This window comes from Spiroplasma endosymbiont of Nephrotoma flavescens, from assembly GCF_964030835.1.
In the GTDB taxonomy this organism is placed as follows: Bacteria; Bacillota_I; Bacilli_A; order Mycoplasmatales; family Nriv7; genus Nriv7.
Genome location: NZ_OZ034982.1, coordinates 288,357 through 346,027, shown reverse-complemented (window position 1 = coordinate 346,027; position 57,671 = coordinate 288,357). Strand labels below are relative to the sequence as shown.

The following is a 57,671-nucleotide window of genomic DNA, read 5'->3' as shown; positions in this document are numbered from 1 at the left end:
GTTCTTCTTTATTTAATTCCGTTAAAAAGTCATATTCACTAATAATATTTAAGGACTTTATTGAAAAATAATTATTTTGATGACCTCACTTTAATAAGTTAAACTGCTCATTAGCATCATTAGCATCCGGTAAAGATATTTGAATAACAAAACTAGAAATGACTAATATTAATAAAAAAAGTAAAGCCATTTTTCATAATGGTTTAATTAAGAAAAATAATGGTAATTGCGAACTAATAAATAATATTAAAAATATTATCATTAATACTAGTAACCCACTAAACTTAATTTTAAATAACGAAATAATCATTAAAAGTAAAATAACAATTAATTTAACTCGGGGATCTCAGTTATGAATTAAAGAATTTTTTGGATAATAATTAATGCTATTAATCATTAGTAATGACATTTCCCTTCCAAAAACTTTTCTTCGTTATTATAGTTATATGATAATTGATAAATTTCCTTATTTTTAAGTTTAGTATCCATAACTCCATAGGCACTTTTAATATCCTTAGTAAAAATAAAAGGGCAAGTATTCCCAGAATTAATTTTTTGTCATTTTCCATCTTTTAAAGCTCATAAGTCACTAACAAAACGACCATAATGTTTATTGGATTTAGAACTAACATCATTAAAATAAAACTGATTTGGTGTTGTCATTATATTTTTATCAAAAATAATATTTTGTAATGTCTTATAATTTTCACTACAATTATTGATTCGTGCCTTAAAAATATTATTTTTATCATAAATAGCAACAATCCCACACTGATGAGATGCTAAACTGTGATAAAAAGTAAAATAATCTTCACTAGTTAATAATCCTTGCTTAAACGCATAGTCATAACTATTATTTAACGATTTATCATTAGTTAAAATATTCTTAACATTTTGCGATCATTTTATAAATTGATGATTATTAAGCATTATTAACGATATGATTACAAAAATACTTACTGAAAATGTTACTGTTAAAAAAGCACTAATAACATTAATATTATCTTTAATGTTAACTGATAAATAGTTTTGCGACATTAAACGCATATTAACATTAAATAACTTATTTAAAGGATTAAACAGTCATAATGACACTAAGAAATTAGTAACAAATCCCATTAATGCCATCGGTAATGCTGATATTAAACCGACAACGGCATATGTTAAATCAAAAAATAACAAATCGCTAAGAAAATATCAGAACATAATTAAAAAACTTAATGTTCCAACAATAACACCAAAACTATAACGATTATTAATTTGTTTTTTCAAAATTTTAATAACTAAAATATCAAAAGGAAATATTAATCAATATACTAAATTTCAAGCACTAAAACCATATAATAACATTATTGACAAATTAAAAATAGTAACAATAAAAATACTATCTCGTAAAGAAAAATAAAGGGTATACAAGCACAGCAAAAATGATACTAATTCTACACCCGCAATATTACCTAATAAAAATTTTATACAAATAACCATTGCTGTTAAAAATGATAATAAAACCAGTTTTTTAACACAATAACTATCTTCTTCAATGCTAACTACTGTTGATTTAAAAATATTTAATTTCATCATTGCCTCCTGACTATAAACAAAAACCACCACTAGGTGATGATGGTTTAAGATTAAAAAATAAATTTTAAAAGTAGTTAAATTAAAATCATTTTTTAATAACCCATCCCCAGGAGAATTAAATAATTTTTTCTAAGGTAGGTCTCCTGACTTAATTTCAACCACTAATTATGCCTTCTCAAAAATAACTTTTCAATGACTTATATAATTAATGTCAATATTACAGTTGCTGGGACAGTTTTAGAATCACACTAAATTCCCTTTTAATAATTACATTAATGCAATTAACCTTATAAAAAATATTTTTATTTATTTATAAAGTAATCTTACAATAAAAATAACTAACTCACATTTATTTTTAAAATATTTTTTAAAAATAATCAGAAATGCCAAATTGTAAAGTTAAGTGCAACTAAATTATTTTTCTAACCAAATATTCGATTGGCGAAAGATAATTTAGTATTTTTCTTGGTCTTTGGTTTAAAGACAATATAAATTTATGAACTGCATTTTTATTAGTGTTTGAAAAATTAAATTTTTTAGGAAATTTTTCTCTAATTAAACCATTAGTATTTTCATTAGTACCTCTTTGTCAAGGTGAATATGCATCAGCAAAATAAATTTTCACATTTAAATTTTTTTCAAGTTGTTGTCAATTAGCAAATTCTTTACCCCTATCAAATGTTATAGTCTTAACAAGATTATTTGGAAGAATTGATAAATAATGACTAATATTTTTGTTAATAACTTTAGTAGTTCTATTTTCAACTAATATTGCTAAAGTAAATCTTGATGTTCTTTCAACTAAAGTTATTAAACATGATTTACTTTTACCTCGTGATGATACTACAGTATCACCTTCTCAATGGCCAAGAGTTATGCGATTATTAATATTTCGTTCTTTAATGGATTTACCATTAAATTTACCCCGATTTTCTTGAGATTTTCGTTTCTTACCTTTTCTTCTTAAATTTTTACTAGTAACCTTTTCAAGTAATCCAGAATAAATTCAATTGTAAATTGTTTTAAAACTAATAATTCATTCTTGATGAAAATTTTTAATTCTGCCATAAATTTGTTCAGGCGATCAACCTAATAATAATTTTTGTTGTACATATTTTACTAATTCTCTATTTTTAAATTTATGAAAATAAACATGTAATTGTTTTCTATTTTCTGCTTTATTTTGTGCAATTAATGAAAAATAATGATTATTATCTTTATTTCTATTAACTTCTCGATTAATAGTACTAATATTTCGATTAAGATTTTTAGCTATTTCACTAATTTTTACTTTAAATTTCAATTGATTCTCAATATAAATTCTTTCATCTATGCCAAGATGTTTGTATCCCATATAAAAACTCCTTAAATTTACTTTTTCTAAAATAAACTTAGCATCATGAAATTTTTATATGAAATCTTTTGCAATTTTATTTACTTGCACTTACAAGTATAATTCAGCGAATATAAAAAAATACTATAAAGAATTTCTTCATAGTATTAATTATCTTCATAATTAAGCAGCAACTGCTACAGCATCAGTAATAACATCAGTGGATGTTATTGTTGAATTAGAATTAAAAATAAAGTCATATACTTCTTCATAATGTTTAATCGGAATAATTTTTAATTCATTTAACACCTCGTTAGGAATATCATCTAAATCTTTCATATTTTTATCAGGTATTAAAATTGTACTAATCCCACTGCGATGAGCAGAAATTGATTTTTCTTTTAAACCACCAATCGGTAAAACATTCCCTCGTAAAGTTATTTCCCCAGTCATTCCAACATCACTAGATACAGGTCTTTTAGTTAAAGCAGAAATTATTGCTGTTGTTATTGTAATCCCCGCTGAAGGTCCATCTTTAGGTACTGCCCCTTCAGGAACATGAATATGAATATCATTATTACTAAAAAACTTGGAATCAATATTAAACTTCTTACTATTAGCTTTTAAATAATCCAAAGCAATATTTGCTGATTCCTTCATAACATCACCTAAAGTTCCTGTTAAAACTAACTGTCCTTTACCTGAAAAGAAATTTACTTCCATTGAAAGAATATCGCCACCAAAAGCAGTATATGCTAAACCAGTAGCAACACCAATTTGGGCTGTTCCTTCTTTTTCAGTATATTCAAACTTATGTTTACCTAGATATTGCTTAACCTTTTCAATATTCACTAATTCATCACTTAAATGTTTAGCTAAATAACGAACAATAAACTTTCTCGCAATTTGATGCAAATATCGCTCTAACTGTCGTACACCAGCTTCACGAGTATAATATTTAATAATTTCTTTAATTGCACCATCTTCAAATTTTAATAACTGCTCATTTAAACCATTACCTTGCAATACTTTAGCAATTAAATGATTTTTAGCAATTTCCATTTTTTCAATTTCTGTGTAAGATGATAATTGAATAATTTCCATTCGGTCTAATAATGGTTCGGGAATATCTTCCATATAGTTAGCCGTAGCAATAAACATTACTTTTGATAAATCATAATTTTCTTCTAAGTAATGATCAGAAAACTCAAAATTTTGTTCTGGGTCTAATACTTCCAACATCGCACTAGCAGGGTCACCACGATAATCATTAGCCATCTTATCAATTTCATCAAGCAAAAATAAAGGATTAATACTTTTAGCTCGTTTCATTGATTGGATTATTCTTCCTGGCATTGAACCAATATATGTTTTTCGATGACCACGAATTTCTGATTCATCACGAACACCACCTAATGATAACTTCACAAAACTTCTTCCTGTTGCTTCAGCAATTGACTTAGCAAGTGAAGTTTTTCCTACTCCGGGAGGACCTACTAAACAAATAATTTGCCCTTTTAATGATTTAGTCATTTGTTTAACAGCTAAATGTTCAATAATTCGTTCTTTAACTTTTTCCAAACCATAATGATATTTATCTAAAGTTTGTAAAGCAAATGGTAAATCCTCAATTTCTTCCTTTTCTTTATGTCAAGGAATCGCCATTACCCAATCAATGTATGTTCTAATAATATTAGCTTCACTTGATGCTTGTGGCATCATTTCATAACGATTAATTTCTTCCTTAACACGAACTTTAATATTCTCAGGAAATGGTTCTTTTTGAAGACGATCTAAATATTTCTTCATCTCATTACTATCGTCATCAATTTCACCTAATTCTTCTTTAATTGCTTCAAGTTTTTCTCGTAAATAAAATTTCTTTTGCTGTTCATCAATTCTAACTTTAATTCTTTCAGAAATATTTTGATCAATTTCACCAGTTTGCTTGCGACTATTAACATTATCAACTAAAAGATTCAAGCGTTGTTCAACATTCAACTCTTCTAAAATAGCTTGTTTTTTATCTAACGGTAAAAAAGGTAAAAACTGTGCTAATGTATCAATTACTTCTCCAGGACTACTATTAATATTTACCTTAATCTCTTGTAAGACATCTTCAGGAAGACCTTCTTGCATTTCCAATAATCCTGTTAAATTATTAGTAATTTTTTGAACTAATTCTTCAACACTACCTTCATGATTTGATTCTAAAACCTCAATATCACTTTCATAATAAGTACCATTATCTTTTAAATTCAGTAATTTAACCCGATTAAGTGACTTAAAATTAACCGTAAACGAACCTTCTTCTCAAACTTTTTTTATTTTTAAATTAGCAATAACTCCAACATCAAATATTTCATCAATTGTTGGTTCATCATCTAAAGGTTTTTTTTGTGATACTAAAATAACTTGATTATCAAAATTATCCTTAGCCACTTCAATAGTCTTTAATGATTTATTACGACCAATTTCTAAAACCTGCTCAAATCCGGGATAAATATAACTACCTCGTGTAACCAAAACCGGAATATTTTCCAAAGACTTTATTTGTTCTTTATCTATCATTATGATACCTCCATAAAACAGATTTACTTAATTATATAATAAAAATTTAGCACTTGCAATATTAAAGTGCTAAATCTATTTTATCCATTATTCTCATAAAGAAAATTTAATATCCTACGATGTTTTAAACCTTCTTCAACAATACTAGTATCCATAATTTTTTCTTTAGCTTCTTCTGGTGTCATCTTATAAAACTTAGCCAACTCAATAATTTCTTGTTCTACCTCATCATTACTAACTTGAATATTTTCTTGCTTCATAATTTCTTGTATAATTAAATAATTACTAATTTTTGCTTTAGCCTCGCCTCGGAACTCTTTTTTAATATCTAATTCAGTTAATTTAGTTAACTTTAAATATTGTTTTAAATCAATATTTTGTTCTTTTAACTTCTCCTCAAACTGACCTTGAAGATTTAATACTTCTTTATCAATAATTGATTGAGGAATATGAATCGTTGCTGTTTTAGAAATTTCTAATAATAAATTATTAATAAACTCATCTTTAATTTTTTCTTCATTTTGCTTAATCAAATTTTCTTTAATATAATCTTTTAATTGTGCTAAATCTTCAATACCATCAATATTAGCATCTTTTGCCAAATCATCATTAATTTCTGGAACAATCTTATTTTTAACTTCTTTAATCTTAACTTTAAAAGTTACTTCTTTTCCTGCTAAATCTGGTTGTAAATAATCTTTAGGAAACGATACAAGTAAATCCTTTTCTTCACCAGCCATCAATCCAATCATTTGTTCTTCAAAACCAGGAATAAACTTTTTTGAACCAATTTCTAAACTAAAATTTTCAGCTTTTCCACCAGCAAAAGGTTCGCCATCTTTAAACCCTTCAAAATCAAAAATAACAACATCACCATTAGTAATCTTATCTTCTTTAATTTCTAAAATAACTGATTTTTCTTGTAACTGACTAAGTGCTTGATTAATATCCTCATCATTAACAATATTTGCCATTTTCTCAATTTTTATATTTGTATATTTTTCAACTTTAACTTCCGGTTTTAAATCAAATTCAAAAGAAATAATATATTTTGCCATTGACAAAGTATCAATATTTCAACTTGGCTGATTAAAAGGTTGCAATGGATCATTTCGTAATAAAGCAAATTGTCACGCTTTATCAGCTGCAATATTATGAGCTTTATTTAAAATTTCTGCTTCACTTAAATATTTTTCTACCATCGCTTCTGGTACTTTGCCTTTACGAAAACCTGGTATTTGTAAACGGGCTTTCAACTTCTTTGTTACCTTTTCAATAATATCTTGTCATTCTTCTGATTCAAATTCAATAATATACTTTCCTTTATTTTCTTCAATATTTTTTTTACTTGTAAATTTCATCAAATATCCTCCCATATTTCAACTATTTAATTATACCCTTGATTAATTACTAAATGCAATTAAACTTTAGCAAATATCTCAACAATAAAATGTTAAAAAATTTGTTCTTTCTTAATTTGTAATAAAAATCTTTGGGTAAGAACAACATCAGTCTTTAAATTTTGACAAATCTGTTCTAACTTACATTCATCATCACCTTGCATAATTTGTGCTTTATAAATAATAGCACTAACTACCGCAGAAAGATCCGCCATTAATGGCAAATTAGGATACTGACTATATCAATAATTTTCTCATAAGTATCAACAAACCTGTTCTAAACTAGGATTATCATTATAAACAAAATTACTTAAAATAGTTTTAACTTTTTTAGTACATTCATCAAGATGAAATTCAGAAATCAATATCGGATTAACAAAATACTGACCATGTGTTTTTTGAACAATAAACACCCCATCAATATCTTGTCTCTTTAAAGCTATTAACAAATGCGTTTTATTTTCATTTTTAAACAAAGAATTTTTTAAATAATCTCGTAATGTTGATAATATTTTCCTAGCATTTTGCTGTTCTAAAAAATTAAATGCTACTAAATGAATTTCCTCATCAAAAGGATTATTAATAATTTCTTTAATTGTCTCTAAATCTCATTGCTTAATATTTGGTTTTTCTTTTGTTAACTGTTGAATTTCATCATAAAATTTAATAATTTGTTGTTCATATTTTTTTGGTATATAAGGTAAATCTAATTCAATTTTTAACTTAACTTTTGCTTGCTCATAGTTTTCATTAGCAATTAACTGTTCAATTTCCTTAATAAAAAAACTATAATATTTATTATTCATTAAAATTATTCACCAACATTTTTATTTTAAATGGCGCCCATGAAGAGACTTGAACTCTTGACCCTGCGCTTAGAAGGCGCATGCTCTATCCAACTGAGCTACATGGGCATATTTTATACTACATAAAAAATAATAACATTATTAGCTTTAAACTGCAATTATTTTAAATAAAATTAATAGTCAATAAATCCTTTAAATATGCTGAATTATACTTGTAAGTGCAAGTAAATAAAATTGCAAAAGATTTCATATAAAAATTTCATGATGCTAAGTTTATTTTAGAAAAAGTAAATTTAAGGAGTTTTTATATGGGATACAAACATCTTGGCATAGATGAAAGAATTTATATTGAGAATCAATTGAAATTTAAAGTAAAAATTAGTGAAATAGCTAAAAATCTTAATCGAAGTATTAGTACTATTAATCGAGAAGTTAATAGAAATAAAGATAATAATCATTATTTTTCATTAATTGCACAAAATAAAGCAGAAAATAGAAAACAATTACATGTTTATTTTCATAAATTTAAAAATAGAGAATTAGTAAAATATGTACAACAAAAATTATTATTAGGTTGATCGCCTGAACAAATTTATGGCAGAATTAAAAATTTTCATCAAGAATGAATTATTAGTTTTAAAACAATTTACAATTGAATTTATTCTGGATTACTTGAAAAGGTTACTAGTAAAAATTTAAGAAGAAAAGGTAAGAAACGAAAATCTCAAGAAAATCGGGGTAAATTTAATGGTAAATCCATTAAAGAACGAAATGTTAATAATCGCATAACTCTTGGCCATTGAGAAGGTGATACTGTAGTATCATCACGAGGTAAAAGTAAATCATGTTTAATAACTTTAGTTGAAAGAACATCAAGATTTACTTTAGCAATATTAGTTGAAAATAGAACTACTAAAGTATGCCAAATTGTAAAGTTAAGTGCAACTAAATTATTTTTCTAACCAAATATTCGATTGGCGAAAGATAATTTAGTATTTTTCTTGGTCTTTGGTTTAAAGACAATATAAATTTATGAACTGCATTTTTAGTAGTGTTTGAAAAATTAAATTTTTTAGGAAATTTTTCTCTAATTAAACCATTAGTATTTTCATTAGTACCTCTTTGTCAAGGTGAATATGCATCAGCAAAATAAATTTTCACATTTAAATTTTTTTCAAGTTGTTGTCAATTAGCAAATTCTTTACCCCTATCAAATGTTATAGTCTTAACAAGATTATTTGGAAGAATTGATAAATAATGACTAATATTTTTGTTAATAACTTTAGTAGTTCTATTTTCAACTAATATTGCTAAAGTAAATCTTGATGTTCTTTCAACTAAAGTTATTAAACATGATTTACTTTTACCTCGTGATGATACTACAGTATCACCTTCTCAATGGCCAAGAGTTATGCGATTATTAACATTTCGTTCTTTAATGGATTTACCATTAAATTTACCCCGATTTTCTTGAGATTTTCGTTTCTTACCTTTTCTTCTTAAATTTTTACTAGTAACCTTTTCAAGTAATCCAGAATAAATTCAATTGTAAATTGTTTTAAAACTAATAATTCATTCTTGATGAAAATTTTTAATTCTGCCATAAATTTGTTCAGGCGATCAACCTAATAATAATTTTTGTTGTACATATTTTACTAATTCTCTATTTTTAAATTTATGAAAATAAACATGTAATTGTTTTCTATTTTCTGCTTTATTTTGTGCAATTAATGAAAAATAATGATTATTATCTTTATTTCTATTAACTTCTCGATTAATAGTACTAATACTTCGATTAAGATTTTTAGCTATTTCACTAATTTTTACTTTAAATTTCAATTGTGATTCTCAATATAAATTCTTTCATCTATGCCAAGATGTTTGTATCCCATATAAAAACTCCTTAAATTTACTTTTTCTAAAATAAACTTAGCATCATGAAATTTTTATATGAAATCTTTTGCAATTTTATTTACTTGCACTTACAAGTATAATTCAGCTATTAACAAAAATATTAGTCATTATTTATCAATTCTTCCAAATAATCTTGTTAAGACTATAACATTTGATAGGGGTAAAGAATTTGCTAATTGACAACAACTTGAAAAAAATTTAAATGTAAAAATTTATTTTGCTGATGCATATTCACCTTGACAAAGAGGTACTAATGAAAATACTAATGGTTTAATTAGAGAAAAATTTCCTAAAAAATTTAATTTTTCAAACACTACTAAAAATGCAGTTCATAAATTTATATTGTCTTTAAACCAAAGACCAAGAAAAATACTAAATTATCTTTCGCCAATCGAATATTTGGTTAGAAAAATAATTTAGTTGCACTTAACTTTACAATTTGGCATTATGAATGTTTAATTTATATTGAGTTAACAACTGTGCCTTTCTTTCTGGAGAAATCGCTCATAAAACTGAATATAATGCCCCATATTCATTAATCGTAGCAATTATTTTATTATCAGTTATTTTATTATTTTTACAAGATATTAAAAAATTAAAACTTATTAATAAAACTATTACTAACATCAAAAAACTACGCAACTGTTTCATATTTATCTCCCCTATTCATTTTCAAAAGTGAAATTTTTAAAGTAAAAAGCAAAAATACTTATACATTTTTATATAAGCATTTTACTATTATTTAAATATTTTTCAAAGTTATTAAAGGAATTAATTCCTAATCCCAAGAAGTAAACTTTTGTAAATATTCTCTAATTGCTTGTTTCATATAAGAGGTCTTATGTTGCTCAAAATGTTTCTTCTTAAAAGCACTATCTCAGCCACCATACATCGCGTTACCACCAATTAAACCATAAGTACTATATCAACAAGTTAATTCTTCTTGAATATTATCAAGGTATTTTTCATTTTTTAATAACCTATCTGGTTGTTGCCCACAATTAGCATAATATTTTGTAATTTCGTTATTTTTTCTAGTAAAACGAACGGCTGGTGCTACTTGCCCAAAAAGTTGTTAGACATCATTATCCTCTAAATAATAGTTACGATAAATATTATCCTTAGCATTAGTAAAATTAGAATTAAAATCATTAATATCATCACCTAATACCATCATAATGCGAATATTAACAGCAATTCCTTCTTTAATATGCAATTTATTACTGTTTAAGTAATGATAACGATCTTCTTTTTCTTTAATAATATTTTGTTTACTATCTTTGACACCTGACATTCATCAATGAAAATCTTGTAATAATTCTTTTGGATAATTTTCTTTAATTAAATTATTTCTTGTTGTTTCTTTATGAGTATCTTGCAAACGATTAGAAACAAACATTACTAATCCCCCATTTTTATAAACATGTTGAACAAAATCTAAAACCCCTGGGAAAATTGTTGCTTGTTGCGAATTAACCCACTTATCTCATTCAAGAGGATGAAATGGTTTGTTATTTAACAGATTGTATGCTGATGATGGCGTATTATCAATAAATGTTTCATCTAAATCAACAGCTACAACAGGAATAAACTCATTTTCTTGGGTTTGATTAATTGTTAGTTTATTATGTTCTCATTTCACAAGATTATTATTCAATTTACCCTTAGTTAATGCCTTATCAACTTGCTTTTGTTTTGCGATAACTTGACTATATAAGTCTTTTTTTAAGCGATATTGTGTTAATAATTGTGCTTTTCTTTCAGCAGAAATTGCTCATAATACCGACTGTAATGCTCCATATTCATTAAAAATAGTAGTCAAATTGTCTTTACTAGTATGATTACAAGATACTAAAAAGTTAGCACTTATTGTTAATGGGGCAATTGTTAATAACATATTTTTTAATACTTTTTTCATATTTAATACTCCTATATCTAGTTTATAAATTTAATCATTGCATTTTATTTTCAATAAATAATATCCTCCTTCTATTTTATTAAAAATAAAAATGCTTATATTTTTATATAAGCATTTTAGCATCAAATTAGTAATAAATTTTTCGATTTAACGAATAAAATTTCTAAATTAATTATCTTTTAAATAAGCAATTAATTCCTTTGTTGTTGTTTTATTTTTAATAATAACATTTAATTCAGCAAATGAAACTGCTTTCATTTTTGTTATTGTTTCAAACTGTTGATATAACTTTTTAATAGTTAACTCACCTAATCCTTTAACTTTTTTTAACGAATTAACAAATAAAGAATTAGTTCGTTGTTGACGATGAAATGAAACTGTATAATTATGGACCTCTTCTTGAACTTTAGTTAATCAATGAAATAAAGCACTCTTTTTAGCAATATCCAACCGATAACCTTTATTATCTAATAAACAATCAGTTTTGTGATGACTATTCTTAACAAGACCGACAACCGGTAAACTAATATTTAAATTTTCTAATTGCAACTGCACACTATCAATTTGTAATTTACCACCATCAACAATAATTAACTCTGGCATTGGTTCTTTATTCATTAATTTTTTTCAATAACGACGATAAACTAAATTTTGTAAATAATGATAATCTCCTTGTTGTTCAATTTGAATTTTATAACGACGAAACAGTTTTTTAATTGCTTGACCATTTTGATAAACAATAACCCCACCAATAACATTATCATGTCCTAAATTGGCAATATCCATAATTTCGATATATTGTGGTGTCGCAATTTTTAAAAGCTTTCCTAATTGTTCAACAATCTCATAATAACGATACTTAATTTGATAGGAATCAACAAGTTGTTGCTTTAATAATTCTTGAGCATTCTTAGTAGCTAAAGAAATAATTTCTTGCATTTTTTTAGTAAGCTTAGTAATAATTTTAATATTTAATGCTTCTGCCAAATCATCTAAAACAATATTTGCAACATATAATTCTTGGGGAACAGTATTGTTAGTATATAACTGTTGCAAATAATTTCTCATTGCATCAGTTAAATCATCATTAAATAAAGTAAAAATTTGTTCATCTTTGGAAAGCAATTGTCCATTACGATAAAATAATGCTGTTATTGACAATTTATGATCTTTAATAGCATAACCAATAAAATCACGATTACGAAAATCAGGAAATTGAACAAACTGATGAGAAATAAATAATTGTAACTTATCTAAAACATTTTTTAATCTTTGTGCTTCTTCATATTGTAAATTAATCGCTGCTTGTTGCATTCGCTCAGCAATCTTATTTTTAATATCTTGATTTTTTCCTTGAAAAAAATCATTAATTTTCTTTTTCATCAAGGCATAATATTCCTCAGGAACCTTTTTAAAACAAGCACCTGAACATAATTGCAGATGATAATATAAGCACGGCGTTCCTAAACTTTCTTTACATCTTCGCAAAGGAAATAATTGTTGCAATATCTTTAAAACTTCTCTAGCTCCCGTACCATCAGGAAAAGGACCATAATACTTACCATTATCTTTTTGAACTTTACGAACAAAACGATATTCAGGATTATTTTCATCAGTAATTTTAATATAAGGATAGGTTTTATCATCATTTAATAAAATATTATATCGGGGACGCTTATCTTTAATTAAATTATGTTCTAACAATAATGCTTCTTTTTCATTAATTGTTAAAATATAATCCACATCAGCAATTTCACGAACTAATTTAGTAGTTTTAAAATTATGTACTTTATTAAAATAATTATTTACCCGCTGTTGAATATTTTTTGCTTTACCAACATAAATTAATTGTCGCGCTTCATTATAAAACTGATAACATCCCGAACTTTGTGGTAAATTTTTAATTTTTTCTTGTAAAACAAGGGGTTTAACTCACATCATTATCAAAATTCCTACTCTTTATTCATAATCAAAACTTCACGAGGTTTGGACCCATTTTGCGGTCCAACAATACCATTAGCTTCTAAACTATCAATTAATCTTGCTGCCCGATTATAACCAACACCAAATCTTCGTTGAATTAATGAAGCTGATGCCTTTTTATTGGCAATAACAAAATCACAAATCTCATCATATAATTCATCATCTTCACCTGTAATAATATGACTAGTATTCATCCTTTGTGTAGATTCATGGAATTGTTCATTAAACTGCGGTTTTTGTTGCTGAGAAATAAATTTAATTAACGCACTAATGTCTTCGTCATTAATATATACCCCTTGAGCTCTAGTTGGTGTTATTTGACCATAAGGAGCAAATAACATATCACCCCTACCAATTAACTTTTCAGCTCCCATACTATCTAAAATTATTCTAGAATCAATTGAAGAACTAACAGCAAAAGCAATTCTTGATGGAATATTATTTTTTATAATGCCAGTAATAATATCTGTTGATGGTCTTTGGGTTGCAATAATTAAATGAATTCCTGAAGCTCGTGCCATTTGCGTTATTCGCATAATACTTTCTTCAACTTCTTTTCCGGCAACAACCATTAAATCAGCAAGCTCGTCAATAATTATCACAATATATGGTAACATTTCTTCAATTGCCACCTTTTGATTATAACTAGCAATATTTCGCACGCCAATATTAGAAAAAATAATATATCTTCGTTCCATTTCACTAATAATTTGTTTTAAAGCACGATTGGCTTTTCTTAAATCAGTAATTACTGGTACTAATAAATGTGGCAAATTATTATATACTGATAATTCAACGCGTTTTGGATCAATTAACAAAAATTTTACTTCATGCGGTTTAACCCGAAGAATTAAAGAAGCAATAATACTATTAATACAAATTGATTTTCCACTACCAGTAGCACCCGCAATTAATAAATGTGGCATCTTATCTAATTCCGCAAATAAAATTTTTCCCATTACATTTTTACCAATGGCCATTAATAATTTACTATCTTTCTTATTAAGGGGAACATTTTCCATCACTTCACGAATCGTAACTAATGCTGGTGAAATATTTGGAATTTCAATTCCCACTGCTGACTTACCATGAATAGGTGCTTCTAAACGAATATCTTTTGACGCTAAAGCTAACTTAATATCATTTTCTAACGAAGTAATTTTACTTACCTTAACGCCCATTCCTAGTTCAATTTCAAACTTAGTTACTGCTGGTCCAATATTAATATTAGTAACTCGCGCTTTAATATTAAAATGTTTAAAAAGACGATGAATTTTTTCAACATTATTTTTTGCGGTTTTAATATTTAAATCACGATTAACACTAATTATTGGTTTTGTTAAAAGACTAACTGGTGGCAATTGATAATTAGGATTAATTATTGAAGGAAAATAATTACTTGGTATTATTGAAGAAGAAACTTTATTATCCAAAGGATTAATCTCTTCAATAAATTCTGGAGACAAATTGTCACTAATAACAACTGCTTGTTTTGCTTGAATATCGGATTGATCAATAACTGAAAATACCTCATCTAATGCTGATGAGCTAGTTGGATAAGATTTTATCCGTTCTTTTTGAATTGGTGGTTGTTCTTTATTAAAAGGTGTTAAATAACTATTAGCAGCAAAATCTTTACGCACCACATCTAATTCCATTAATGATGTTTGATCATAACCAAAATCATCACGAGAAAATGCTTGTTGATGATACTCTTGTTCTTTAATTACCTTCTCATTAAGATTAATTTTTGGTGTTAACTTCGAATCTCAATTATCAATATGGTGATAATTTTTATTACTATAAATATCATCAAATAATAAATCTTCATTCATTAATGAATGATGTAAATTAACGGATGGTAATTTAATTGTAATATCAGAATTTTTTGTTGTATGTAAAACTTGCCGATCATTACCATTAATATTTTTAACATTAACAGTTTCAAAATATTGCTGATATTTCTTCTCAGCATTTTTCTTATTTTTAACATTCTTTTTAGCCATAAAACTAACAATATGTAAACTATTATGTTCCTTATTAACTTTTCATTGATAAAGATATCAAGGATTTCCTGTTAAAATTCAAAGAATAATTGTCGTTAAAAAAACTAAACTACATATTAAAGAAACAATTGTTGTTAAATAACCAAATACTGTTGAAAACAACATTCCAATAAATCCGCCACCAGCAAAAGGAATAAAATATGAGCCATTAATATGAAAAAATTTCTTAATATCTAATCGTTGCATAAAAAGAGAATTTTGTAATCAATTATCCGTATAAGAACTAATAACTTGTGAAAACCAATTTTGTTCTGCATTAATAGAAGAACGATGATAACTAATCAATAATACAATATCATTCACAAATCAACAAATAGCTAAAACAAGTAATATTATCATTACTTGAACTCGTTTCTTAATTTTAATTTGAATACCACCAAAAATTGCAAAACTCACTACTAAAATAACAAAATAGATAATATATTTAAATCATCCAAAAAGAAAATTGAAAAGAACATCATCTAAAAATTGACCAATAACCGTTAAACGAGCAAGAGCCAAAATACTAGCAAAAATAATGAACAAAGCTCATATTTTTCCACCAATTTTATCACTACGCCGAATTTTCTTCTTTAACTGAATAATTTTGGATTTCGCTTGTTGTTCTTGTTCATATTTTGTAGTATTGCGAGGATTATTTTCAAACTCGACAAAATCACTACTTATTTTATCGCTATTCATCCTTTTATCTCCTCATATTTTTTAAGTAATAGTTAATTTATCTCATTAATTATTGCTAAAACCATTGGATTTTTACCCGTTTCTTGACGACATAACTCTTGCAACTCACTACTTATTTTATCGCTATTCATCCTTTTATCTCCTCATATTTTTTAAGTAATAGTTAATTTATCTCATTAATTATTGCTAAAACCATTGGATTTTTACCCGTTTCTTGACGACATAACTCTTGCAACTCACTACGGATTTGATTTTTAACTGTTGTACCATCAAACTCTGATTTTTTTTGATGTTCTTCAACAATAGTACGAACTTTCGCTTGCATTTTATTAGTTAATTCCTCATCATCTTGAATAAAAACAACCCCACGCATTTGCACATCAACTAAAGAAACAATCTCTTTACTACGACGATTTAATGTAATGCCACTAATTAAAACTCCATCACGAGCTAATTGCTTTCTTTCATTTAAAACAACAGCACCAATATCGCCAACCCCAAGACCATCAACATAAATATTATTATATTTTAAAGAAGATGGTGATGGTCCTAATTTACCATTAATAAACTCTAAAATTTGACCATTTTCCTTAATTAAAATATTATTAATTAGAATTCCTGCTTCTTGAGCACTATTTTGCGCACTAACAAAATTTTTATGTAATCCTTTAATTGGCATAAAAAATTTTGGTTTCATAATTCCAATCATCATCTTAATATCTTCATATGAAGCATTCATATCTCACACTTTTTTATCGGATAACGCCATAAAACGAGCATCAGTTCTTGCTAATTCATCCAATATTCTCGCATGTTTTAATTCATAACCAGGAATCGGTAGCGCTGCTAAAATCACAGTATCTGACTTTTTTATTTCTAAATGCTCATCATCGCCACTAATAATTTTATATAATCTTGTATAAAGTCGCTCACCACTACCTGTAACAAAAATTACTGAATTGTCATTAATAGCATCACTAGTTAAATTTCTAAACTTAATTTTATTAAATTGCAAATAAGTTCCTGACTTAAATTCTTCTAAAATTGATTTTAATGTGCCCCCCATAACGATGGCCTCACGATTAGTTTCACTAACCAACTCCAAAATTTCACTTATTTTATATAAATCTTGTTCATGACAAGCAATAATAATTTTAGACTTTGCTGCTTTAAAAGTTGATTCCACTAACTTCTTACATTTATGATTAGGAGCCGTATAATCATTACGACTAGCATAACCAGAACCACTCATCAATAATAAAATTTTATTATTAGCAATTTTTGCTAAGTGTGCCATATCTGTAGCAAAATTAGTTCGTTCTTCACTATCAAAAATATAATCACTCGTATAAACAATAGTTCCATCAACAGTCTTTAAAGCAAAACCAAAACTTCCCGGAATACAAGTTGTCGTATTAAAAACTTCAATTTCATTATCACCAAAAGATAACATATCCTTTTCTTTAATTTCAATTAATTCATTTTCACTATGTCATACCTTAAACTTGTAGAGTTTTTGTTTAATTAAAAAGATTGTTAATTTACTACCATAAATAGGAATTTTAATATCCTTTAAAAGATATGTTATTGCTCCAAAACATTCGTCTGATGGTTTAGAAATAAATAATCCTTTAATCCGATTAACATTTTCTTTTAAATAAGAAAAATCGGGAATAACAGTATCAATTCCTAATGCTTCTCGTTCAGGGATTTTACTACCAGCATCAAAAATAAATATATCACGGTTAACTTCCACCACATACATATTTTTCCCGCGTTCATCAAGTCCCCCTAATGCAAAAACTTTTATTGTTGCCATAACTATTTTTTCTCCTCTAATTTAATATAATTTTATTTTAAAATATTGCTTTTATTATTATAACACATTGATTATCCAGCTAAGCAGAGAATAATTTCTTATCTTATTTGTTTCCTCAATAATTAAAATTCATTCTGATTTTTATCTTTTAATTATACTATAACTATTCGCAAATGCAAAAATTTGATAAATGCTGTTTATTATTAAATTAACTGGACGCATAAAGTTTTGTTAGGTAGGAAAATATTTGAATAAGTATTAAGACAGTCAGCAATGATTGTCTTTTTATTTTATAAGGTGTTAAAAGTTTGTTCTTTGAAAATTAAATACAAGTGAATTAATAATGTTGGTATGTATTAAAGCACGATAAATTGTGGGTGGTCGCCATAACCAAAAGAAGTTTTACCAGTTAATAGATAACACCCTATTAGCTATAGCAATTTGTTTCATTTTGCAATAAAAAAATGAATGGGCGGATTTCCTAAAAATATACACGCTATTAAATTAGTTCCAAGGGTAGGATGCGGACATTAAAGTGTAGAAATTTCTATATAGGGGTATGCTAAGTTTAAAATTATTAAAATCTTTATCTAATTAAAAAAACAAAATTTACTAACAAAGCTTATTAAACACTTAAATCTGCGATATATAAGTGTTTAAAAAACTAAGTTAACTAACTTAGTTAATATAACTTAGTTTATAACAAATAAGAAAGGTAATTTACTATGAAAAACATTGAAAACATTTTCTTAAATACTAAAAAATATCTCTTAAAAGAAACGCAAAACGCAATGCTTATTAAAGCACCAAAAATTCCATGATTTAATGAACAAATCGGCATTTAGTTTCCAAAGCGATTTGTTTATAAAGGAAAATATGAAAATTCCATCTGCATCGGAATAATAAAAGATAATAAATATCAAGTAATCTCAATTAATCAAAAAGAAAATGAAACCAAATTAATTAAAGGACAAGAATTATTAGGTTTTTTCATTGCCGAAAAAGAAAACAACAAAAAAGATATAAATTATAACTATTTTAAAGGAGCTTAAAAATGAATATTGCGATTGGAATAATATTTATTATCATTTGCATAATGCTATTGGCATATTTTGCTTATAAAATTTATGCCAAAATAAAAATGCGAATTAAATATAAAAATGCCATTAAAAATAATACTGGTAATTTTACAAAAGACGAAAAAGTATTTATTGCTCGCTTTGAAGAATGAGTTAAAGCTCCTAATTCAAAAGAAAATAACGCGGATAAAAAATAATGTTTTGAGAAATTATTATGGAATTCTTAAAACTGTTTGTTCCGATAGAAAAAATGCCTGCACAAGTTGCGTTTATTGCCGGATTAATTATTATCATTACTTTTCTTTTCACACTAATTTCAATTATGTATTTACCAATAAAAATGATTTTCGGGAGATAAAAAATGACAATAAACTTAAAAGAATTTAATTGAGAACAAATTAAACAAACTTTCTGAGATTTATTTATTCAAATTACAACTATTCCGGCTCACATTACTGGTGGTAAAGAAATTAAATTAATCGAAGCACCACTTTGACTTTTAATAGCAAACATTGCTTTTTGACTCTTAACAGCGATTATGGTGTGATTTATTCTAATGCTACTTTGAAAAACCATATCAGTATTTAGATAGAGACAAAAGCAATGTCAAGAAGTTACATTGTGATGCATTCACAAAGAAATTCAAAATTAATTAGGAAAAAATACAATCGTGTTAAGGTTAATCGTGGCTTTAACAAATTTAAGAAAAACTTTGAATATAAATGATGAATGTTTTAAAAAGAAAGGGGGTGATTATATGATTGGAACTTTCTTAACAGAAGCACCAGCAGTAACAAAGATAACAGCTAGTGACGCGATGACTAAATTATGAAATGCGATTATAACAGCGTTTACTAAAATGTGAGAAATTATTGCCGTTAATATGCCAACAAGTCGGTAACTTCTTTGCTGACTACTGAATATTCATTTTTCCATTTATTTTGGCAATATTCTTTATTTGCTTTAAAATGTTTGAAAAATTACTTGGAGCAGTACGCTAACAAAAAAATAAAGTGAGGTGCAAGATGAAATTTTGCAAATGAATAATAGAAAAAAATAACCATTTTATTGAATTAAATCGCACCTCATTTTTAATTTTATGACATTGAGGAGCAATTTGATATATTTACAACGGTTATTTTAAAAACATTGTGAGCTATTTATTTTTAGCGGGTTGCATTTTAATTTTCATTTTTAAAATCAGTAATTTAACACAAATTAACAAAGTTATTAATTTGCTGAATTATACTTGTAAGTGCAAGTAAATAAAATTGCAAAAGATTTCATATAAAAATTTCATGATGCTAAGTTTATTTTAGAAAAAGTAAATTTAAGGAGTTTTTATATGGGATACAAACATCTTGGCATAGATGAAAGAATTTATATTGAGAATCAATTGAAATTTAAAGTAAAAATTAGTGAAATAGCTAAAAATCTTAATCGAAATATTAGTACTATTAATCGAGAAGTTAATAGAAATAAAGATAATAATCATTATTTTTCATTAATTGCACAAAATAAAGCAGAAAATAGAAAACAATTACATGTTTATTTTCATAAATTTAAAAATAGAGAATTAGTAAAATATGTACAACAAAAATTATTATTAGGTTGATCGCCTGAACAAATTTATGGCAGAATTAAAAATTTTCATCAAGAATGAATTATTAGTTTTAAAACAATTTACAATTGAATTTATTCTGGATTACTTGAAAAGGTTACTAGTAAAAATTTAAGAAGAAAAGGTAAGAAACGAAAATCTCAAGAAAATCGGGGTAAATTTAATGGTAAATCCATTAAAGAACGAAATGTTAATAATCGCATAACTCTTGGCCATTGAGAAGATGATACTGTAGTATCATCACGAGGTAAAAGTAAATCATGTTTAATAACTTTAGTTGAAAGAACATCAAGATTTACTTTAGCAATATTAGTTGAAAATAGAACTACTAAAGTTATTAACAAAAATATTAGTCATTATTTATCAATTCTTCCAAATAATCTTGTTAAGACTATAACATTTGATAGGGGTAAAGAATTTGCTAATTGACAACAACTTGAAAAAAATTTAAATGTGAAAATTTATTTTGCTGATGCATATTCACCTTGACAAAGAGGTACTAATGAAAATACTAATGGTTTAATTAGAGAAAAATTTCCTAAAAAATTTAATTTTTCAAACACTACTAAAAATGCAGTTCATAAATTTATATTGTCTTTAAACCAAAGACCAAGAAAAATACTAAATTATCTTTCGCCAATCGAATATTTGGTTAGAAAAATAATTTAGTTGCACTTAACTTTACAATTTGGCATTTTTTAAATAAACCTTTCACTTTAATAAATATTAATTTAATAACATTATGATATTATTTGTCATTAATTGTTTTATTTAAAAAATCTTGTTGATTTGTTTGTTTTTTATCAATAATTTTATCAATATCAATAAGTAAGTTTTTTACTTTTTCAAATTTTTCTGTTTCATTTTTAGTTTCTAAAATTTTCTCTTTTACAACTCCTAATGCCTCAATTTGACCATTTGACCATTTGACCATTTAAAATATCAAGTTGTTCAATCATTAACGTTGGGTATCTGCTGTTACTATTTGACTATCTATTAAAACCCTAATAGTATCCTCACAGTCAGCAAGTTGCAAAGAAATTTTTTGATTCATAGCATCAATATCCGCATCTACTTCTTGAAGTTTTATGGCAATAATTTTATCTTGAATAGAAATTAGCGAATTAGAATAGTTATTATATACTGTAATTTGATTTTTAATTCTAATGGCATTTTGCACATCACTTAAATTATTATTAGAATCAACATATTTATTTTGCAATTGTTTAATTCACACATTACGAGATTCAATGTCTTGACTAAGTCGCGAATAAATTCTTCAATAATCAACATGCGTAAAATTAATAGCAAAATCACTAAGTTCAAGTTGTAACAATTCTAATGCTTCATTAGCAGTATTTAATTTATCAATTTGTTCTTTAATAAATTGAATATCTTCCTTTTCAATCCCATTCAAATGTTTTTTAATTTTATCTTCAAGAATTTTAATTGTTTTAGCAACAAGATTATATTTACCAATTCGTTCAGCAACAATATTTTTTTCATTTTTCATAATCTTTAATTGGGTTTGAATATTCTTTTCAATCATTCCTGAATACAATTATTGAATTTGTTTTTTATCGCGTTCACTATCATTTGCATAATTTTTATTTACTAACTTATTAGTAATATTACTAATATTTAACGCTGGTGTTATTGAAATTGATATTGCCGCTAATAAAGCTACTAATCCTTGTTTTGAATTGTTCATTTTTTACCATCCTTATATATTTTTATTAATTACTAACTTAATAAAATACTAGATTAATATAAAATAATAAATAATTTAAGCCTATAACCCCCTTAATTAATAACCTTAATTTTATTATAGCATACAGAAATTTACTAGAATTATATTTTACTATATTTCAATTTAAAAAAATGTAACTAAATATATTTAGTTACATTTTTAAAATATTTTAATAAAAAATATCTAAAACCTTATTGTTCAATAATAAAATCATGAATCCCATCATCTTTGGTTTGCCTTTTAAGAATATTTAAAAATTCTTTCTCAGTTAATGGTCTTTCAGGATATGATGCATTTAATAAATCTTGATAAAAAATATTTAATGACTTTAATACCGTTTGACGAAATATTGCACCTCATTGTGTTAATGGTAGCGAGGCGGTTGTTATTTGCTTGGCATTCATCAATTCTCATACTTGCGCAATAACCTGTAAATAAGATTCTGTTGGAGCATGATGTAATTTTTGACCATAAGAAGAACCAGTTTCATAGGAAGCTTTATTAATTGGCAAATATCCCGAATCAAAAGCATAAACTTCATTAGCTTCTTGTGATGTTACATATTTAATAAATGCTTCGGAAATTTTATCTTTTATCGGATCATTCATTTTAAACATCGCAATTCCTGGACCTTGTTGAATAACATACTTACCACCTGTAGAAAATGGTACCGGTAACGCTCAAATATCGTCAGGTTTAAGGCGCTTTTTCTGTAACAAAAACTGAACTCCTGATGTTGAACCAATACCGACTAAAGCTTTAGATTGATTAAACAAGGTACTAGCAAATGTCCCTTGTGGTGATGTTGCTGTTGGTACTTTAACATGCAATCCTGTATTGCGCTTAATATCATTAGATGTACGATTAGCTAAATCTTTTAACTTTTGAAGACCACTTAAATGTTTCTGCAATATTTCAAAAGACTTTCCTTTTAAGTTTAAAACAAATTCACCACTACTATTTTCACGATAAAGAAATTCATTAAATTTTGTTTCAGAATTTAATGCCTCATTATTAGCATATTGCGCATATAATCCATTAGGCAAATCATCCATCGCTACTGCATACACTTCATTAAGATTCTTTAAATTAGCTAAATTATTTAATAAATGACTAGTTACTTGCACTAAACTAAGATAACTACTTCAAGTAATAATTCCCGCTTTCATTGTTTCCAGAGAATTTCACTCTTTTAAAACATTAAGTTGAGTTTGAAATTTACTTCAATCAATACTTTTATTAACTTTTCATTGTCCATTCATTCCTTGATAATTACTTAAATTATCGCCCAGTGGTAATAACAAATTTGCTTGCGGAGTTAAACCCTCAATTTTAGCAAATACTTCTAACAATAATTTCTTATTAATAAACATTAAATCTAATGACTTTCCAATCGGAACTGTATATTGTTTACCTTTATACATTGTTTCTTGTCAATAAGAATCAATAATGCTTGGTTTATCAATACAAGGACTAAGATCGGGAATCTTAACATCAACTAACTGTTCTTGTAAAGTTTTAGAGTATTTAACAACCTCATCAGCATAACTAGTAAACAAATTAGGTAACTTTCTCACACCATAATAACCAGCATTAACTTCCTTCTCAACACCATTATTTTGCACAAATTTTAAAATTATTTTGCGATGATCAAATTCCGAGTTATTAGCATTGACAGCATTAAAATTATTAATAACCTTTTCTAAAGCATTTCATTGAAATTGACCTTTTTTAAAATAAGTTGTCATAATGACATTTCGTTCCGGATGACTACAAGCAAAAGTTGTTAAAATCGCACCTAATCAAATTGTTGCTGTTAGCATTACCTTAATTTTTTTCATTAATTGTTATTCCTTCCTATTAATTCCTAGCCCTTAGTTCCACTACTATCTTTTGTAATACTATTAATAATGCGTTTCTTAGTAAGTAAATATAAAACAATCATTGGCAAAATAGAAATAACAGCAGATGCCATTTTTAAATGTTGTGGATCTCTTAGCGTACTTGGATTATTAGGTCCTGGTTCTGTTACTTGAATTAATTCTCATAATAACATTGGTAAAGTTACTCATTTTGAATCAGCATCTAAAACTGTTACGGGTCATAATACTGCATTCCAACTAGCAATAAAAGATATTAATCCCGCTGTTCATAATACTGGTTGAACTAATGGCAACGCTACTTTTCAAAAAAATTTAAAAGTTGATAACCCATCAACCTTACTAGCACTAACAATTGATTTCGGAATCCCTTCAAATGCTTGGCGTAACATAAAAATTGTAAAAGCCGAAGCAATAAATGGAATTACTAATGCTTCTAAGGTATTATCTCATACAATCCGTAACATTAGCAAATACTGCCCAATCATAATCGCTTCCCCAGGAATCATTAATGTTGATAACAACAAAATAAATATTGCTTCGCGAAACTTTGTCCGATAATGCGCTAAAGCAAATCCCGCTAAAGCACAAATAAATAATTTCAATATTGTGGAAAGAAATGCTACTAAAAACGAATTAAATAAATACTTGCCAACATTAATTTGTGAATTTTCTAAAAGATATGTATACCACTTAAAAGTTCAAATTTCAGGTCATAATCCTTGTGGTTTTGTTGGATCTAAATCAGCATCAGTTTTAAATGAAGTAATAATCATTCAGTAAAATGGAAAAACAACAATAATAGCCATAACTAATAAAAATAAGAAGCGAATTGCAATGCTAATTCATTTTTCTCAACCTTTATTTCCCGCCATTTGTTGTGTAAAATTGATTTTACGCACAATAGTTTGACGATTGACTCAAGTTTTAAATCACAAACCAATTTTATTGCAACGCATCTTTAACAATTCATTAATTTTCTTGCCCAAATTATTCATCAATAAAAATCTCCTAACTATATTTTCTTGATAATTGTTTACTAATAATTCGCGTTACAATTGTAATTAATAAAATAATTATCATTAAGATTATTGAAGCTGCCGCGGCTTCATTGTAACTAGCATTCATTCGGCGTTGAAAAATTCAAAAAACAACTGTTTGAATCTGATAAGTAGATGCTTGAATATAATTATCATATAATCCTAAAGGAAATATTTTAAACGAATCAATTAACCCAATAGTAAATAAGTAAATTAACATCGGAATAACTAAAGGTACTGTCACTTTAAATAACTGCTTACTTTTACGCATCCCATCAATAGCAGCAGCTTGATAATATTGATTATTTATTTTTAATAACGCTGTTGTTAACATAATGATATTAAAAGGTAATGATTTTCATATTCCATAAATAATTAAAACTCAAATCGCATAATTAGCATCATTTAATCAAGGTCGTTTTTCCAAACCAAAAAGTGCAAATAAAGTATTCATCACTCCTTCAGGACTAAAAATAAAAGCAAAAGTCATAGCAACAGCCATCGCACTAGTAACATATGGCAAAAAGAAAATACCTTGCAAAAAATTAAAAATTCGTTTTGACATAATGCTAGTTAACGACTTAGCAACTATTAATGAAATAATTAATGATAAAGGTACAACTGCTGTTGAATAAATTAAAGAATTTTTTAAAGCAATTTGAAATTCACGATTTTTTCATACTAATTCAAAATGCTTTCATGAAAATTTAAAAGCAATTTCCGGACCACCATTAACAGCTGTTCTAGCAACAATAAAAATTGCATAAAACATAAATATTCCTAATAATGCTAATGCTGGTGTTAATCAAATTAATGAAATAAGAGTACTATCGCGTTTTTGAGCACTATTAGGTTTTTTGTAATATCGCTTTAAATAATTAAAAAAATTTTGGGAATATTTTATTTGTAAAGATTTTTCAATCGGTTTTTTACTAGCCATTAAATAACCTCCACTGTTAATTCAGTTTCTGAATCAAATAAAAAAATCGTCTTTTTAACAAAATTAATTTTTACCTTTTCACCGTGTTCATAAAATTTATCTTCATCCATATCATAAACTGCTTTAACATATTCATTATTTCTAATCTTAATAGTTACAAAAGCACTGCGACCTAATTCTTCAAACAAAGAAATTTCACCAATTAAAGGTTCTTTATTAACAAACTTAGTATTTAAGGCATCACTATTTAATTTTAAATCTTCAGGGCGAATCCCAATAGTAATATAACCAGGTTTTGCTTTTATGGCTTTACCAATCTTAATTTCATCAATTCAAATATTATGTTGCTTATCAATTACGCCATTAAAAAAGTTCATTGCCGGATTACCAATAAATTGTGCAACAAATTTATTAACTGGTTGATTATAAACTTCATGTGGTGTTCCGACCTGTTGCAATACTCCTTGCTTCATAATATAAATATAATCAGATATTGACATTGCTTCTTCTTGATCATGAGTTACAAAAATTGCTGTCATTTGTGATTTTTGTTGAAAACGCCGAATTCACTCTCTTGTTGTTACTCGTAACTTGGCATCTAAATTAGATAACGGTTCATCTAACAATAAAATATCTGGAGCTTTAACAATGGCTCTTGCAATTGCTACTCTTTGCTGTTGACCACCAGATAAATTACCTGGTCGTTTCTTTAATTGATTAGTAATTTCTACTTGCTGAGCAACAAGATTAACACTCTTATTAACTTCTTTTCTAAATGAAGTTAATTGTTGTTTTAATGCTTGTAGTTCAGTATTTAACTGCTCAGCAGTTTTCATTGTTATTAATTCGGGTGACAACTGATAATATTCATTAGCAATTGCTGTTAACTTTATTAACATCTCATCATAAGCTGCTAATAAATTATTACCAATTTTCTTTTGATACTTATCAAGTCCCTTTTGTTCTTCTTTATCTCATAATTGCCGATGTTTCTTAAAAAAACTCACATACTTACTATGACTCAAACTATATTGTAAAGCATGATCTTTTTTTTGTTGTTGTTTAAAATTTTTAACTAATTCATTATATGCTTTTTGATGATCTTTCATTACTATTTTTAAAGCATTTAACTTGCTTTTAGCAGGATTTAAATAATTATATTTCATTTGCAGTAAAAAATTATTAATTGCAAAATCAATTTCCCGAGTTTTAAAATTCTTATTTGTTGCTTTAAAACTACTTAAATTATTATTAATAGTTATTTTTAACTGTGAAATACTACGATAAATTAAATTTAAAAAATCACAATATTTAATATGAACTGCTAATCTTGACTGATCATATCACTGACTATGAATCCGATTACGAAATGTTTCTAAATGCTTTTCATTATAAATTATTGCTGCTTCACGCTTATGAAATTTAAAAATACCTGCTAAATAATCAGCAATCATTTCATTAACTAACTTATCATAAGTTTCTAAATACTCCAAAAGTAATTTTGCAATCTGATCTTTAAATCCCTGTTTTTCAACATTTAAACCACTATCTTGCAAATCTTTAATTAATAACCGAATATTAGTATTACTGTTTCTAACAGTGCGTTTAAATTTTTTATCTTGATATAAAGGCAAAGCAATATTTTTAAAAACATTTAAATGCGGATATAAAGCATAATTTTGGAATATTAAACCAATATTACGATTTTGTGGTGACCGTTTGGTTACATCTTTGCCATTAAAAATAATTTGTCCCTGACTAACTTGTAATAATCCCGCAATCGCATAAAGCGTTGTTGATTTTCCACAACCAGACGGTCCTAACAAAGTAACTAATTGTCCTGTTTTCACATGCATATTAAAATTATTGACCGCTAATGTTTCACCATAATCAATACTAATATTTTTTAAAATAACACCCATTTAAAACTCCCTGAAATATTAATTTCCATAAGCAATTATATTAGAAAACACCAATTTTTAAAAGGATTTATAAAATTATGGTCGCGTTTAGTTTTCTTAGGTATTTTTAAAAAAAGAAAAAATAGTCATTTACTATAAATTATTTCAATATGCAAATTAAGTATATATTTCTTATGTATGATTTTTGTTGTAAAAAATTATTTTAATGTTGTTTTTATAAGCATTTTACTTAGTTTTTATAACCTTTTATTAAGAATATGTTTGTTAATATTAAATATTTTGTTTTATTAATTATTTTTCAAGTAAAAAGGTGCTGAATTATACTTGTAAGTGCAAGTAAATAAAATTGCAAAAGATTTCATATAAAAATTTCATGATGCTAAGTTTATTTTAGAAAAAGTAAATTTAAGGAGTTTTTATATGGGATACAAACATCTTGGCATAGATGAAAGAATTTATATTGAGAATCAATTGAAATTTAAAGTAAAAATTAGTGAAATAGCTAAAAATCTTAATCGAAGTATTAGTACTATTAATCGAGAAGTTAATAGAAATAAAGATAATAATCATTATTTTTCATTAATTGCACAAAATAAAGCAGAAAATAGAAAACAATTACATGTTTATTTTCATAAATTTAAAAATAGAGAATTAGTAAAATATGTACAACAAAAATTATTATTAGGTTGATCGCCTGAACAAATTTATGGCAGAATTAAAAATTTTCATCAAGAATGAATTATTAGTTTTAAAACAATTTACAATTGAATTTATTCTGGATTACTTGAAAAGGTTACTAGTAAAAATTTAAGAAGAAAAGGTAAGAAACGAAAATCTCAAGAAAATCGGGGTAAATTTAATGGTAAATCCATTAAAGAACGAAATATTAATAATCGCATAACTCTTGGCCATTGAGAAGGTGATACTGTAGTATCATCACGAGGTAAAAGTAAATCATGTTTAATAACTTTAGTTGAAAGAACATCAAGATTTACTTTAGCAATATTAGTTGAAAATAGAACTACTAAAGTTATTAACAAAAATATTAGTCATTATTTATCAATTCTTCCAAATAATCTTGTTAAGACTATAACATTTGATAGGGGTAAAGAATTTGCTAATTGACAACAACTTGAAAAAAATTTAAATGTGAAAATTTATTTTGCTGATGCATATTCACCTTGACAAAGAGGTACTAATGAAAATACTAATGGTTTAATTAGAGAAAAATTTCCTAAAAAATTTAATTTTTCAAACACTACTAAAAATGCAGTTCATAAATTTATATTGTCTTTAAACCAAAGACCAAGAAAAATACTAAATTATCTTTCGCCAATCGAATATTTGGTTAGAAAAATAATTTAGTTGCACTTAACTTTACAATTTGGCAAAAGTAAATTTAAGGAGTTTTTATATAGGATACAAACATCTTGGCATAGATGAAAGAATTTATATTGAGAATCAATTGAAATTTAAAGTAAAAATTAGTGAAATAGCTAAAAATCTTAATCGAAGTATTAGTACTATATAATCGAGAAGTTAATAGAAATAAAGATAATAATCATTATTTTTCATTAATTGCACAAAATAAAGCAGAAAATAGAAAACAATTACATGTTTATTTTCATAAATTTAAAAATAGAGAATTAGTAAAATATGTACAACAAAAATTATTATTAGGTTGATCGCCTGAACAAATTTATGGCAGAATTAAAAATTTTCATCAAGAATGAATTATTAGTTTTAAAACAATTTACAATTGAATTTATTCTGGATTACTTGAAAAGGTTACTAGTAAAAATTTAAGAAGAAAAGGTAAGAAACGAAAATCTCAAGAAAATCGGGGTAAATTTAATGGTAAATCCATTAAAGAACGAAATGTTAATAATCGCATAACTCTTGGCCATTGAGAAGGTGATACTGTAGTATCATCATGAGGTAAAAGTAAATCATGTTTAATAACTTTAGTTGAAAGAACATCAAGATTTACTTTAGCAATATTAGTTGAAAATAGAACTACTAAAGTTATTAACAAAAATATTAGTCATTATTTATCAATTCTTCCAAATAATCTTGTTAAGACTATAACATTTGATAGGGGTAAAGAATTTGCTAATTGACAACAACTTGAAAAAAATTTAAATGTGAAAATTTATTTTGCTGATGCATATTCACCTTGACAAAGAGGGACTAATGAAAATACTAATGGTTTAATTAGAGAAAAATTTCCTAAAAAATTTAATTTTTCAAACACTACTAAAAATGCAGTTCATAAATTTATATTGTCTTTAAACCAAAGACCAAGAAAAATACTAAATTATCTTTCACCAATCGAATATTTGGTTAGAAAAATAATTTAGTTGCACTTAACTTTACAATTTGGCCATTATATATTGAAATAATTTATAGTAAATGACTATTTTTTCTTTTTTTAAAAAATACCTAAGAAAACTAAACGCGACCAAATTTATTTTCATTGCATTAGCGAAACATTTGTTATATAATTTTATTGCTTTTATGCATTATAGCTTCGGTACAAGAGCAAAATGCAAAGGGAGAGATATAAATGCGACAAACGACAATTATTAATTCACAAGATGTGAAAAAAACATGATACATTATTGATGCCAGCGGTTTAATTTTAGGACGCTTAGCAACAAAAGTAGCAAGTATTTTAAGAGGTAAACATAAAGCAACATTTACCAGCCATGTTGATTGTGGTGATAATATTATCATTATTAATGCTCATAAAGTAATATTAAGTGGTAATAAGCTGAATAATAAAAAATATTATAATCACTCTGGTTTTGTTGGGGGTATGAGAGTGCGAACAGCTAAGGTAATGCAAGATAAGTATCCAATTGAGATGGTTGAAAGAACTATTAAAGGAATGTTACCGCATACTAGTTTGGGAAGAAAACAAGGTAAAAATTTATTTGTTTATGATAGTGAAAAGCACCCGCATAGTGCTCAAATGCCAAAACTATTAGTATTACAAGAAGAAGGGAGTTAATCGATTTAATGAAAATAAAAAAAGAAATTATTTATCGTGGTACGGGTAGAAGAAAAAAATCAGTAGCGCAAGTAGTATTAACTTCAGGAAAAGGGAATATTACTATTAATAATAAACCGGCACTTATTTTTTTTCCTTATGCAACATTAATCCAAGAGTTAGAACAACCATTATTGGTAACGGATATGAAAGAAAGCTTTGATATTAATGTTAAAGTTAATGGTGGTGGTTTTAGCGGTCAAGCTGGAGCTACGAGATTAGGTATTGCAAGAGCATTATTAGCATATTCACCAGATTATCGGATGAAGTTAAGGCAAAAAGGTTTAATAACTTGTGATTCACGAATTAAAGAAAGAGATAAGTATGGATTAAAAGGTCCCCGAGCAGGAAAGCAATTTTCAAAAAGATAATTTATATTTTAGCATATATCTCAAATATATGCTTTAATGGGACTATAGCTCAGTTGGTTAGAGCGCACGCTTGATAAGCGTGAGGTCGGTGGTTCAAGTCCACTTAGTCCCACCATTGATGGGCCCGTAGCTCAGCTGGGAGAGCACCTGCCTTGCACGCAGGGGGTCGGCGGTTCAATCCCGTTCGGGTCCACCATTTTAATTTCATTAATGACTTAAACTTAATTTTATTGTTTGAATAATAAATAAAATTAAGTTTTTTGTTAAAATCATTTACAACAATTTATTTATTGTTAAAATTGTTTTATTACTAGATGTAATGTATTTGGGAGACTTGTTGTAATGAAAAAAAGAGTAAAGTTTAAAAAGTCTAGTTTTTCCAAGCAAGTGAAATTATTTTTTCAAAAAATTCATAATACTAAATTTACTCGCATTATGAGAAGTTTGTTATTGCTAACATTAGCAGCATTACTATTAACTTTAACTTTTAATTATTTTATTAATCCCGTAGGTTTTTACAATGGTGGTTTTAGTGGGATATCGCAAATTATTGTTTATTCAATTTTTTCATCACCTAAAGAGCAAGCGATGTGGTTTTACATTGTTGTTTTAATGTTAAATATTCCTTTTGTAATTTTTGGATATTTTAAAGTTGGCCGATATTTTACTGTTTATACTTTATTTTTTATGTTAATTCAAACAGCATGAAACTTTATTTTAGGAGCAATTCCGATTTTAGATCAATTAAAAATTATGGAAGAATTAATTTTACCTAAGGATACTGATACGGGAAAAGCAGTGATGACTTTAGCGGCTTTTATTTATGCTTTTATTGGTTCAATTATTTGAGGTTTTGCTATCGCAATTGCTTTTATTGCTGGTGGTAGTTCTGGTGGTTCAGATTTTTTAGCTGCTTATTTAGCAGTGTGAAAAAAACAAGGTGTTGGTAAATTTCAAAAATATATGAATTATGCAATTATTGTTTTAGCAATTTTAATTAAATACTTTGTGCAAAAAAATGAAGATAATTTAATTTATGCTTTTTTTAAAAATTTTACTTTATATGTATCAATTATTTTTGCAACGATTAGTACTGTTGTTACTAATTTTATTTATCCAAAATTTAAATTAGTTAATGTGATGATTTTTACAAAATTACCATTAGATGTTTGTGAATATTTTAAAACTCATGAATATCCTCATGATACTACTTTAATTAGTTCTAGTGATATTAAGAGTGGTAAGGTTTCGGGAACAATTTTTGCGACAATTTCTTTAATAGAATATAAAAAAGTTAAATATAATGTAACAAGAATTGATAATAAAGCGTTTATTGTTGTTATTCCCGTGACGATGGTTTATGGTACCTTTAATATTCAAAGGTTTAATTAATATTCAAAATGCTAACCAAGGAGTTGACCAATGAAGCAAGGTTTTCTAAGATTTTTAAAAATAGTTGATTGGAAATTTATTACGATGGCAATTGCGATTATTTTAATAATTTTTTCATTACCAATTGTTATTTTAACGGAAAAGGAAACTATTATTCATAATGGTAAACCAGAATTGGTCGCGTTTAGTTTTCTTAGGTATTTTTTAAAAAAGAAAAAATAGTCATTTACTATAAATTATTTCAATATGCAAATTAAGTATATATTTCTTATGTATGATTTTTGTTGTAAAAAATTATTTTAATGTTGTTTTTATAAGCATTTTACTTAGTTTTTATAACCTTTTATTAAGAATATGTTTGTTAATATTAAATATTTTGTTTTATTAATTATTTTTCAAGTAAAAAGGTAATAAATTTTTAGTTGCTTTTCTTTCAAAATTATTCAAATCTTTACCCACCTAACAAAACTTTATGCGCCCACCAGAATTTGTTTTAAGAAATAATTTAACATCGTTATTAGCAATGGGATTTTTTACTTCTGGTAATAGTCTTTTTTTTCAAAGATTAATGACATCACCAGAGTTTTTAGCTTTAATTGTGCTAATAATTAATATTATTGTTTATAGTTTAGCTGGGATTTTTTATATGATGAAAGGAATTTCCAAAAAAAGCGTATTATTTCTACAATATCTTTTTTAACAATTATGGTTTTAATTGGTTTTATTTTGTTAATTTTATTTATTGTTCAAAAAAATCGTGAAATTAGTGGTTGAAATTATGTTTATATTTTCCATCGTATTAATTTACAAAGTGTGTATTTTTTACCATTTTTAGGTTATATTCTCTATTTTGTTAGTTTTGGTCTATACTTATATTATTTTTTTATTAAACGCAATAAAAAATAAGATTTAGATATTTTTTAATAAAAAAATAATATAATATAAATAAGGAGGTTTATAAATGCAATTCGTTATTCGTGGTAAAAATATTGAAGTAACTGAGGCGATTCGTGAACGCATTATTAATAGTTTAGAAAAAATTAGTAAATTAAAATTATTAATCTTGATGATACTATTCATGTTGAAGTAAGAACTTATAAAGAAAATTTAAGTCGAGTTCGTGTTGTTCTTGATTTAAAAGGAAAAGAGTAATCATTTACACGCTGAAGGTCAGCATATTGATTTATATGTTGCTATTGATGAGGTGCGTCATAAGTTAGAAGAACAATTACGAAGAATGAAGGACCGTTGAATTCCACGGGGTAAAGAAAAATTTACGAAAGTAGAATTTCCGGTTGATTTAACATTAGATGAGGATATCTAATGCCATTATTAAATTAGATAAAATATCTTTTATTTTAAAAATTTATTGTTATAATTAACCCATAGATTTAACTCTTAGTGGAGGTGATGGGTTAATTTAATAAATTAGTATTTGGAAATTAAATGTTTATTTTGTATAAAATAACCAAAGAAGTTATTGTAAAAATAAAATTTCAAAGTAAAATAACATATATAGTAAAATAAATGAAAAGGGAGAATTAAATATGAAATTATCAGGATTAAGATTAATAACAGCTTTAGCAGGACTTCCTGCTATCGTAGCATTACCAATTATTGGTTGTGGCACAAAAAAAGTCGCAGCAACTACAGTTACTGATAAAGCAATTGATAAGATTACGTTTGAAGAAGTTGATGCTTTTACAGTTGCTGACGCAGCAGGATGAAAAGATGATGCTATTCTTGCAGCGATTCAGGCAAAAGTTGATACGAAAGTTAAAGCTGCGAATAAGAGCGCTAAAACGGTTGAGGCAGCATTAGTTGGAGCACTTCCAGCAGTTCCCGGACCAACTAAAAGTGCTGAAGTTAAATTTAGTGTAAAAGCAAAAGATGCTAGTGATGGAACATTTTCAAAAGAATTTACAATTAAAGTTATTCAAACAGGAGAGTAATTTAGAAAAAGTGTTAAGAAAATACACTTACAGTTGTAAGTGTATTTTTTTTATAAAAATTATATTAATGCCAAATTGTAAAGTTAAGTGCAACTAAATTATTTTTCTAACCAAATATTCGATTGGCGAAAGATAATTTAGTATTTTTCTTGGTCTTTGGTTTAAAGACAATATAAATTTATGAACTGCATTTTTAGTAGTGTTTGAAAAATTAAATTTTTTAGGAAATTTTTTTCTAATTAAACCATTAGTATTTTCATTAGTACCTCTTTGTCAAGGTGAATATGCATCAGCAAAATAAATTTTCACATTTAAATTTTTTTCAAGTTGTTGTCAATTAGCAAATTCTTTACCCCTATCAAATGTTATAGTCTTAACAAGATTATTTGGAAGAATTGATAAATAATGACTAATATTTTTGTTAATAACTTTAGTAGTTCTATTTTCAACTAATATTGCTAAAGTAAATCTTGATGTTCTTTCAACTAAAGTTATTAAACATGATTTACTTTTACCTCGTGATGATACTACAGTATCATCTTCTCAATGGCCAAGAGTTATGCGATTATTAACATTTCGTTCTTTAATGGATTTACCATTAAATTTACCCCGATTTTCTTGAGATTTTCGTTTCTTACCTTTTCTTCTTAAATTTTTACTAGTAACCTTTTCAAGTAATCCAGAATAAATTCAATTGTAAATTGTTTTAAAACTAATAATTCATTCTTGATGAAAATTTTTAATTCTGCCATAAATTTGTTCAGGCGATCAACCTAATAATAATTTTTGTTGTACATATTTTACTAATTCTCTATTTTTAAATTTATGAAAATAAACATGTAATTGTTTTCTATTTTCTGCTTTATTTTGTGCAATTAATGAAAAATAATGATTATTATCTTTATTTCTATTAACTTCTCGATTAATAGTACTAATACTTCGATTAATATTTTTAGCTATTTCACTAATTTTTACTTTAAATTTCAATTGATTCTCAATATAAATTCTTTCATCTATGCCAAGATGTTTGTATCCCATATAAAAACTCCTTAAATTTACTTTTTCTAAAATAAACTTAGCATCATGAAATTTTTATATGAAATCTTTTGCAATTTTATTTACTTGCACTTACAAGTATAATTCAGCTTTTTCTAAAATAAACTTAGCATCATGAAATTTTTATATGAAATCTTTTGCAATTTTATTTACTTGCACTTACAAGTATAATTCAGCAAACTAATAATTCATTCTTGATGAAAATTTTTAATTCTGCCATAAATTTGTTCAGGCGATCAACCTAATAATAATTTTTGTTGTACATATTTTACTAATTCTCTATTTTTAAATTTATGAAAATAAACATGTAATTGTTTTCTATTTTCTGCTTTATTTTGTGCAATTAATGAAAAATAATGATTATTATCTTTATTTCTATTAACTTCTCGATTAATAGTACTAATACTTCGATTAAGATTTTTAGCTATTTCACTAATTTTTACTTTAAATTTCAATTGATTCTCAATATAAATTCTTTCATCTATGCCAAGATGTTTGTATCCCATATAAAAACTCCTTAAATTTACTTTTTCTAAAATAAACTTAGCATCATGAAATTTTTATATGAAATCTTTTGCAATTTTATTTACTTGCACTTACAAGTATAATTCAGCGTTTTAAAACAATTTACAATTGAATTTATTCTGGATTACTTGAAAAGGTTACTAGTAAAAATTTAAGAAGAAAAGGTAAGAAACGAAAATCTCAAGAAAATCGGGGTAAATTTAATGGTAAATCCATTAAAGAACGAAATGTTAATAATCGCATAACTCTTGGCCATTGAGAAGGGGATACTGTAGTATCATCACGAGGTAAAAGTAAATCATGTTTAATAACTTTAGTTGAAAGAACATCAAGATTTACTTTAGCAATATTAGTTGAAAATAGAACTACTAAAGTTATTAACAAAAATATTAGTCATTATTTATCAATTCTTCCAAATAATCTTGTTAAGACTATAACATTTGATAGGGGTAAAGAATTTGCTAATTGACAACAACTTGAAAAAAATTTAAATGTGAAAATTTATTTTGCTGATGCATATTCACCTTGACAAAGAGGTACTAATGAAAATACTAATGGTTTAATTAGAGAAAAATTTCCTAAAAAATTTAATTTTTCAAACACTACTAAAAATGCAGTTCATAAATTTATATTGTCTTTAAACCAAAGACCAAGAAAAATACTAAATTATCTTTCGCCAATCGAATATTTGGTTAGAAAAATAATTTAGTTGCACTTAACTTTACAATTTGGCATTAATATTTTCAATATTTCTCATATACATACATACATACCACCCTTACAATATTTAGTTATATTAACTTAGTTATATTTAACTTAGTCTTTTAACTTAGTTCAATATATTTCTCTTTAAACTCTTTCTTTAAACTAAATTAACATAACTTGTTAGTAAACTTCGTTTACTAAAAAACTTAGTTTATCAACAACAAGACACAAAAAAATACAAAGCATAATTAAAAATAATAAATATTAATTTAACCTTATATTTCTTGTAATAAATAAATGAGCTCGTATTTATTTATTAATTAACAGCAAGTTTGTAGAAACCAAAATCTTGTCATATGTATATGGTTTCTACAAAATTTTTTAAAATCACTATTGATTTTCTTTTTCACTGTTTTCATTTTCCATATCCTGATTATCGTGGTCATCGTGTCCATCATTTGGATGATGCTCTTGTTGTTCATTAGAATTTGGCATCTCATTATTTTCTTCTGGCATTGTACCATTACCATCAATCATATCATTTAAAATAATCATTTCTTCACCTCCTATTAAACTTAATTATAAACTTTAAGAAAATTAATTAAAGATAAATTAAAATAAAAATTTAATACTTAATATTCATTAAATACAACCCTTCACCAGATACTTGATATTTAGTTTTCAAAGCTAAAGGATTTAATAATTTTTCTTGCAACTGTGTTAACGATATTTTTCCTTCATAACAAGCTAAAATACTGCCAACAATCATTCTTACTTGATGACGAATAAAACTTGGGGCTTTAAGTAATAATTATCACTAAATCTTGATGTTTTTTAATTTTAATACTCTCTTAATATTTCGCACCCGATTAATAGTTTCCTTATCTTTTAATAAAGAAAAATTAGAAAAATCATAAGTTCCAACAAAAATCTTAGCAATCTTTTGTAAATTTCTTTTTCGTAACGGTTTGTTATATTGATAAATATATCTTTGTTGAAAGACATTGTAAGACCCACAATTAATCTGATAATGATATGTTTTCAAAACACATTTTTTTCGCACATGAAAATCATTAGCAACAATGCAACAATTAGTAATATAAATACCATTAGGTAATTTATTATTTAAAATTCATTGTAATTGTTTTGGTTCTAAGACAATATTAAATGATAATTTAACTTTTTGGTCATAACTATGAACTTTTTTATCGGTACGACTTGCTACTTGAATTTTAAACTCACAATTAAAAGCACTAGTAATAACTGCCATTAATGAACCTTCAACAGTAATTTTATTATTTTGACGGGCCCATCCCCAATATTTGCTACCATCATAACTAATGGATAATAAATAAGAAACCATTATTTTTAATATTCTATTAAGCGTCAAACAAACTGATCAACATAACGCATCGGTTTTCAAACATCACAATGATTTAATCATTCACTACCAATATTAGTAGATAACACCACCACTAATGCTAAAAAACAAAGAATTAAAATTAAAATGAATACATCTAAAAATCCAATCCGATATTGACGAAATCGCGTTCTTTTTTGATGGGGGTCATAACCCCGAGCATCCATTGCATAAGCCATATCCTCAGCTTTTTGAAATGATGATACTAGTAAAGGAATAATTAAAGAAACGATGGACTTAATTTTATCTTTAAATTTACCATTTTTAGAATCCATCCCTCTTGATGCTTGTGCTTTTTTAATTCGCATTGCTTCTTCAAATAAAGTTGGTAACATTCTTAATGCCATTGAAATGATAATTGAAATAATATGAACAGGAATTTTAATTAACTTCAAAGGTCACATTAAATCTTCCAAAGCTAATGTTAAATCCAATGGTTTTGTTGTTGATGTCAAAATCGTTGTTACTAAAACCATCAAATAAATTCTTAATGAAATATATAATGCCGTTAAAATCGCTTTTCAAGACACAATAAGAATCTTAAACTTAGCTGGTTGATATATGAGACCCACTGTCTCTCAAAGTGGTTGTTTATCCGCATTAAATTCAGGTTTAATAAGAAAAAAATTTAATACTAATAATACTAAAGTTACAAAAATTACAAACTTAAACAAAGAAAATAATAATCGCAATGGTAATTTAGAAATAAAGAAAATACTAATAATTATTGTTCCGGTTAAAATATAACCGGTAAAACCAGTATTAATAAAAACGGCTGCAATTAAAGCAATTATTGATAGCATTTTAATTCTAGGGTCAAGGCGATGAACAAGAGAATTATATGGTAAATACCGTCCAAATGATATATTCATAAATTAACTCCTTCTACTTACTATTAATTCTTTGTGCTAATTGGGTTACTAAATCTTCAACAGTCCGAGCATTGATATTACTAGTATCAAAACCATTATCTTTTAACTTTTGTAAAAAATGAAAAATTTTTGGTGGTTCAATATTAATTTCTTTAATTAATTGAACATTAGCAAAAAGACTAACCGGATCACTTTGATGATACAATTGACCATTTTTTAAAACAACAACTTCATCGGCATATTGCAAAACATGATCCATATTATGAGTAACAAGAATAATGTGTTTTTTATCTTGTTTATTAAACTTAAAAAATAACTTCATTAACTCTTCTTCCCCATCAGGATCTAACCCAGCTGTTGGTTCATCTAAAATTAAAGTATGACCTTCAATCGCCAAAATTCCAGCAATCGCTACTCTTCTTTTTTGACCACCAGATAAATCAAAAGGCGAACGCGTTAAATATTCTTGACCTAATCCCACAAGTTCTAAATACTTAGCAGCTCTAAGTCGGGCTTCATCCTTTTTAATTCCAAAGTTTAAAGGACCAAACATAATATCCTTTTCAATTGTTTCTTCAAATAATTGATATTCCGGAAATTGAAAAACTAACCCTACTGATTTTCGTAATAATTTTTGCTTTTTAATTTTTCTCTGCTTTGCTTTAATCAGAAAATCACCAACAATAATTTGCCCAGCTGTTGGAATTAACAATCCATTCATATGTTGAATTAAAGTTGATTTTCCACTACCAGTTGAACCAACAACCGCCGTAATAATAGAATCCTTTATTCACAGATTAACATCTTTTAAGGCTTGAAATTGAAATGGACTTTTAGGAGCATAAATATAACTAACATTATTAAATTTAATTAAATTCGATGGATTATCAATAATTATTTTTTTTGACATATTTGTTGTACCAATTCCTCTTCATATAATGTTTCGTCAATATTAACACCATACTTTTTTAATCCATAAGATACTTTTAAAATAAAAGGAATATCTAAATGAATACTTCTTAAAAAATCAACTTCTTTTAAAATTTCTTCTGGTTTACCAAAACGAACAACTTTTCCTTTATTCATTACTAATACCTTATCAGCATTAATAATTTCATCCATATCATGGGTAATTGAAATAATTGTTTTTTCACGCGATTCTTTTAATTGCACCATAATTTCTTTTACTTCTCTTTTTCCCTTAGGATCTAACATACTAGTAGCTTCATCAAAAATAATTAATTCTGGAGTTAATGCTAAAGCCGAAGCAATCGCTACGCGTTGTTTTTGACCACCTGATAATAATAATGGTTCGTGATCTAAATAACTTTCCATCCCTACCATTTGTGAATATTTCATAATAATATCCGGCATCAATTTTGGGTCAACACATTTATTTTCTAAACCAAAAGCAATATCATCACGAACTGTTGAACCAATAAATTGATTATCCGGATTTTGAAAAACAATTCCTAATTTACGCGAAACTAATTGACTATTTTCTTTAGTTACTAAATTACCAAATATTTCAATACTACCTTTTTGTGCTTTTAAAACGCCAATAATAATTTTTGATAAAGTTGATTTCCCACTACCATTATGACCAATAATAGTTATATACTCGCCGTGATTGATACTAAAACTAACACCATCTACCGCATTAGGATAACTCACCCGATATTTAAATTCAATATCTTGTACTTTTAAAGCAATATTATTTTTTCTTGTTAATGTTTCCAATTTTTCGTGGGCTTTTTTTTTCTTTCTCATTAATATACTCCTAAATATCTAAATAATTAATATTTAACTATTTAATTTTAACACACTAATAAAAGAATGTTAAATAGGAAACATTAAGCACACATTAATCGCTACTAAATAAAAGATAATTTATTGATATTTATAATTGATTTTCAGCTTCGTTTTTTTGCTTTCTATTTTTCAACATTCGTTTTTTACTTTGTTGATTTTTTTTTGCTTTTTTTATTAACTTCTTTTCATTTTTCTTATTTTCTTGTTTACGCTTTTTACTTATTATTTTTAATTCACTTCTTAATTGTTTTAATTGTTCACAGCATTTTTGCTTTGCCTCTTGATTTTGAATTCTTTCTCTTTTTTTAATTATCTTTAACGCTTGTTTTGTTTTTCGGCGTTCTTTAATAAATTGTTTTTTTTTCTTCACCTTGAAGACTTCGTCTTTTCTTAATTAACTTTATTTCTCTTTTTAAATTTATTTGTGCTTGTTTACAGTCTTGTTTTTCTTTCTTAATTTCTCTTGATCTTTTCTTTTTATTAATTCTTAGTTCTTGCTTTAATTTTTTGCTTTCTGCTTGATATTTTTGTTTTTCTTGTTTTTTTTCAGCTTTAATATTGCGTTTAACTAATTTTAATTTTTTTCTTAACACAAATCATTCTTGAATTGTTAATCTTGCTTTCTTATTTTCACTACTCTTTTTCTTTTCAATTAACTTTAATTCTTTTCTGATTTTTTTCTGTTCATTTTTGGATTTTATTCGTTCTTGTTTTTTTTCAATATTTCTTTTATGCTTAATTAGTTTTAATGCTTTTCTTAACTTGCTTTGTTTTTCAATACTTTGCTTTTCATTATCTTCATTTTCATTATTATCAAAATTTGTTTCTAACATCCTTATTCTTCCTAACTCCTAACATTTTTATTAACTTATTTATTGCTTTTTTATTATTCATCCATATGTTTCATTACCTTTCAATTGATTTAAAGAAATTAATTAATTTGATTATCAATATAAGAAAAATAGTTTTTTCTTCTTGAAGAAAAAACTATTTTCAAAATTAAACTTTTTTATTGCAGAGTACATTCCTGAACTACTCGATTTTACTTAATTAATTTCTCTAAACCTATTATGCAATAAAATAACAAAAGAATAAACTATAAATATTTATGTACCTTCATGGATTTTAACAATAACATATGCTACGGTTTTTAGTGTTTCATAAATTGTCATAAAAATTAAATATAAAATTCGAACTAAATAAATTCATTTAATTAATTTAGCTTCATTAGCAGTTAACAATGATTGCGCAAACTTATATACGGGTTGCATTGCCCAAATATAAAAATATATCGGAATACTAATTGTTAAAATAAAACAAATACTAGCAACGATACCAATAACAATTATTGCTTGATGTGGATTAGCATTACCAAATAATGCTTGACTATTAAGAATTAATAAAACCAAATTAATAATAAGAAATGATGTTACCACTAATGCTAAATTAACAATTAACGACCATCCAAAACTAAGAAATAATTTTCTTCCTTGTGAAGTAGAATATGCTACTTCCCCAGCTTTATTAGCTAAAGTATATAAACTACTACGATGATAAGTTCAAGGTAATATTTTAACTATTAAATGATGTGGTTGTTGCTTTTTGTAATGAAAAGGCGTTAATTGAAAAAACTGACTTTTAATTTCATAACTAGTAGTTTTTTGAACTTTTTTCCCAACAAAACCAAACTTCTTTAAATAAGCATCAATAAATTCTTTTCCTGTTAAATTAGCACTGTTAGTATTTCTAATAATTGATGAATATATTCAAGTAGCAAATCAAGTTATTAATAAAATTCCAACTAAAATCCCAAAAACTATTAATGCTATTAATGCTATTAATGCTATTAATAGTCCTATGGGAATATTACTAGCGATATTTATTTCCAAAAATAATGTTTTTAATTGCATATTATGCTCCTTTAATAAAATTATGACAATATTTTATCATATATTGCAACAACAAAAAATAACCTCAATAAATACTGAGGTTATTAATCGGATTTATTATTTAAACTAATTCAATATAAACCATTGGGGCATTATCGCCTTTACGGTCATCAGTTTTTAAAAGTCTCGTATAGCCCCCAGATCTTTCATTATATCGCTTAGCAATATCAGTAAATAATTTTTGTAAAACTGTTTCTGTTTCATTAACATCAATATTTCGTAAAATACTTGATGCTTGTCTTCTAGCATGCAAATCTTGTCTTTTTGCTAAGGTAATTAATTTATCAATTGTTTTTCTTAATTCTTTAGCTCGTTTTTCAGTTACAAGCAATCTTTCATGAACAACTAATTCTGTTGCTAAATTACGCATTAATCCTTGTCTTCAGCTAGTATTTTTACCGCGTTTTTGAATAAATGACATATTCTTTGTTCCTCCTTTTATTCTCGTTTAAAAGTTAGCCCTAATGCTAATAATTTCTCTTTAATTTCATTAAAGGATTTTCTTCCTAAATTTTTCGTTGCTAAAATATCATTTTCTGTTTTATCAGTTAAATCACCAATCATAACAATTTCTGCTCGTTTTAAACAATTATATGAACGCACCGTTAAGTCTAATTCTTCAATCAGTTTTTCTAATTCATCTGTTTCTTGTTTTTCAGAAATAGAAATAATTTCTAATGATTGTGCTTGTTCACTTAAACTAACAAAATGTTCTAAATGAGCAATTAAAATCTTCGCAGCAATCGCAATTGCTTCTACAGGAGTAACCGACCCATCGGTTGTTAATTCTAAAACTAATTGCTCTAAATCAGCACTTTTTCCCACTTTAGTTGGTTCAACACTATATTTAACATTAACAATTGGTGAATAATTAGAATCCATAGGAATAATCCCAATATTAGTAATTAAGCGTTTATTATCATCAAATGATTTATAACCACGAGAATTTTGAGCATACATTGTCATTTCTAATTTACCACCTTTAGCAACAGTAGCAATTAAATAATCACCATTTAATATTTCAACTCCTAACGGACAAACAATCATTGAAGCTAATACTTCACCAGCTCCAGCATCTACTTTTAGTGAAACACTTTCTTCTTCTTTAAAAACAGTACTATCAATTTTTAAAATAATACCTTTTAAATTTAAAATAATTTGAGCAACATTTTCAACAACCCCTTTAATTGTTGAAAACTCATGACTAGCCCCTTTAATATCAACACCATAAATTGAAGCTCCCGGTGTTGCTGCTAATAAAGTTCTTCGTAAAGCGTTACCAATAGTATTACCAAATCCTCTTTCTAATGGTTCTACTATAAAGCAACCGAAATTTTTACTAGTACTTTCAGTTTGTAATTTAAAATTTGGTCTAACAAATTGTTTCATTTATTAACCTCTTGGCCTTTTAGGGGGACGACATCCATTATGAGGAATTGGTGTTACATCTTTAATACTTGTAATTTCTAAACCAGCTGCTTGTAAGCTTCTAACAGCAGCATCTCTTCCAGGACCAGGTCCTTTACACTGAACTTCAATCGTTCTCATTCCATGTTCCATTGATACCTTAGCAACTTGTTCTGCTACCATTTGTGCAGCATAAGGGGTTGATTTCTTTGTTCCTTTAAAACCAATTGCACCAGCCGCACATCAAGCAATAACATTGCCTAATTCATCAGTCATTGTTACAATTGTATTGTTAAATGTTGAATGAACATGGGAGATTCCTTTTAAAATATTCTTTTTTTGTCTTTTCTTTGCAACTTTTTCTATTTTTGCCATCGTGTTACCTCCACTTCTTACTATTTTTTCTTATTAGCAACTGTTTGTCTGCGATCTCTTTTTGTTTTGGCATTTTGTTTAGTAGATTGACCATGAACTGGTAAACCTTTACGATGACGAATACCACGATAACAACCAATTTCCATTAATCGTTTAATATTTAATTGGGTTTCGCGTCGTAACTCACCTTCTACTTTATAATCTTTAGATATTTCTGTTCTAATATTTGTTAGTTGCTCTTCTGTTAATTGTTTAACACGAATATTTTCATCAATACTACATTGTTTTAAAATCTTTTGAGCATTTGATAAACCAATCCCATAAACATATGTTAAAGCAACAACAACTCTTTTATCATTAGGGATTTCTACTCCTGCAATTCTTGCCATATTTAACCTCCTATTTTTAACCTTGTCTTTGTTTGTGCTTTGGAGTTTTACAAATTACTCGCACACATTTTTTTCTATTAATTATTTGACATTTATCACAAATTTTTTTAACTGATGATCTTACTTTCATTTAATTTTTCTCCTTTTACTATTTTTTTACTTATGACGATAAGTAATCCGCCCACGTTTTAAATCATATGGAGAGAGTTCAATAATTACTTTATCACCTGGTAAAATCCTAATGAAATTCATGCGAATTTTACCAGAAACGTGAGCTAAAATAACCGCATTGTTTTCTAATCTTACCTTAAACTCAGTATTAGGTAAACATTCAATAACAATCCCTTCCACTTCAATAATATTTTTATTTTCTTTTTCTTTGGTGGCCATTTAATTCCCTTCTTCCATTGAGTGTGGATTAGCAGTTAAAACTTCATATCCCTTTGCAGTTACTAGAATTGTATGTTCAAAATGAGCTGAATATGTACCATCAAGGGACACAACTGTTCAATTATCACTTAAAACTCTAGTTTCATCAGTACCAATTTGTACCATTGGTTCAATACAAATTGTCATTCCTGCCACTAGTTTTAAGCCATAGTCATATTTACCATAATTAGGAATATATGGTTCTTCATGTAATTGTTTACCAATCCCATGTCCCGTATAATTTTTTGGTAAATGATACCCTTGTTGCTCAACAAATTGTTGAATTGTTGCCCCAATAGTACCAATTCTAACGCCCGGAGCAATAATTGCTATTGCCTTATTTAAGGCTTCTTCCGTTACAGTAATTAACTTTTGATATTCCGCTTTAATTTGACCAACGCCAACAGTAATGGCCGCATCCGCAAAGTGTCCATCAACAACAGCACCAGCATCAATTGATACTAAATCACCTGTCTTAATAATTTGATTATTAGCAATTCCATGAATTAATTCATTGTTAATAGAAACACAAATATGATTAGGAAAACCATAATAACCTTTAAACGCTGTTTTAGCATTATTTTCTTTTAACACTCTTGCTGCTATTATATCAAGATCGCGTTTTTTTATTCCGGGAATAATTGCCTTTTTAACTTCAGCTAACATTTTAGCAACTACTTTTCCCGCAGCACGCATTGCTTTAATTTCCAACTCATTTTTAACAGTAACCATTTATTTTACACACTATCTAAAATACTTTTAATATCATTAAATACTAATTTACTTGACTGATTAGCATCAACAACATGTAATAAGTTTTCTTCTTGATAATACTCTACTAAAGGTAAAGTCTCATTCAAATAAGTTTGAATTCTAATTTTAGCTTTTTCTTTCGTATCATCATCGCGCTGAATTAATGATGCACCATCATCATCACATTGCATCGCAATTTTAGGTTTATTAACTAATTTGTTATATGTTCGATTACAAATCGGACAAACTAAGCGATTAGTAATCCGATCAATTAAATGTTCTAAGTCAGCTTCTAAATAAATAACAAAATCAATTTGTTGTTCTTTTTTTTCTAAAATCTCTTGCAACGCATGCGCTTGTTTAAGCGTTCTTGGAAAACCATCAAGAATAAAGTTTTCGCTTAAATTATCAATGGTTTCTCGCACAAGATTAATGACTTGTTCATCAGGTACTAATTTTCCTGCATCTAAATATTCTTTAGTTTTTAATCCCAATGGTGAATTATTTTTTATCGCTTGACGAATAATATCTCCTGTTGATAAATGTATCAAACGGTATGCCTCACATAACTTTTGTGACTGAGTTCCTTTACCACTTCCGGGTGCTCCTAAAAAGATTAAATTCATTTTAAATACCACTCTCTTTTATCATATATTTTTACTTTGATTTTCATCCCTTTTAAATTGAATATACGATTGTTGCGTCAAATGTCCTTGAACTTGACGAATAACTTCAATTGCAACACCAACCATAATAATAACTCCTGTTCCACCAATTGCTAACATTGGCGGTAAATTTGTTAATTTAGAAATTAATGTTGGCAATATGGCAACAAAAGCTAAAAAGATACTACCAACAACACTTAAACGATTTAAAGTTGATTTAATATATTTCTCAGTTTCTTTTCCTGGTTGAATTCCAGGAATAAATGTACCATTCTTTTGAAAATTCTCTGCCATTTGTTCAGGATTAATTTGTACTTGAGAATATAAGAAAGTAAAGAGAATAATTAAAATCGCAAAAATGCTCATTCCTGACCATGAATCTAATGCCAAATAAGTCTCAGTAAAATTAGTAAACCCTGTTCCTTCGGGATTATTAGCTTTAACAATTTGGGCAATTGTTAAAGGTGCTGTTATAATTGCTGAAGCAAAAATCACGGGAATAACACCAGCCGAATTAATTTTTAACGGCAAATACGGTGCTTTTTCACTTTTTAACGCTAATCCACTTCCCGTCTGTTGAATCGGAATTCTTCTTTCTGATTCAGCAAAGAATACAACCATTAAAATTACTAAAAGAAATCCAACCATATAAAGTAAAAACTTTAAAAACCCACTAAAAACAACTATTGCTTCACTTTGACCACCAACTCAAAATTGAAAAGTTTTAGCAATATTAAATGGTAAACTAGAAGCAATTCCAGCAAAAATAACTAAAGAAACACCATTACCAATTCCACGAATTGTAATTTGATCAGCTAGTCAAAGAATTAAGAATGTCCCTCCCAAAAGCAATGTTGGTACCAAAATATAATAAAACACTGCCGATGTAGCAATATTTCCAGCATCTGCTTCTTGCCATTTAAGACTAATAATTTTTTGTTGTGCTAAGGTCATAATTGTCGCAAAACCTTGCATAATGCCAAATGGCAATGTTAATCATTTAGTTAATGAATCTAATTTTCGTTTCCCTTTTTCTCCTGATTTGGCTCAACGAGATAATCCTGGAACTAAATCAGTAGATAATAATTGGACAATAATAGAAGCAGTAATGTATGGCGATAACCCTAAAGCGAAAAGTGAAAATCGATCAATAGAGCCTCCACCTAACATTGCAATCAAATTAAAAAATTCTCTTGAATCCTTATTAGATTCATTAAGGTTTTTATTTATATTAACCCCTGGAACAGTAATTAATGCTCCCAAACGAATAATAAATAAAACCAATAATGTAAAAGCTAATTTTAATAAAATATCTTTATTATTACGATAAAATCTTTTAATGGTTGTTATCACTATTAAATCACCTCGGTTTTACCATTAGCCTTCTCAATAGCATCTTTAGCAACTTTTGAAAACTTATGAGCTTTAATAACTAATGCTTTACTAATTTTACCATTAGCAAGAATTTTTACTAATGATTTTTCACTATTAATTAATTTTTTGCTTTTTAAAACTTGGGGAGTAATTTCAGTTACATCTAATTGTTCTAAAACACTTAAGTTAACAATTTCATATTTTTTCTTTGTAAAATTGGTAAAACCGATTTTAGGAATTCTACGAAATAAAGGCGTTTGTCCACCTTCAAATCCAGGACGAACACCACCACCACTTCTAGCATTTTGACCTTTATGTCCTTTACCAGAAGTTTTTCCATGTCCTGAAGATGTTCCTCTTCCAAGGCGTTTTTTATCTTTACGAGATTTTTCAGTATATTTAAGTTCATGTAATTTCATAATTATTGTTCCCTTGCTAGTGATTTTTCACTAACTTTTTCTTTAATTTCTCGTAAACTATACACTTGTTCTTTAGTTCGCATTTGTTTTAAACCATCCATTGCTGCTCTAATCATAATAAGTGAGGTATTAGAACCTAATGACTTAACATAAATATCTTGAACACCAGATACTTCAATTAAAGTCCGAACTGGACCACCAGCAATAATTCCCGTACCTTTTCTAGCAGGTTTAATTAATACTCGGCCCCCACCATAATGACCAATAACCTCATGAGGAACAGTAACCCCAACCATTGGAATCATAAAAATATTTTTCTTAGCAGCTTTTGCTGCTTTTTTAATAGCATCGGGTACTTCATTAGCTTTACCAGTAGCAAAACCAACTTTTCCCTTATGGTTACCAACAATAACTACTACTGAGAAACGAAAATGTCGCCCCCCTTTAGTTACTTTAGTTACCCTTCTTACTTTAACGACCTTTTCTTCAAACTCTTCAACCGGTTTTTGAAAATTAGCGTTTGGTTTTTTAGTTCATCGTTTTTTATTTCGTTCACCATCACTACCTCGATTAGCAAAATTAGGCTTAGTTGGTGATGTCGTTAAATTTTGTTGATCTTTTTTTTCTTGCATTAACATACTTCTCCTCTACTAAAATTTCAATCCATGTTCTCTTGCAGCCTCCGCAAACGCAGCAATTTTTCCGTGATACAAGTACCCCCCACGATCAAAGACCACAGTGGTAATATTATTTTCTAAAGCTTTCTTTGCTAACATTTCTCCCAGAAGAGTAGCACTAGCTTTATTTAAATTGTTCTTACCTGTACCTGCCATTTGCAAAGTTGAGTAAGAAACTAGTGTCCGGTGCTGACTATCATCAATAATTTGTGCATAAAGATTCTTATTAGAACGAAATACATTAAGTCGGGGTCTTAATTCAGAACCAGTTATTTTTTTACGAATGCGAAAATGTCTAATTTTTCTTGCTTCATAGCGATTTGATTTCATTTTTAACTCCTTTGAAAGTAATCTAGACTATTGTCTATTTACCTGCTGATTTCCCTTCCTTACGAATAATGTATTCATTATCATATTGAATTCCTTTACCTTTGTACGGGTCTATTCGTCGAAAAGCACAAATATTGGCTGCTACTTGTCCAACTAATTCTTTACTAATTCCTGAAACAATAAGTTCTGTTGGTTTAGGGCAAACAACTGTTACTCCTTCAGGGATAGTATATTGAATCGGATGTGAAAACCCTAAACTTAAATTTAGTTTATCACCCTGAATATTAGCACGATATCCCACCCCATTAATTAATAATCTTTTACTAAAACCAGTAGTAACACCTGTTAACATTCCTTCTAACAATGAATTAGTAGTTCCATGTAATTGCTTAGTATGTTTTTGTTCATTCGGTCTGATAGTTTTAATCGTTTGGTTTTCAACGAAAATAGTAATTTTTTGTGGTAATTGTTTATTGAGTGTTCCTTTAGGTCCTTTAATAATTATGATATTATTTTTTGCAACATTTATTTCAACGCCATCTTGTACAGATAGAATGCGATTACCAATTCTTGACATAATTTATCACCCTATCAAACAAAGGCAAGAACTTCGCCACCTAAACGATTTTCTCTTGCTTTTGCATCAGTCATAACTCCAAGTGATGTCGAAATAATTGCAATTCCTAAACCATTTAAAACCTTTGGAATCTCACTATTTTTAACATATACTCTAAGACCTGGCTTAGATATTCTCTTTAAACCTCAAATTACCCTTTGACTTGCTTTATATTTTAATAAAATATCAATTTTACTATGAGTTCCATCTTTGGATTTCTCATTAATTTTAAAATCGGTAATATACCCTTCTTCTTTCAGAATTTGAGCAATTTGCAATTTTATATTAGAATTCGGAATGCTTACCTTTTTAAATTGTCGCTGGTTAGCATTGCGAATTCTTGTTAGCATATCGCTAATTGGATCTGTCATCATATTTTACTAACTACCTCCTATCATGAAGCTTTCTTAAGCCCAGGGATTTGCCCTTTATTGCCAAATTCACGAATACATATACGACATAATTGAAACTTTTTTAATACTGACTTTGGTCGGCCACAATTTTGACAACGAGTGTATGCGCGAACTGCAAACTTAGGAGTTTTTAATTGTTTTACTTTTAGTGATTTTTTTGCCATCAGTTTCTTTCCTCTCCTATTTCTTAAATGGTGCACCCATTTTTTTTAGTAAAGAAAATGATTCATTTTGATTATTACTAGACATTACAATAGTAATACTCATTCCTCTTGTTTTTACAACTTTGTCGTAATCAATTTCAGGAAAAATCAATTGTTCTTTAATTCCTAATGTGTAGTTACCCTGTTTATCAAAACCAGCTTTATTTAAACCACGAAAATCACGAACCCGAGGTAAATTAATATTAAATAATTTATAAAGAAAGTCATACATTTTAGTACCCCGTAAAGTTACTTTACACCCAATTGGCATTCCTTCTCGTAACTTAAAACCAGCAATTGATTTTTTTGCTCTAGTTATTACTGGTTTTTGTCCGGTAATTAAGTACAATTCTTGCATTACTATTTCAATATTTTTACTGTTACTAACAGCATCACCAATACCAACATTAACAACTACTTTGATAATTTTAGAAACTTGCATTGTAGAAGTAAAATTATATTCTTGCATCATTTCCTGAATAATTCCATCTTGATATTGTTTTTGTAAATAATTCATCAAATTTTAACTCCTTCAATTAAATTCTTGTCTTGGTTTTACGAGCAATCCGATATTTTTTACCATCTTTAATCTCATAACCAATTTTAGTTGTTTTAGTTTTATCTTTACTATCTAGTAAAGCAACATTGGAAAGATGAATGCTTGCAGGAATTTCTTTAATTCCCCCTTCATCATTTTGGGTTGGTTTTTGGTTTTTTTTAATTGTAATGCCTTCAATTTCCACACGAAGTTTTTTCTTTAAAATATTAGTAACTGGTCCTTTAAAACCACGGTGTTTACCAGCAATAACTAATACTTGGTCACCTTTTTTAATTTTTATTTTTATCATCTTATATCACCTCAGTTGCTAAAGAAGCAATTTTATTAAATCCTGCTTCTTTTACTTCTCTAGCAATCGGACCAAAAATTCTTGTTCCTCTTGGCATTTTATCATCTCTAATAAGAACAGCTGCATTTTCCGAAAACTTAATATATGTACCATCACTTCTGCGAACAGCTTTTTTAGTACGAACAATAACAGCTTTAACAACTTGTCCCTTTTTAACAGTTCCCCCCGGTGTTGCTTGTTTAACTGAACAAACAATAACATCACCAACACTTGTAAATTTACGAACCGAACCACCTAAGTTCCGAATTACTAAAATTACTTTTGCTCCTGTATTATCAGCGACCCTTAATTGAGACTCAGTTTGAATCATAATCTATACTTCCTTTTCTATAAAATAATTGCTTTTTCAACAATTTTTACTAAACGAAAGCGTTTAGTTGCTGATAATGGTCTTGTTTCCATAATTAAAACACGATCACCCTCTTGGGAAGAATTGTCTTGATCATGAGCTTTAAACTTTTTTGAATATTTAACGCGTTTTTTATATATCGGATCATTTTTATATGTTTCTACTAAAACAGTAATTGTCTTCTCCATTTTACTAGAAACAACAATACCCGTATAAACTTTACGGTTATTTCTTTCCATCATTATCGCCTCGCTTTTCATCAGTTTTTGTATTAGGGGTTATTGTTGCTGCTTTAGATTTAGTAACTTTTGCTGTTTTAACACTAGATTCTTTACTATCTTTACTTGTTATCGGCTTAGAAGCTTTCTTTTCTTCCATAACTGGTGCTCCACCATCTTTAACTTTTTTAATTTCCTTTGCCACTAATTTTTGATTTTCCAGTTCAATTTGTTCAGTAACAACATCATCTTGCTTTTCAACAACTAATTTCTTTTCTTTAAGTTTTGCTTTCTCTTCAACAACTTTAGTTTTTTGATCAATTTCTTTTTGTAATGTTTCAGAAATAATAACTTTTTGTTGATTCAATGGTTTAACAACTTCACCAGCATCTTTTCTCATTTGTAAATGCGTTAATATTCTAGCAACTTCTCTTCGTAATTCTTTAATCCGATGAGGCTTTTCTAATTGTCCAGTTGCTGATTGAAATCTTAAGGCAAACAATTCTGCTTTTAATTCTTCAGCACGATGTTGTAAATCATTAATGCTTTTATCTTTAAATATCTTCTTTGCCATTATTCTTCACCTCGTTTAACGATTTTACATCTGATTGGCAATTTATGCATTGCCAATCTTAATGCCTCTCTTGCTACTTCTTCAGTAACACCAGCAACTTCAAACATAATTCGTCCTTTTTTAACAACAGCAACAAACTCTTCAGGAGACCCTTTTCCAGAACCCATTCGCACTTCAAGTGGCTTTTTAGTTTTCGCCATCTGCGGAAAAATATTAATTCAAACTTTTCCGCCTCGTTTCATATATCTTGTCGCTGCAATTCTTGCTGCTTCAATTTGTTTTGAAGTAATTCAAAGACCTTGTAATTCAGGTTTTTTTTGTACTTGATCAGTATTGACAACAATACTTCTTTTAGGCATAACTAATTTGCCAACTGCTTGTAATCCATATTCACCAAACGAAACCTTAGTTCCTCTTGTTGCTTTGCCTTCATAAGAAACACGATGCGGACGGCGATATTTAGTTCGTTTTGGCATTAACATAATTACTTCGCCTCCTTAACAGAATTTTTCTTTTCTGATAAAATTTCACCCTTATAAATTCAAACCTTAATTCCAATCAAACCATAAGTTGTTAACGCTGATGCTTTAGCATAATCAATATCACTTCGCAAAGTTGCCAAGGGAACACTTCCTTCAGCATAACCCTCACTACGAGCCATATCAACACCGCCAAGTCTTCCCGACACTAAAGTTTTAATTCCCTTCGCTCCAGCTTTCATTGCTTTACGGATTGCTAATTTTTGTATCGTTCTAAACGATGCCCGATTAACAATTTGTTGCGCCATATTTTCAGCAACAAGTTGGGCATTCAAATCAGAAACTTTGATATCAACAACATTAATCTTAATGTCTAATTTACTATTAGTTGTCAAACCAATTGCGCGCCGAATAGCTTTAATAATATTTTCAATATTTGAACCTTCTTGTCCTAAGACAACACCCGGACGCGAAGAATGAATGAACAGCGTAATATTTTCTTTCGTGCGTTCAATTTCAACTTTAGCAATTGCTGCATTTTTCCATTTTTTCAAAATTACTTTACGAATTTTAATATCAGAATGTAATCAATTAGCAAAATTTTTATCTTTAGCATATCATCTTGAGTCTCAGTCTTTATTAATACCAAGTCGTAATCCATGTGGACTTGCCTTTTGCCCCATTATTGATTACCTCCCTTTTTGTCTGTTACGACAATTGTAATGTGACTAGTTCTTTTTAATATTTTATAAGCTTGTCCATGATCTGATGGTCGAAACCGTTTTAAAGTTGCACCCTCACTCACTAAAACCTCTTTAATTAATAACGCATCCCCATCCATCGCATAATTATTTACCGCATTAGCAATAGCCGATTTTAGAAGTTTAAGTACTGGCTCACTAGCTTTTTTATTAGTATTCATTAAAATCGCTAAAGCATCAGTAACTGGTTTTCTTCTTATTAATTCAGCAATTAATTGCACCTTTCTGGGGGCAATTCTAATTGTTCTTAAAATAGCTTTTGCTTCCATATTTTAAACTCCTTACTATTTCTTCTTCTTATCATTTCCGTGCCCACCAAACGATCTTGTTGGTGCAAATTCACCAAATTTATGACCAACCATATCTTCAGTTACAAAAACCGGAACATGCCTTCTACCATCATGAACAGCAACTGTATGATTAATGAAGGCAGGAGAAATAGTAGAGCGACGCGATCAAGTTTTCATTACTTCTCTTTTATTATTACTATTCAACAACTCAACTTTTTTCAATAAATGTGACGCAATATATGGTCCTTTTTTTAATGATCTTCCCATCCTTAACCATTTCCTTTCATAAGCATTACCCTATTTTTTCTTTCTTCTAATAATTAATTTTGTTGAAGCCTTACGAGGATTACGAGTTTTCATCCCCAATGTCTTCTTACCTCAAGGTGTTACAGGAGCTACTCTTCCAATCGGCGCTTTTCCTTCACCACCACCATGTGGATGATCATTAGGATTCATAACTGAACCTCTAACCGTCGGACGAATTCCTCTTCAACGATTTCTTCCAGCTTTTCCTCAATTAACTAAGTTCCGATCTTCATTACCAACTTCACCAATTGTTGCTCGACAAGATGCTAATATCTTGCGAACCTCACCAGAATTTAAACGAATCGTAACATAACGACCACTTTCATCTTTTCCTAATAATTGAGCACTAGTTCCCGCGCTTCTAGCTAATTGGCCACCTTTTAAAGGTCGCAATTCAATATTATGAACTACTGTCCCCTCAGGCATTTTTCCCATTGGCATATTATTACCAACTTTAATATCCACCAGCGGACCACTAACAATTTCCATTCCCACTTCAAGAGTTTTAGGTGCTAAAATATATCTTTTTTCACCATCAAGATAATTAACTAATGAAATAAACGCATTACGATTAGGATCATACTCAATACTTGCTACTTTACCAATAATATTGTCTTTATCGCGTTTAAAATCAATAATACGATATTTTCTTTTATGACCGCCACCTTTATGACGCGTAGTAATAATTCCCCGATTATTCCGACCAAATTTCCTATTTAATGTAGTTAATAACGATTTCTCTGGTTTATCAGTTGTTAAAACTGAATAATCAAGAGTTGTCATATTACGACGACCATTAGTAACTGGTTTATATTTCTTTATTGCCATAACTCTTACTCCTTAATATTATTCGTTATTAAATAACTCTAATTTTTCACCTGGTTTTAAAGTAAAAATCGCTCTTTTACTAGCATTAGTTAATCCTTCAAACCGTCCCATTTTTTTAGCTTTCGTTTTCTTTTTAATAATATTTACCTTAAGAACTTTTACTTCAAAAATAGTTTCAAATGCTTTTTTAATTTGTGTCTTATTAGCCTTATAATTAACTTCAAAAGTATATTTACCATCAACATTAATTTTTAAATATGACTTTTCTGTTAAGACTGGCTTTTTAATTACTTCGGTAATATGCATTATGCCAATACCCCCTCAATGTTTACTAACGCCTCTAAAGTTATTAATAACTTATTAGCGTGCAATAAATCATAAATATTTAAACTACTAGCAGCAATGACATTAAATTTTGCAATATTACTTGCTGATTTAACAATCATTTCATCAGCTACTTTAGTAATTAATAATGTTTTATTATCCACTAACTTTAAATTTTGACAAATTTGTAAAACTGCCTTTGTTGAATATTTTTCTAAACTAATAGTATCAACAATAATAAGTTCATTATTTTGTGCTTTTAAAGATAACGCCGATTTTAATGCTAACTTTCTTACTTTCCGATTAACATGCAATTTATAATTTTTCTCAACTGTCGGACCAAATACAATTCCCCCACCTTTTCATTGTGGCGAACGAATTGAACCTTGTCTGGCTCGGCCTGTTCCCTTTTGCTTTCATGGTTTTTTACCACCACCCCTAACTTCACCACGAGTTTTAGTTTGATGTGTTCCCTGTCTTCAAGACGCTTGTTGAGCAATTGTCGCATCAAACATTGCTTGTTGATGAGGCGTAATATTTCAAACTTTCTCATTTAAACTAACATCTTTAACAACATTACCATTAATATCTAATACTTGTAACTTCATCATTTTTTCTCCTTAATAATTATGCTGCTGGGGCAACGCTACTAACATCTACTGTAGTAGTTTCAACAGGTGGTTGATTGTTAACTAAATTTGGTGGTGTTTTTGTTTTTAAGCCCTTAATCGCTTCAGTAATAACAACAAACTGTTTTTTAGGTCCTGGAATTGAACCTTTAACTAATAGCGCATTCTTAGCAACATCAATATGAATTACTTGCAAATTTTGCATTGTAACTTGTTGATGTCCCATTCTTCCTGGCATCTTTTTTCCTTTAAAAATTCGGTTCGGAGCAATCGCACCCATTGAACCAATTTCACGATGAAATCCAGAACCATGAGCCATCGGCCCTCTTGAATAATTATGGCGTTTAATAACTCCTGCAAAGCCTTTACCCTTGCTAATGGCTCGCACATCCACTAATTCACCAGGAGTGAAAATATCACAATTAATAATATCTCCCATATTAAACCCTGACATTTCACGAATCTCTTTACTAAACCTTTTCGGAGTTGTCTGAGCTCTTTTAAAATGTCCTGTCAATGGTTTATTAACTAAATTAGCTCTTTTA

Annotated in this window: 78 protein-coding genes, 3 tRNA genes, 1 pseudogene and 1 riboswitch (2 of these 83 cut by a window edge); of the genes and pseudogenes, 23 read left to right on the top strand and 59 right to left on the bottom strand. The window is 27.5% G+C overall.

All coding sequences use genetic code 4. The features are described from left to right. The 7 genes from AAHN02_RS02090 to AAHN02_RS02060 all read right to left on the bottom strand — a co-directional run. Positions 1-397 carry the start of an energy-coupling factor transporter transmembrane component T gene (locus tag AAHN02_RS02090; protein WP_342278012.1) on the bottom strand. Its footprint begins 668 nt before the window's first position, so the window shows 397 of its 1,065 coding nt (coding positions 1-397); its start codon is at positions 395-397; the stop codon falls past the left edge of the window. Next, complete coding sequence (locus AAHN02_RS02085; RefSeq protein WP_342278011.1) at positions 397-1,611, bottom strand: hypothetical protein; 1,215 nt, start codon at positions 1,609-1,611, stop codon at positions 397-399. The genes AAHN02_RS02090 and AAHN02_RS02085 overlap by 1 nt, the downstream gene beginning before the upstream one ends. An 86-nt stretch (positions 1,612-1,697) precedes the next feature. Next, positions 1,698-1,886: riboswitch (cobalamin riboswitch) on the bottom strand. A gap of 104 nt (positions 1,887-1,990) precedes the next feature. Then, positions 1,991-2,935: an IS30 family transposase gene (locus AAHN02_RS02080; RefSeq protein ID WP_342277626.1), complete on the bottom strand. Its 945-nt coding sequence runs from the start codon at positions 2,933-2,935 to the stop codon at positions 1,991-1,993. 162 nt (positions 2,936-3,097) lie between these two features. After that, positions 3,098-5,485, bottom strand: a complete 2,388-nt coding sequence (gene lon, locus AAHN02_RS02075) for an endopeptidase La (protein ID WP_342278010.1) — start codon at positions 5,483-5,485, stop codon at positions 3,098-3,100. A gap of 80 nt (positions 5,486-5,565) precedes the next feature. Beyond that, positions 5,566-6,846, bottom strand: a complete 1,281-nt coding sequence (tig, locus tag AAHN02_RS02070; RefSeq protein WP_342189847.1) for a trigger factor — start codon at positions 6,844-6,846, stop codon at positions 5,566-5,568. A gap of 92 nt (positions 6,847-6,938) precedes the next feature. Next, a complete protein-coding gene (locus AAHN02_RS02065; RefSeq protein WP_342278009.1) occupies positions 6,939-7,691 on the bottom strand; it encodes a DUF3196 family protein in 753 nt (250 codons plus the stop codon). A gap of 31 nt (positions 7,692-7,722) precedes the next feature. Next, positions 7,723-7,799 (bottom strand) — tRNA-Arg (locus AAHN02_RS02060). A 200-nt stretch (positions 7,800-7,999) separates the two neighbouring features. Here AAHN02_RS02060 and AAHN02_RS02055 point away from each other — a divergent pair. After that, positions 8,000-8,653, top strand: a complete 654-nt coding sequence (locus AAHN02_RS02055; protein WP_342278008.1) for an IS30 family transposase — start codon at positions 8,000-8,002, stop codon at positions 8,651-8,653. Here AAHN02_RS02055 and AAHN02_RS02050 read toward each other — a convergent pair. Next, positions 8,637-9,530 carry an IS30 family transposase gene (locus AAHN02_RS02050; protein ID WP_338967881.1) on the bottom strand — a complete coding sequence of 298 codons (894 nt, stop codon included), beginning with the start codon at positions 9,528-9,530 and terminating at the stop codon, positions 8,637-8,639. The genes AAHN02_RS02055 and AAHN02_RS02050 overlap by 17 nt on opposite strands. Before the next feature lie 111 nt (positions 9,531-9,641). On the opposite strand from AAHN02_RS02050, the gene AAHN02_RS02045 reads away from it, so the two are divergent. Next, a complete protein-coding gene (locus AAHN02_RS02045; protein ID WP_342278007.1) occupies positions 9,642-10,025 on the top strand; it encodes an IS30 family transposase in 384 nt (127 codons plus the stop codon). 12 nt (positions 10,026-10,037) lie between these two features. Here the strand turns inward: AAHN02_RS02045 and AAHN02_RS02040 are convergent, their stop codons facing one another. From AAHN02_RS02040 to AAHN02_RS02015, 5 genes are all read right to left on the bottom strand, one after another. Next, positions 10,038-10,256, bottom strand: a complete 219-nt coding sequence (locus AAHN02_RS02040) for a hypothetical protein (RefSeq protein WP_342278006.1) — start codon at positions 10,254-10,256, stop codon at positions 10,038-10,040. Positions 10,257-10,680: 424 nt separating this feature from the next. Beyond that, positions 10,681-11,523 (bottom strand): HAD family acid phosphatase, encoded by an 843-nt coding sequence (locus AAHN02_RS02035; protein ID WP_342278005.1) that lies wholly within the window; start codon positions 11,521-11,523, stop codon positions 10,681-10,683. Positions 11,524-11,691: 168 nt separating this feature from the next. Further along, positions 11,692-13,464 (bottom strand): excinuclease ABC subunit UvrC, encoded by a 1,773-nt coding sequence (gene uvrC, locus AAHN02_RS02030; protein ID WP_342278004.1) that lies wholly within the window; start codon positions 13,462-13,464, stop codon positions 11,692-11,694. Between the two features lie 11 nt (positions 13,465-13,475). Beyond that, a complete protein-coding gene (locus AAHN02_RS02025; protein ID WP_342278003.1) occupies positions 13,476-16,253 on the bottom strand; it encodes a DNA translocase FtsK in 2,778 nt (925 codons plus the stop codon). A 163-nt stretch (positions 16,254-16,416) separates the two neighbouring features. After that, on the bottom strand, positions 16,417-18,072 hold the full coding sequence (locus AAHN02_RS02015; RefSeq protein ID WP_342278001.1) for a ribonuclease J: 1,656 nt from the start codon (positions 18,070-18,072) through the stop codon (positions 16,417-16,419). A 1,054-nt stretch (positions 18,073-19,126) separates the two neighbouring features. On the opposite strand from AAHN02_RS02015, the gene AAHN02_RS02010 reads away from it, so the two are divergent. The 7 genes from AAHN02_RS02010 to AAHN02_RS01980 all read left to right on the top strand — a co-directional run bounded on the left by AAHN02_RS02010 (position 19,127) and on the right by AAHN02_RS01980 (position 21,441). Then, positions 19,127-19,348, top strand: coding sequence for a hypothetical protein (locus AAHN02_RS02010; RefSeq protein WP_342278000.1), 222 nt, complete (start codon positions 19,127-19,129; stop codon positions 19,346-19,348). Next, the gene (locus AAHN02_RS02005) at positions 19,348-19,509 is read left to right on the top strand and encodes a hypothetical protein (RefSeq protein ID WP_338981905.1); all 162 of its coding nucleotides are present in this window, start codon (positions 19,348-19,350) and stop codon (positions 19,507-19,509) included. Before AAHN02_RS02010 ends, AAHN02_RS02005 begins: the two co-directional genes overlap by 1 nt. A 3-nt stretch (positions 19,510-19,512) precedes the next feature. After that, on the top strand, positions 19,513-19,743 hold the full coding sequence (locus AAHN02_RS02000) for a hypothetical protein (protein ID WP_338967130.1): 231 nt from the start codon (positions 19,513-19,515) through the stop codon (positions 19,741-19,743). A 165-nt stretch (positions 19,744-19,908) separates the two neighbouring features. Next, positions 19,909-20,052 (top strand): hypothetical protein, encoded by a 144-nt coding sequence (locus AAHN02_RS01995; RefSeq protein ID WP_342277999.1) that lies wholly within the window; start codon positions 19,909-19,911, stop codon positions 20,050-20,052. Next, a complete protein-coding gene (locus AAHN02_RS01990; protein WP_342277998.1) occupies positions 20,024-20,152 on the top strand; it encodes a hypothetical protein in 129 nt (42 codons plus the stop codon). The genes AAHN02_RS01995 and AAHN02_RS01990 overlap by 29 nt, the downstream gene beginning before the upstream one ends. 24 nt (positions 20,153-20,176) lie before the next feature. Next, the gene (locus AAHN02_RS01985; RefSeq protein WP_342277997.1) at positions 20,177-20,416 is read left to right on the top strand and encodes a hypothetical protein; all 240 of its coding nucleotides are present in this window, start codon (positions 20,177-20,179) and stop codon (positions 20,414-20,416) included. A gap of 80 nt (positions 20,417-20,496) precedes the next feature. Then, on the top strand, positions 20,497-21,441 hold the full coding sequence (locus tag AAHN02_RS01980) for an IS30 family transposase (protein WP_342277996.1): 945 nt from the start codon (positions 20,497-20,499) through the stop codon (positions 21,439-21,441). 79 nt (positions 21,442-21,520) lie between these two features. Here the strand turns inward: AAHN02_RS01980 and AAHN02_RS01975 are convergent, their stop codons facing one another. The 7 genes from AAHN02_RS01975 to AAHN02_RS01945 form a co-directional block, all read right to left on the bottom strand. After that, positions 21,521-21,706: a hypothetical protein gene (locus AAHN02_RS01975; RefSeq protein ID WP_342277995.1), complete on the bottom strand. Its 186-nt coding sequence runs from the start codon at positions 21,704-21,706 to the stop codon at positions 21,521-21,523. A 24-nt stretch (positions 21,707-21,730) separates the two neighbouring features. Further along, the gene (locus tag AAHN02_RS01970) at positions 21,731-22,321 is read right to left on the bottom strand and encodes a hypothetical protein (RefSeq protein WP_342277994.1); all 591 of its coding nucleotides are present in this window, start codon (positions 22,319-22,321) and stop codon (positions 21,731-21,733) included. A gap of 12 nt (positions 22,322-22,333) precedes the next feature. Then, the gene (locus AAHN02_RS01965) at positions 22,334-22,483 is read right to left on the bottom strand and encodes a hypothetical protein (protein ID WP_342277993.1); all 150 of its coding nucleotides are present in this window, start codon (positions 22,481-22,483) and stop codon (positions 22,334-22,336) included. 230 nt (positions 22,484-22,713) lie between these two features. Continuing rightward, entirely contained in the window at positions 22,714-24,363 is a 1,650-nt protein-coding gene (locus AAHN02_RS01960) for an extracellular solute-binding protein (protein WP_342277992.1), read from the bottom strand. A 26-nt stretch (positions 24,364-24,389) separates the two neighbouring features. Beyond that, the gene (locus tag AAHN02_RS01955; protein ID WP_342277991.1) at positions 24,390-25,400 is read right to left on the bottom strand and encodes a carbohydrate ABC transporter permease; all 1,011 of its coding nucleotides are present in this window, start codon (positions 25,398-25,400) and stop codon (positions 24,390-24,392) included. Positions 25,401-25,413: 13 nt separating this feature from the next. Beyond that, positions 25,414-26,382 (bottom strand): sugar ABC transporter permease, encoded by a 969-nt coding sequence (locus AAHN02_RS01950; RefSeq protein WP_342277990.1) that lies wholly within the window; start codon positions 26,380-26,382, stop codon positions 25,414-25,416. Continuing rightward, complete coding sequence (locus tag AAHN02_RS01945) at positions 26,382-28,304, bottom strand: ATP-binding cassette domain-containing protein (RefSeq protein ID WP_342277989.1); 1,923 nt, start codon at positions 28,302-28,304, stop codon at positions 26,382-26,384. The genes AAHN02_RS01950 and AAHN02_RS01945 overlap by 1 nt, the downstream gene beginning before the upstream one ends. Before the next feature lie 420 nt (positions 28,305-28,724). Between AAHN02_RS01945 and AAHN02_RS01940 the strand changes: the two genes are divergently transcribed. The 12 genes and pseudogenes from AAHN02_RS01940 (at position 28,725) to AAHN02_RS01885 (ending at position 35,071) form a co-directional block, all read left to right on the top strand. Further along, positions 28,725-29,669 carry an IS30 family transposase gene (locus AAHN02_RS01940; RefSeq protein ID WP_342277647.1) on the top strand — a complete coding sequence of 315 codons (945 nt, stop codon included), beginning with the start codon at positions 28,725-28,727 and terminating at the stop codon, positions 29,667-29,669. Positions 29,670-29,688: 19 nt separating this feature from the next. Then, complete coding sequence (locus AAHN02_RS01935; protein WP_342277988.1) at positions 29,689-29,835, top strand: helix-turn-helix domain-containing protein; 147 nt, start codon at positions 29,689-29,691, stop codon at positions 29,833-29,835. Beyond that, entirely contained in the window at positions 29,807-30,664 is an 858-nt protein-coding gene (locus tag AAHN02_RS01930; protein WP_342278178.1) for an IS30 family transposase, read from the top strand. Before AAHN02_RS01935 ends, AAHN02_RS01930 begins: the two co-directional genes overlap by 29 nt. A gap of 206 nt (positions 30,665-30,870) precedes the next feature. Beyond that, on the top strand, positions 30,871-31,317 hold the full coding sequence (gene rplM / locus AAHN02_RS01925) for a 50S ribosomal protein L13 (RefSeq protein WP_338968327.1): 447 nt from the start codon (positions 30,871-30,873) through the stop codon (positions 31,315-31,317). Positions 31,318-31,325: 8 nt separating this feature from the next. Further along, positions 31,326-31,727, top strand: a complete 402-nt coding sequence (gene rpsI / locus AAHN02_RS01920) for a 30S ribosomal protein S9 (protein ID WP_338968328.1) — start codon at positions 31,326-31,328, stop codon at positions 31,725-31,727. A 38-nt stretch (positions 31,728-31,765) separates the two neighbouring features. Continuing rightward, a tRNA-Ile gene (locus tag AAHN02_RS01915) sits at positions 31,766-31,842 on the top strand. A gap of 5 nt (positions 31,843-31,847) precedes the next feature. Then, positions 31,848-31,923, top strand: a tRNA-Ala gene (locus AAHN02_RS01910). Positions 31,924-32,069: 146 nt separating this feature from the next. Next, entirely contained in the window at positions 32,070-33,119 is a 1,050-nt protein-coding gene (locus tag AAHN02_RS01905; protein WP_342277987.1) for a YitT family protein, read from the top strand. 30 nt (positions 33,120-33,149) lie between these two features. Beyond that, positions 33,150-33,341 carry a hypothetical protein gene (locus tag AAHN02_RS01900; RefSeq protein WP_342277986.1) on the top strand — a complete coding sequence of 64 codons (192 nt, stop codon included), beginning with the start codon at positions 33,150-33,152 and terminating at the stop codon, positions 33,339-33,341. Between the two features lie 250 nt (positions 33,342-33,591). After that, positions 33,592-33,819, top strand: a complete 228-nt coding sequence (locus AAHN02_RS01895) for a hypothetical protein (RefSeq protein WP_342277985.1) — start codon at positions 33,592-33,594, stop codon at positions 33,817-33,819. A gap of 261 nt (positions 33,820-34,080) precedes the next feature. Next, positions 34,081-34,308 (top strand): annotated as a pseudogene (locus AAHN02_RS01890) (HPF/RaiA family ribosome-associated protein); the annotation flags it as partial. Between the two features lie 358 nt (positions 34,309-34,666). Beyond that, positions 34,667-35,071: a hypothetical protein gene (locus AAHN02_RS01885; protein WP_342277984.1), complete on the top strand. Its 405-nt coding sequence runs from the start codon at positions 34,667-34,669 to the stop codon at positions 35,069-35,071. Positions 35,072-35,164: 93 nt separating this feature from the next. On the opposite strand, the gene AAHN02_RS01880 is transcribed toward AAHN02_RS01885, so the two are convergent. Then, entirely contained in the window at positions 35,165-36,109 is a 945-nt protein-coding gene (locus AAHN02_RS01880; protein WP_342277983.1) for an IS30 family transposase, read from the bottom strand. Positions 36,110-36,167: 58 nt separating this feature from the next. On the opposite strand from AAHN02_RS01880, the gene AAHN02_RS01875 reads away from it, so the two are divergent. After that, the gene (locus AAHN02_RS01875; RefSeq protein ID WP_342277982.1) at positions 36,168-36,311 is read left to right on the top strand and encodes a hypothetical protein; all 144 of its coding nucleotides are present in this window, start codon (positions 36,168-36,170) and stop codon (positions 36,309-36,311) included. Here AAHN02_RS01875 and AAHN02_RS01870 read toward each other — a convergent pair. Next, positions 36,277-36,633: a helix-turn-helix domain-containing protein gene (locus tag AAHN02_RS01870; protein WP_342277956.1), complete on the bottom strand. Its 357-nt coding sequence runs from the start codon at positions 36,631-36,633 to the stop codon at positions 36,277-36,279. The two genes, AAHN02_RS01875 and AAHN02_RS01870, sit on opposite strands and share 35 nt — an antisense overlap. Before the next feature lie 68 nt (positions 36,634-36,701). Between AAHN02_RS01870 and AAHN02_RS01865 the strand changes: the two genes are divergently transcribed. After that, positions 36,702-37,361 carry an IS30 family transposase gene (locus tag AAHN02_RS01865; RefSeq protein ID WP_342277981.1) on the top strand — a complete coding sequence of 220 codons (660 nt, stop codon included), beginning with the start codon at positions 36,702-36,704 and terminating at the stop codon, positions 37,359-37,361. A 386-nt stretch (positions 37,362-37,747) separates the two neighbouring features. Here AAHN02_RS01865 and AAHN02_RS01860 read toward each other — a convergent pair whose 3' ends face one another. The 37 genes from AAHN02_RS01860 to rplC form a co-directional block, all read right to left on the bottom strand. After that, positions 37,748-37,894 carry a hypothetical protein gene (locus AAHN02_RS01860; protein WP_342277980.1) on the bottom strand — a complete coding sequence of 49 codons (147 nt, stop codon included), beginning with the start codon at positions 37,892-37,894 and terminating at the stop codon, positions 37,748-37,750. Between the two features lie 88 nt (positions 37,895-37,982). Then, the gene (locus AAHN02_RS01855) at positions 37,983-38,126 is read right to left on the bottom strand and encodes a hypothetical protein (protein WP_342277979.1); all 144 of its coding nucleotides are present in this window, start codon (positions 38,124-38,126) and stop codon (positions 37,983-37,985) included. 48 nt (positions 38,127-38,174) lie between these two features. Then, positions 38,175-38,720, bottom strand: a complete 546-nt coding sequence (locus tag AAHN02_RS01850) for a hypothetical protein (protein WP_342277978.1) — start codon at positions 38,718-38,720, stop codon at positions 38,175-38,177. A gap of 5 nt (positions 38,721-38,725) precedes the next feature. Continuing rightward, complete coding sequence (locus AAHN02_RS01845; protein ID WP_342277977.1) at positions 38,726-39,649, bottom strand: energy-coupling factor transporter transmembrane protein EcfT; 924 nt, start codon at positions 39,647-39,649, stop codon at positions 38,726-38,728. 13 nt (positions 39,650-39,662) lie between these two features. Beyond that, on the bottom strand, positions 39,663-40,559 hold the full coding sequence (locus AAHN02_RS01840) for an energy-coupling factor transporter ATPase (RefSeq protein WP_342277976.1): 897 nt from the start codon (positions 40,557-40,559) through the stop codon (positions 39,663-39,665). Continuing rightward, on the bottom strand, positions 40,544-41,419 hold the full coding sequence (locus AAHN02_RS01835; RefSeq protein WP_342277975.1) for an energy-coupling factor transporter ATPase: 876 nt from the start codon (positions 41,417-41,419) through the stop codon (positions 40,544-40,546). Before AAHN02_RS01835 ends, AAHN02_RS01840 begins: the two co-directional genes overlap by 16 nt. A 130-nt stretch (positions 41,420-41,549) precedes the next feature. Then, entirely contained in the window at positions 41,550-41,831 is a 282-nt protein-coding gene (locus tag AAHN02_RS01830; protein ID WP_342277974.1) for a hypothetical protein, read from the bottom strand. After that, positions 41,806-42,294, bottom strand: coding sequence for a hypothetical protein (locus AAHN02_RS01825; RefSeq protein WP_342277973.1), 489 nt, complete (start codon positions 42,292-42,294; stop codon positions 41,806-41,808). The genes AAHN02_RS01830 and AAHN02_RS01825 overlap by 26 nt, the downstream gene beginning before the upstream one ends. 273 nt (positions 42,295-42,567) lie before the next feature. Beyond that, positions 42,568-43,371, bottom strand: coding sequence for a hypothetical protein (locus tag AAHN02_RS01820; RefSeq protein ID WP_342277972.1), 804 nt, complete (start codon positions 43,369-43,371; stop codon positions 42,568-42,570). A 100-nt stretch (positions 43,372-43,471) separates the two neighbouring features. Continuing rightward, positions 43,472-43,831, bottom strand: a complete 360-nt coding sequence (gene rplQ / locus AAHN02_RS01815) for a 50S ribosomal protein L17 (RefSeq protein ID WP_338968237.1) — start codon at positions 43,829-43,831, stop codon at positions 43,472-43,474. A gap of 17 nt (positions 43,832-43,848) precedes the next feature. Beyond that, on the bottom strand, positions 43,849-44,799 hold the full coding sequence (locus AAHN02_RS01810) for a DNA-directed RNA polymerase subunit alpha (protein WP_342277971.1): 951 nt from the start codon (positions 44,797-44,799) through the stop codon (positions 43,849-43,851). A gap of 3 nt (positions 44,800-44,802) precedes the next feature. After that, entirely contained in the window at positions 44,803-45,192 is a 390-nt protein-coding gene (gene rpsK, locus AAHN02_RS01805) for a 30S ribosomal protein S11 (RefSeq protein WP_338968241.1), read from the bottom strand. Between the two features lie 20 nt (positions 45,193-45,212). Next, on the bottom strand, positions 45,213-45,581 hold the full coding sequence (gene rpsM, locus AAHN02_RS01800) for a 30S ribosomal protein S13 (RefSeq protein ID WP_342277970.1): 369 nt from the start codon (positions 45,579-45,581) through the stop codon (positions 45,213-45,215). 16 nt (positions 45,582-45,597) lie between these two features. Beyond that, positions 45,598-45,711, bottom strand: coding sequence for a 50S ribosomal protein L36 (rpmJ, locus tag AAHN02_RS01795; protein ID WP_215825765.1), 114 nt, complete (start codon positions 45,709-45,711; stop codon positions 45,598-45,600). A gap of 26 nt (positions 45,712-45,737) precedes the next feature. Further along, positions 45,738-45,971, bottom strand: a complete 234-nt coding sequence (infA, locus tag AAHN02_RS01790) for a translation initiation factor IF-1 (RefSeq protein ID WP_342277969.1) — start codon at positions 45,969-45,971, stop codon at positions 45,738-45,740. Next, complete coding sequence (gene map / locus AAHN02_RS01785; RefSeq protein WP_342277968.1) at positions 45,972-46,742, bottom strand: type I methionyl aminopeptidase; 771 nt, start codon at positions 46,740-46,742, stop codon at positions 45,972-45,974. A gap of 5 nt (positions 46,743-46,747) precedes the next feature. Beyond that, complete coding sequence (locus tag AAHN02_RS01780) at positions 46,748-47,389, bottom strand: adenylate kinase (RefSeq protein WP_342277967.1); 642 nt, start codon at positions 47,387-47,389, stop codon at positions 46,748-46,750. Positions 47,390-47,407: 18 nt separating this feature from the next. Further along, positions 47,408-48,781 (bottom strand): preprotein translocase subunit SecY, encoded by a 1,374-nt coding sequence (gene secY / locus AAHN02_RS01775; protein ID WP_342277966.1) that lies wholly within the window; start codon positions 48,779-48,781, stop codon positions 47,408-47,410. Positions 48,782-48,783: 2 nt separating this feature from the next. Then, a complete protein-coding gene (gene rplO, locus AAHN02_RS01770; protein WP_342277965.1) occupies positions 48,784-49,221 on the bottom strand; it encodes a 50S ribosomal protein L15 in 438 nt (145 codons plus the stop codon). 2 nt (positions 49,222-49,223) lie between these two features. After that, positions 49,224-49,853: a 30S ribosomal protein S5 gene (gene rpsE, locus AAHN02_RS01765; RefSeq protein ID WP_342189625.1), complete on the bottom strand. Its 630-nt coding sequence runs from the start codon at positions 49,851-49,853 to the stop codon at positions 49,224-49,226. 18 nt (positions 49,854-49,871) lie between these two features. Further along, on the bottom strand, positions 49,872-50,228 hold the full coding sequence (rplR, locus tag AAHN02_RS01760; protein WP_342277964.1) for a 50S ribosomal protein L18: 357 nt from the start codon (positions 50,226-50,228) through the stop codon (positions 49,872-49,874). Positions 50,229-50,262: 34 nt separating this feature from the next. After that, the gene (gene rplF / locus AAHN02_RS01755; protein WP_342277963.1) at positions 50,263-50,805 is read right to left on the bottom strand and encodes a 50S ribosomal protein L6; all 543 of its coding nucleotides are present in this window, start codon (positions 50,803-50,805) and stop codon (positions 50,263-50,265) included. Between the two features lie 11 nt (positions 50,806-50,816). Further along, entirely contained in the window at positions 50,817-51,218 is a 402-nt protein-coding gene (gene rpsH, locus AAHN02_RS01750; protein WP_342189627.1) for a 30S ribosomal protein S8, read from the bottom strand. 17 nt (positions 51,219-51,235) lie between these two features. Continuing rightward, entirely contained in the window at positions 51,236-51,421 is a 186-nt protein-coding gene (locus AAHN02_RS01745) for a type Z 30S ribosomal protein S14 (protein WP_338968263.1), read from the bottom strand. A gap of 16 nt (positions 51,422-51,437) precedes the next feature. Then, positions 51,438-51,977: a 50S ribosomal protein L5 gene (rplE, locus tag AAHN02_RS01740; RefSeq protein WP_375315738.1), complete on the bottom strand. Its 540-nt coding sequence runs from the start codon at positions 51,975-51,977 to the stop codon at positions 51,438-51,440. A gap of 19 nt (positions 51,978-51,996) precedes the next feature. Then, positions 51,997-52,308 carry a 50S ribosomal protein L24 gene (gene rplX, locus AAHN02_RS01735; protein ID WP_338968264.1) on the bottom strand — a complete coding sequence of 104 codons (312 nt, stop codon included), beginning with the start codon at positions 52,306-52,308 and terminating at the stop codon, positions 51,997-51,999. Between the two features lies 1 nt (position 52,309). Beyond that, positions 52,310-52,678 carry a 50S ribosomal protein L14 gene (gene rplN, locus AAHN02_RS01730; protein WP_338968266.1) on the bottom strand — a complete coding sequence of 123 codons (369 nt, stop codon included), beginning with the start codon at positions 52,676-52,678 and terminating at the stop codon, positions 52,310-52,312. Positions 52,679-52,695: 17 nt separating this feature from the next. Further along, positions 52,696-52,959: a 30S ribosomal protein S17 gene (rpsQ, locus tag AAHN02_RS01725; RefSeq protein WP_338968268.1), complete on the bottom strand. Its 264-nt coding sequence runs from the start codon at positions 52,957-52,959 to the stop codon at positions 52,696-52,698. Further along, positions 52,943-53,509: a 50S ribosomal protein L29 gene (gene rpmC / locus AAHN02_RS01720; protein ID WP_342189630.1), complete on the bottom strand. Its 567-nt coding sequence runs from the start codon at positions 53,507-53,509 to the stop codon at positions 52,943-52,945. The genes rpsQ and rpmC overlap by 17 nt, the downstream gene beginning before the upstream one ends. After that, entirely contained in the window at positions 53,509-53,991 is a 483-nt protein-coding gene (gene rplP / locus AAHN02_RS01715) for a 50S ribosomal protein L16 (protein ID WP_338968271.1), read from the bottom strand. The genes rpmC and rplP overlap by 1 nt, the downstream gene beginning before the upstream one ends. A 2-nt stretch (positions 53,992-53,993) precedes the next feature. Further along, positions 53,994-54,671, bottom strand: a complete 678-nt coding sequence (gene rpsC / locus AAHN02_RS01710; RefSeq protein WP_342277962.1) for a 30S ribosomal protein S3 — start codon at positions 54,669-54,671, stop codon at positions 53,994-53,996. Continuing rightward, the gene (gene rplV / locus AAHN02_RS01705) at positions 54,671-55,018 is read right to left on the bottom strand and encodes a 50S ribosomal protein L22 (protein ID WP_338968274.1); all 348 of its coding nucleotides are present in this window, start codon (positions 55,016-55,018) and stop codon (positions 54,671-54,673) included. Before rplV ends, rpsC begins: the two co-directional genes overlap by 1 nt. A 15-nt stretch (positions 55,019-55,033) precedes the next feature. Then, positions 55,034-55,306 carry a 30S ribosomal protein S19 gene (gene rpsS / locus AAHN02_RS01700; protein WP_342277961.1) on the bottom strand — a complete coding sequence of 91 codons (273 nt, stop codon included), beginning with the start codon at positions 55,304-55,306 and terminating at the stop codon, positions 55,034-55,036. A 30-nt stretch (positions 55,307-55,336) separates the two neighbouring features. Then, entirely contained in the window at positions 55,337-56,173 is an 837-nt protein-coding gene (gene rplB / locus AAHN02_RS01695; protein ID WP_342277960.1) for a 50S ribosomal protein L2, read from the bottom strand. A gap of 18 nt (positions 56,174-56,191) precedes the next feature. Then, complete coding sequence (gene rplW / locus AAHN02_RS01690; protein ID WP_342277959.1) at positions 56,192-56,479, bottom strand: 50S ribosomal protein L23; 288 nt, start codon at positions 56,477-56,479, stop codon at positions 56,192-56,194. Continuing rightward, positions 56,479-57,105, bottom strand: a complete 627-nt coding sequence (gene rplD, locus AAHN02_RS01685; RefSeq protein ID WP_342277958.1) for a 50S ribosomal protein L4 — start codon at positions 57,103-57,105, stop codon at positions 56,479-56,481. The genes rplW and rplD overlap by 1 nt, the downstream gene beginning before the upstream one ends. A gap of 19 nt (positions 57,106-57,124) precedes the next feature. Continuing rightward, on the bottom strand, positions 57,125-57,671 hold the 3' portion of the coding sequence (rplC, locus tag AAHN02_RS01680; RefSeq protein WP_338968283.1) for a 50S ribosomal protein L3. 161 nt of this gene lie beyond the right edge of the window; only the last 547 of its 708 coding nucleotides appear in the window; its start codon lies off the right edge, out of view — the gene reads right to left on this strand; the stop codon is at positions 57,125-57,127.